The sequence below is a fragment of the Paenibacillus algorifonticola genome (assembly GCF_050481745.1).
Taxonomy (GTDB): domain Bacteria; phylum Bacillota; class Bacilli; order Paenibacillales; family Paenibacillaceae; genus Pristimantibacillus; species Pristimantibacillus algorifonticola_A.
Genome location: NZ_JBCNGR010000040.1, coordinates 1 through 48,344, shown reverse-complemented (window position 1 = coordinate 48,344; position 48,344 = coordinate 1). Strand labels below are relative to the sequence as shown.

At 43.4% G+C, this 48,344-nt stretch carries 46 protein-coding genes; 6 read left to right on the top strand and 40 right to left on the bottom strand.

Features of this window, described 5'->3' with window-relative positions:
* Positions 1–369: 369 nt before the first annotated feature.
* Both ABEW34_RS27860 and ABEW34_RS27855 read right to left on the bottom strand, forming a co-directional pair.
* Positions 370–1,032, bottom strand: coding sequence for an AEC family transporter (locus ABEW34_RS27860; RefSeq protein WP_430163805.1), 663 nt, complete (start codon positions 1,030–1,032; stop codon positions 370–372).
* A gap of 286 nt (positions 1,033–1,318) precedes the next feature.
* Positions 1,319–2,008: a metal-dependent hydrolase gene (locus ABEW34_RS27855; protein ID WP_430163803.1), complete on the bottom strand. Its 690-nt coding sequence runs from the start codon at positions 2,006–2,008 to the stop codon at positions 1,319–1,321.
* A 112-nt stretch (positions 2,009–2,120) separates the two neighbouring features.
* Here ABEW34_RS27855 and ABEW34_RS27850 point away from each other — a divergent pair, with 112 nt between their 5' ends.
* From ABEW34_RS27850 to ABEW34_RS27840, 3 genes are all read left to right on the top strand, one after another.
* Entirely contained in the window at positions 2,121–2,921 is an 801-nt protein-coding gene (locus ABEW34_RS27850) for a PaaX family transcriptional regulator C-terminal domain-containing protein (protein WP_430163800.1), read from the top strand.
* A 327-nt stretch (positions 2,922–3,248) separates the two neighbouring features.
* On the top strand, positions 3,249–3,437 hold the full coding sequence (locus ABEW34_RS27845; RefSeq protein ID WP_156182362.1) for a hypothetical protein: 189 nt from the start codon (positions 3,249–3,251) through the stop codon (positions 3,435–3,437).
* Positions 3,438–3,485: 48 nt separating this feature from the next.
* Positions 3,486–3,971 (top strand): hypothetical protein, encoded by a 486-nt coding sequence (locus ABEW34_RS27840; protein ID WP_430163797.1) that lies wholly within the window; start codon positions 3,486–3,488, stop codon positions 3,969–3,971.
* Positions 3,972–4,167: 196 nt separating this feature from the next.
* Here ABEW34_RS27840 and ABEW34_RS27835 read toward each other — a convergent pair whose 3' ends face one another.
* The 3 genes from ABEW34_RS27835 to ABEW34_RS27825 form a co-directional block, all read right to left on the bottom strand.
* Positions 4,168–6,093 (bottom strand): LTA synthase family protein, encoded by a 1,926-nt coding sequence (locus tag ABEW34_RS27835; RefSeq protein WP_430163794.1) that lies wholly within the window; start codon positions 6,091–6,093, stop codon positions 4,168–4,170.
* 464 nt (positions 6,094–6,557) lie between these two features.
* Positions 6,558–8,648, bottom strand: coding sequence for a YhgE/Pip family protein (locus tag ABEW34_RS27830; protein ID WP_430163791.1), 2,091 nt, complete (start codon positions 8,646–8,648; stop codon positions 6,558–6,560).
* A gap of 126 nt (positions 8,649–8,774) precedes the next feature.
* On the bottom strand, positions 8,775–9,359 hold the full coding sequence (locus ABEW34_RS27825; protein WP_430163788.1) for a TetR/AcrR family transcriptional regulator: 585 nt from the start codon (positions 9,357–9,359) through the stop codon (positions 8,775–8,777).
* Between the two features lie 401 nt (positions 9,360–9,760).
* On the opposite strand from ABEW34_RS27825, the gene ABEW34_RS27820 reads away from it, so the two are divergent.
* A complete protein-coding gene (locus ABEW34_RS27820) occupies positions 9,761–10,180 on the top strand; it encodes a DUF4395 domain-containing protein (RefSeq protein ID WP_430163809.1) in 420 nt (139 codons plus the stop codon).
* Between the two features lie 89 nt (positions 10,181–10,269).
* Here the strand turns inward: ABEW34_RS27820 and ABEW34_RS27815 are convergent, their stop codons facing one another.
* Together ABEW34_RS27815 and ABEW34_RS27810 are read right to left on the bottom strand one after the other, a co-directional pair.
* Positions 10,270–15,363: an S-layer homology domain-containing protein gene (locus tag ABEW34_RS27815; RefSeq protein ID WP_430163785.1), complete on the bottom strand. Its 5,094-nt coding sequence runs from the start codon at positions 15,361–15,363 to the stop codon at positions 10,270–10,272.
* Positions 15,364–15,642: 279 nt separating this feature from the next.
* Positions 15,643–16,788: a WD40/YVTN/BNR-like repeat-containing protein gene (locus ABEW34_RS27810; protein WP_430163783.1), complete on the bottom strand. Its 1,146-nt coding sequence runs from the start codon at positions 16,786–16,788 to the stop codon at positions 15,643–15,645.
* A 248-nt stretch (positions 16,789–17,036) separates the two neighbouring features.
* On the opposite strand from ABEW34_RS27810, the gene ABEW34_RS27805 reads away from it, so the two are divergent.
* Complete coding sequence (locus ABEW34_RS27805) at positions 17,037–18,935, top strand: acyltransferase family protein (protein WP_430163780.1); 1,899 nt, start codon at positions 17,037–17,039, stop codon at positions 18,933–18,935.
* A gap of 183 nt (positions 18,936–19,118) precedes the next feature.
* Here the strand turns inward: ABEW34_RS27805 and ABEW34_RS27800 are convergent, their stop codons facing one another.
* The 29 genes from ABEW34_RS27800 to ABEW34_RS27660 form a co-directional block, all read right to left on the bottom strand.
* The gene (locus ABEW34_RS27800; protein ID WP_430163777.1) at positions 19,119–20,606 is read right to left on the bottom strand and encodes an RtcB family protein; all 1,488 of its coding nucleotides are present in this window, start codon (positions 20,604–20,606) and stop codon (positions 19,119–19,121) included.
* 316 nt (positions 20,607–20,922) lie between these two features.
* On the bottom strand, positions 20,923–22,140 hold the full coding sequence (locus tag ABEW34_RS27795) for a glycoside hydrolase family 5 protein (protein ID WP_430163775.1): 1,218 nt from the start codon (positions 22,138–22,140) through the stop codon (positions 20,923–20,925).
* Positions 22,141–22,512: 372 nt separating this feature from the next.
* Positions 22,513–22,884, bottom strand: coding sequence for a hypothetical protein (locus tag ABEW34_RS27790; protein ID WP_430163807.1), 372 nt, complete (start codon positions 22,882–22,884; stop codon positions 22,513–22,515).
* 202 nt (positions 22,885–23,086) lie between these two features.
* Entirely contained in the window at positions 23,087–23,488 is a 402-nt protein-coding gene (locus ABEW34_RS27785) for an oxidoreductase (protein ID WP_430163773.1), read from the bottom strand.
* 10 nt (positions 23,489–23,498) lie between these two features.
* Positions 23,499–23,879 carry a VOC family protein gene (locus tag ABEW34_RS27780; protein WP_430163771.1) on the bottom strand — a complete coding sequence of 127 codons (381 nt, stop codon included), beginning with the start codon at positions 23,877–23,879 and terminating at the stop codon, positions 23,499–23,501.
* 125 nt (positions 23,880–24,004) lie between these two features.
* Positions 24,005–24,499 (bottom strand): NUDIX hydrolase, encoded by a 495-nt coding sequence (locus tag ABEW34_RS27775; protein WP_430163768.1) that lies wholly within the window; start codon positions 24,497–24,499, stop codon positions 24,005–24,007.
* A gap of 193 nt (positions 24,500–24,692) precedes the next feature.
* A complete protein-coding gene (locus ABEW34_RS27770; protein WP_430163765.1) occupies positions 24,693–25,733 on the bottom strand; it encodes a YfiT family bacillithiol transferase in 1,041 nt (346 codons plus the stop codon).
* A gap of 58 nt (positions 25,734–25,791) precedes the next feature.
* Positions 25,792–26,538: a sulfite exporter TauE/SafE family protein gene (locus ABEW34_RS27765; RefSeq protein WP_430163762.1), complete on the bottom strand. Its 747-nt coding sequence runs from the start codon at positions 26,536–26,538 to the stop codon at positions 25,792–25,794.
* Positions 26,539–26,603: 65 nt separating this feature from the next.
* Positions 26,604–26,972: a hypothetical protein gene (locus ABEW34_RS27760; protein WP_430163759.1), complete on the bottom strand. Its 369-nt coding sequence runs from the start codon at positions 26,970–26,972 to the stop codon at positions 26,604–26,606.
* A gap of 55 nt (positions 26,973–27,027) precedes the next feature.
* Positions 27,028–27,363, bottom strand: a complete 336-nt coding sequence (locus ABEW34_RS27755) for a hypothetical protein (RefSeq protein WP_430163756.1) — start codon at positions 27,361–27,363, stop codon at positions 27,028–27,030.
* A 228-nt stretch (positions 27,364–27,591) separates the two neighbouring features.
* Positions 27,592–27,993, bottom strand: coding sequence for a hypothetical protein (locus ABEW34_RS27750; protein ID WP_430163753.1), 402 nt, complete (start codon positions 27,991–27,993; stop codon positions 27,592–27,594).
* A 536-nt stretch (positions 27,994–28,529) separates the two neighbouring features.
* Complete coding sequence (locus ABEW34_RS27745; protein ID WP_430163750.1) at positions 28,530–29,171, bottom strand: ABC-2 transporter permease; 642 nt, start codon at positions 29,169–29,171, stop codon at positions 28,530–28,532.
* A complete protein-coding gene (locus ABEW34_RS27740) occupies positions 29,172–30,035 on the bottom strand; it encodes an ABC transporter ATP-binding protein (protein ID WP_430163748.1) in 864 nt (287 codons plus the stop codon). It lies immediately after the preceding gene.
* Positions 30,036–30,038: 3 nt separating this feature from the next.
* Positions 30,039–30,413: a GntR family transcriptional regulator gene (locus ABEW34_RS27735; protein ID WP_056041156.1), complete on the bottom strand. Its 375-nt coding sequence runs from the start codon at positions 30,411–30,413 to the stop codon at positions 30,039–30,041.
* Positions 30,414–30,763: 350 nt separating this feature from the next.
* The gene (locus ABEW34_RS27730) at positions 30,764–31,123 is read right to left on the bottom strand and encodes a GNAT family N-acetyltransferase (RefSeq protein WP_430163744.1); all 360 of its coding nucleotides are present in this window, start codon (positions 31,121–31,123) and stop codon (positions 30,764–30,766) included.
* A gap of 50 nt (positions 31,124–31,173) precedes the next feature.
* Positions 31,174–31,608: an SdpI family protein gene (locus ABEW34_RS27725; RefSeq protein ID WP_430163741.1), complete on the bottom strand. Its 435-nt coding sequence runs from the start codon at positions 31,606–31,608 to the stop codon at positions 31,174–31,176.
* 366 nt (positions 31,609–31,974) lie between these two features.
* A complete protein-coding gene (locus ABEW34_RS27720) occupies positions 31,975–32,319 on the bottom strand; it encodes a hypothetical protein (RefSeq protein ID WP_430163739.1) in 345 nt (114 codons plus the stop codon).
* Positions 32,320–32,393: 74 nt separating this feature from the next.
* A complete protein-coding gene (locus ABEW34_RS27715; RefSeq protein WP_430163737.1) occupies positions 32,394–32,933 on the bottom strand; it encodes a hypothetical protein in 540 nt (179 codons plus the stop codon).
* Positions 32,934–33,014: 81 nt separating this feature from the next.
* Entirely contained in the window at positions 33,015–33,755 is a 741-nt protein-coding gene (locus ABEW34_RS27710) for an ATP-grasp domain-containing protein (RefSeq protein WP_430163735.1), read from the bottom strand.
* A gap of 39 nt (positions 33,756–33,794) precedes the next feature.
* Positions 33,795–34,025 carry a hypothetical protein gene (locus ABEW34_RS27705; RefSeq protein WP_430163732.1) on the bottom strand — a complete coding sequence of 77 codons (231 nt, stop codon included), beginning with the start codon at positions 34,023–34,025 and terminating at the stop codon, positions 33,795–33,797.
* 648 nt (positions 34,026–34,673) lie between these two features.
* Positions 34,674–35,327 carry a 3'-5' exonuclease gene (locus ABEW34_RS27700; RefSeq protein WP_430163729.1) on the bottom strand — a complete coding sequence of 218 codons (654 nt, stop codon included), beginning with the start codon at positions 35,325–35,327 and terminating at the stop codon, positions 34,674–34,676.
* 426 nt (positions 35,328–35,753) lie between these two features.
* A complete protein-coding gene (locus ABEW34_RS27695) occupies positions 35,754–36,089 on the bottom strand; it encodes a hypothetical protein (RefSeq protein ID WP_430163726.1) in 336 nt (111 codons plus the stop codon).
* Between the two features lie 136 nt (positions 36,090–36,225).
* On the bottom strand, positions 36,226–37,296 hold the full coding sequence (locus ABEW34_RS27690) for a glycoside hydrolase family 88/105 protein (protein ID WP_430163723.1): 1,071 nt from the start codon (positions 37,294–37,296) through the stop codon (positions 36,226–36,228).
* 35 nt (positions 37,297–37,331) lie between these two features.
* The gene (locus tag ABEW34_RS27685; RefSeq protein WP_430163721.1) at positions 37,332–39,887 is read right to left on the bottom strand and encodes a hypothetical protein; all 2,556 of its coding nucleotides are present in this window, start codon (positions 39,885–39,887) and stop codon (positions 37,332–37,334) included.
* Between the two features lie 5 nt (positions 39,888–39,892).
* Positions 39,893–40,717, bottom strand: coding sequence for a carbohydrate ABC transporter permease (locus ABEW34_RS27680; RefSeq protein WP_430163718.1), 825 nt, complete (start codon positions 40,715–40,717; stop codon positions 39,893–39,895).
* Positions 40,717–41,622 carry a carbohydrate ABC transporter permease gene (locus ABEW34_RS27675; protein WP_430163715.1) on the bottom strand — a complete coding sequence of 302 codons (906 nt, stop codon included), beginning with the start codon at positions 41,620–41,622 and terminating at the stop codon, positions 40,717–40,719. The genes ABEW34_RS27680 and ABEW34_RS27675 overlap by 1 nt, the downstream gene beginning before the upstream one ends.
* Positions 41,623–41,719: 97 nt before the next feature.
* Positions 41,720–43,012: an ABC transporter substrate-binding protein gene (locus ABEW34_RS27670; protein WP_430163711.1), complete on the bottom strand. Its 1,293-nt coding sequence runs from the start codon at positions 43,010–43,012 to the stop codon at positions 41,720–41,722.
* A gap of 37 nt (positions 43,013–43,049) precedes the next feature.
* Positions 43,050–43,916, bottom strand: a complete 867-nt coding sequence (locus ABEW34_RS27665) for a helix-turn-helix domain-containing protein (protein ID WP_430163708.1) — start codon at positions 43,914–43,916, stop codon at positions 43,050–43,052.
* A gap of 355 nt (positions 43,917–44,271) precedes the next feature.
* Complete coding sequence (locus ABEW34_RS27660) at positions 44,272–45,186, bottom strand: ketopantoate reductase family protein (protein WP_430163705.1); 915 nt, start codon at positions 45,184–45,186, stop codon at positions 44,272–44,274.
* A gap of 152 nt (positions 45,187–45,338) precedes the next feature.
* On the opposite strand from ABEW34_RS27660, the gene ABEW34_RS27655 reads away from it, so the two are divergent.
* A complete protein-coding gene (locus ABEW34_RS27655; RefSeq protein WP_430163702.1) occupies positions 45,339–45,893 on the top strand; it encodes a TetR/AcrR family transcriptional regulator in 555 nt (184 codons plus the stop codon).
* Positions 45,894–46,083: 190 nt separating this feature from the next.
* On the opposite strand, the gene ABEW34_RS27650 is transcribed toward ABEW34_RS27655, so the two are convergent.
* The 4 genes from ABEW34_RS27650 to ABEW34_RS27635 all read right to left on the bottom strand — a co-directional run bounded on the left by ABEW34_RS27650 (position 46,084) and on the right by ABEW34_RS27635 (position 48,254).
* Positions 46,084–46,482, bottom strand: a complete 399-nt coding sequence (locus ABEW34_RS27650) for a GNAT family N-acetyltransferase (RefSeq protein WP_430163699.1) — start codon at positions 46,480–46,482, stop codon at positions 46,084–46,086.
* A 166-nt stretch (positions 46,483–46,648) separates the two neighbouring features.
* The gene (locus tag ABEW34_RS27645; protein ID WP_430163696.1) at positions 46,649–47,014 is read right to left on the bottom strand and encodes a hypothetical protein; all 366 of its coding nucleotides are present in this window, start codon (positions 47,012–47,014) and stop codon (positions 46,649–46,651) included.
* A 132-nt stretch (positions 47,015–47,146) separates the two neighbouring features.
* Positions 47,147–47,614 carry a hypothetical protein gene (locus ABEW34_RS27640; protein ID WP_430163694.1) on the bottom strand — a complete coding sequence of 156 codons (468 nt, stop codon included), beginning with the start codon at positions 47,612–47,614 and terminating at the stop codon, positions 47,147–47,149.
* Between the two features lie 268 nt (positions 47,615–47,882).
* Entirely contained in the window at positions 47,883–48,254 is a 372-nt protein-coding gene (locus ABEW34_RS27635; protein ID WP_430163691.1) for a hypothetical protein, read from the bottom strand.
* Positions 48,255–48,344: the final 90 nt, after the last annotated feature.

The window sequence follows — 48,344 nt, the reverse complement described above, 5'->3', positions numbered from 1 at the left end:
ATGCTGAAAACAAAATGGATGTCCAAAGGGCTGGCCTTTGTCTAAGAAAACTTGTCCATCACTTTTACCTTTTGAAATATCCAGGCCAATGACTGGATTCATGAAAAACTCACCCTCTCATGTATATTGCCGGCACCCCTAAGCACTGCTCATAGTTCCATAACATCGCTTGTTATGCGAGGTGGTCAACCAGTAATAACTGGCTGACCTCATAATACGACGAGGAACGATAGTTCAATCATGTCACAGCGGCGGCCGGCCATTCGATCGGCCGCCGTTCGTCGTTTCGATTAATATTCGGACTTGCCTTGACTGGAAAGTGCATATGACAAGATGTGGAACCTAGGTGCAAACGCGCTGCTGGTTCTTCTAGAATATTACCATCGCAAGATTAACGACAACGGTCAGCGTAATGCTGCTTAGAAGCATCGACACAAGAACCGCTTGTGCTGCGAAACCTGGCTCGTTGCCATATTCGAGAGCGAGGGCAGCACTGTTGCGTGATGTCGGGATGGCGCTGGCAATAAACAAGGCTTGTGCGGTAATACCGTCAAGGTGCAGCAGCATGATTAACCCATAGGCACAGATTGGCGATATGATCAGTCGCACGATGCTGCTGAGCAGAACGGCCGAAGTATGCTGCTGCAGCTTGGAAGAAGCGATCTGGGCTCCGATCGAGACGAGCGCGAAAGCGAACATTCCTGTTGATATTTGATCCAACGGAAGAAGAATCGGATCAGGGATTTGTATGTGACAGAACCGCAATATCGTACCAGCTGCAATCGCGTATAGAACCGGCATTTTGGCAAACTGTAATAGCGATCCTTTTAATCCCGATACCGCTTTACTTGCGTTAAGAAGTCCGAACGTAAACGTAACGAAGAGCTCAAAGACGACTACGATGACTTGAATCGACATGGCCAAGGCATCTTGCTTGAAGGCTAATGCATTAATCGGTATTCCTACGTTACCATTGTTTGTTAAGGAAACGCTGTTGGAAAAGCTTGCGGCAAGCGGCCTGGAATAGCCCATGATCCGGCTCACCGCATATCCGATTATGACAATAACTATGAATTGGATTATCAAAAATCCGAAAACGGACGCGATTAGTTTGGTTGACAACTCCGCTTCGTATATTTTAACGAAGGCTAAAGCAGGTACATAGTAATTGATAATGAGCTTTGAAAAACTATTCAAGTCGAACTTGAAACGCCGATGAAGAATGGCACCAATTCCAATTGGTATCAGGATAGGAAGCATAATATGATAGAATGTATAAAGGATGGACATTGTTACCACTCCATTCGGGGATATTCTCTCAGTTGACCTCGATCATCTCGCCAGGTACCATGACCGTACCTGAAATTCCTTTGCGGGACAAACTTTCAATAAAGCTTCCACCATCCTGCTGTATAAGAGGAAACGTTCCGTAATGAATAGGAACGACATGTCGAGCCTGAATCCACTCCGCAGCCACCAGCGCATCGGATGGTCCCATTGTAAATCGGCCACCGATGGGAAGGAACGCAATATCGATATCGAATCGTTGGCCGATCCATTTCATATCGCCGAACAATCCCGAATCTCCGGCGTGATAGATAGTCTTGTCTTCCATCTCGATTACATAGCCTACAGGAACGCCCGCATATATCCGTTGTCCGTCAACAGTCCGTACGGATGAAGTATGAATGGCTTGAGTAAGATGAACGCGACCGAAATCGAAAGACCACTCGCCGCCTACATGCATAGGCTCAGTTTTTGCTCCTTGCGAAGCCAAGTATTCCGCCAGTTCTTCTACAGCGATGATCGGAGCATCATTACGTTTTGCAATGGATACCGCATCGGTGATATGATCGTCATGACCGTGCGTTAGCAAAATATAATGCGCGAGAATGTCATTCGCTTTCACGACTGCAGCGGGATTGGCGTCAATGTAAGGATCGATGAGAATAGAATGAGAGCTGCTAATTAGTTGGATGCAAGAATGTCCATGGAATAAGATTTGCATATGTATCCCCTCGTTTTATAACATTTTTTATTACGATCGTTGGTTTTTATGTTATAATTATTTTAGTGGAATGTCAATACAATCACTTTTATTTTTCTGGGAGGTTTTTACCTTGTTATCACTGGAAAAACAAATTCTATTCCTGATCTCCTCGACGGAAGGTGTCGAAGTTAAACGGCTTGTCGAAATTTATGAAGCGAGAGGTATCGACCACCAAGTCGTTCGGAATGCACTTCTTCATATGAAAAAGGAAGGATACCTAAGTTCGAAGGAACGCTCGAAATATGAAATTACGAGGCAGGGTCTGGACTTTATCACAACGATAAATCAAAAACCGCTGCTGCTTGGAAAGCCTTGGGACGGTAAATGGTTAACGGTCATGTTTGAGGTGCCTGAATCAGAACGCAAAAAGCGGGACTCTTTGCGTAGCGATCTGCTGCAGCTTGGATTCGGAGCGTTGTATAAAAGCGTATATATTACCCCATGGGATTATGTTGAAGAAGTGCTTCGTTTCGCCAAGCAATATGACTTAGGGGATCGTTTGACCTTACTGAACGGATCTTTCGTCTCACAAGAGCAGCCACTGATGCTAGTGAAGCGGGTTTGGCCTTTGGATGATTTAAATGAAGTTTATAGGGCGAAAATCAAATGGTTTCGTTCCGAGTTTGCCCCGGAAATTGATCCATTGTTACGAGAACCTTCTGACGGTCTTGCCTTGTTTGTCCGCTTTCTGGAATTGGGCGAATTGTTAGCGGATTTAAGTCTCAATGACCCAATGCTACCAGAGGAGCTCCTGGATAAGAATTGGTTGGGAAGAGTCTGCTTCCAAGAAATGCAGCAATGCCTGCGACAGCTGGCGAATTCCATTCCTATGCTATCCCCGTATAGGTCATTCGTTGCCCGGTTTCTATAAGGGTTCGCTTCTTGCACATGGAACAGCTAAGTGGAAAAATATAGTGATTTTTAAAAGAGCATTCGATGGTTGCGATACCCCAATAATAAGAGGCAGTCTACGACTTTATTTTCCAAGTCTACAGACTGCCTTTTGATATTACGGAGGGTTAGTCTAGCACTTATTTCTTGTAAGCTGACGATTTTCTATACCTAAAATTGCATAAAATCAACGAGTCCAGTCTACGCCTTTATTTTTCGCGCCGCCTTGCCTCTCGCAAAAAAGCTCCATTGTTCAGGTTATAGCTTTCATCCTGACGGTGAAGCCTATATAATGGAGGAACTTACGGTGCAATTGGATTGGAGGCTGGTACCCATGTTCACCTATCGGGAGAAGCTGTATATGCTGAAGACGCTGAAGCAAAACAAAGCCAAACGGTTATTCGGCTTGCGGAAGCTGCCGCCTGAGCATCAAGCTCTCGTCGACAAGCTGGAGCAAATGGTACGCAACGAACAAGTCAACAAGGCGCATCTGTAGCCAGCGCCCTTTACGCTAAAATAAACTGGATTCACGATGGAGGAAATTATGCTAACCTTTGAACAAAAGCTTGAGATCATTACGTCCTTTCCCGAGCTGGAGCGCAGCGATGTATCGCTCGGACGCGTTAACTTTCAATATGCAGACAGCGTGTACGACCGCAAAAACGTCGTTTACCACCTGCATCCGAACGGCAATGGCTTCGTTTATGCCGCTCTGCTAGACGGCTATGAAATGGACGATAAGGGCCTCGTCAACATTCGCAGCTTGGATGAATCTGAGCTTCGCACATTGATTGCCGAAGCGATCAAATCACTATCATTCAAGCCTGAAGTGCCGCTGACGAGAGCACAGCGCAGAAGGCAAAAGGCCAATTCCGATCAGCAATGGGTTAACGAGGATTCGCAGACCCTTCAAGTACGGTTCGAGGAAGACACTTGGATGATCTACGAAGGCATGAATTTGGAGATGGCCTTCGAAACGTACGAAGAGGCTGTCGAGTATTTGGAAGAAGAAGGCTTTTCGCGGGAGTAGCCGCCTGTCTGTTCTGTCGTTTCTTTTTCAAAAAGCCAAGGTGAAACGGCTTCCGCCGTCCTCTTTCGGCGCAGCGCGTTTCAGTCCAAGAAAGATAGAGAAAGTATCGCGAATTGATATGCTTTCCTATATTTTTAAAAAAAGCACCTCCAGCTGCGGCAATACAGCGCAGCGCTGGAGGTGCTTTTTCGTTTTATCAATACGCCTCAGGCTCGCGCTTTGGCAGCATTCGCACGTATTTATCAGATAGACTCATGAGCTTCATAATATAATCATAATCGCTGCGGTATTGCTCAAAATTCGTAACCGGCTCCATCGTATCGAGCGATACAGCAGTGCCATCCTCAAAGCCTTTGCCGGGAACGAACAAAATATCATTGTTGAAAAAAGATCCGCTCGGCAAATAATAACGCATCCCGAGCACGTTCCGATCAATGTTCAGCAGATCATGGCCAAACAGCGTAGCGCCCGATTCCTCCGGCTGAAGACCAAGCAAATTAGCAATCGTCGGCATCATATCCAGCTGTCCGCCGACCTGCTCCACTACCTGCCCTTTGCCGCCCCTGGCGCCGCCGGGCACATGTACGATAAACGGAATGTTAAAGCGGCTGAGCTGCGCATCATACGTCATGCCAAGCTCCGTCTTAAATTGCTCTGGATCGATTTTGTCAGGCTGCAGACCGAAGTGGTCGCCATACATAACGAGCACCGTATTGTCCCACACCCCCTGCTCCTTAAGCTTGCTAATCAATGTGCCGATGGCATAATCGGTATAATGAATCGCCGTCAAATAGTCGCCCAGTTGAGTGCCTGCAAGCGATTCCGGCAGCGTTAGCGTTACACGGTCAGCTGGCACTTTAAACGGAAAGTGGCTGGAAGCTGTAACGAACTGCGCATAAAACGGCTGCTTCATCTCAGCAAGCTTTTGCACCCCGACCCGATAAAGCTCCTCATCCGACGCGCCAAAATCATTAAAATGGTCATCCGTATAATAAGGCTTATCATAATAAGCATCAAAACCAAGCGCCGGATACAGCTTATCGCGATCCCAGAATGTCACATTATTAATATGGAAGGTTGCTGTATCATAGCCTTGCTCCTGCAATAGCTTCGGTAGGCTTGGAAACGCCCGGTCCCCGTAGCCCTTGGACATCGCTTCGCTTCCAACCGGATAAATCGACGTATTCGACATAAATTCGGCATCCGACGTATTGCCCTGACCGATTTGCTGATACACATGAGGAAAATAATAGCCCTCATCCGCAAGCTGATTGAGAGTAGGCGTAATTTCCTGACCATCCACCTTAAGATGAATCGGGAAGTTTTGGAAAGCTTCCAATTGCAGCACAATGAGATTTTTACCTGCTGCCTTACCAAATTGGACTGGCTGCTTCGCTGCTTGCTTGCCTTTCGCATCCTTATTTGATCCAGCTTCCGCATAAGGATAGCTCGCTTGCAGCTGATTAATTTCAGCAATCGTTTCTGACAGACTGCCGGTTTCTGTCTCGATGGCTTCCGTGCCGGCCTGCCAGGCGGCAGATGCTTGAAAACCGATAAAACCGAGATTTTTCGCCCGCTCCAGCTCATTTGCAATCGTCTGATCCATATAAACCTGATGGCTGAGAAATGAGGTACTGACGATTAGCACGACGAGCAGCACCGACACTCGTCCCATACGTTTATATTCATACACTTTCCGCGCCCGAAAGCGCCTTACCGCATACACCGCCAGCCAAATCGCCACATCCAGAAAATAAGTGAAATAGACAGGTTGAATTAACGACTGAACACTTGCCCGTACTTGACCGACTTGATTGATCGATTTAAGCACATTGTACGTCGGCACTGAGCCGTAATAGTCAAAATAAACCGTCGAGGCAAACAACAGCAGTGACAGCACCGCATTAACGAATAAAAAAAGAGCGCCTTTGCGCTTGCCTGGGGCAAGCAGCTCGAATAACAATAGCACGCCTAGCAAGCCTAGGCCGTCCATCGCCACATCTCTCATTGCAATCGTATCAAAAATAAAATAGCGAAATAACGCCAGCTTGATCAGCAGCGCTGCATAAACAAGCAAAAAAGGCGACCGCTGCTTATTTTCCCCAAACATCTGTTGTTGCATAAGCCTCACTCACTCTCATTCCACGTTAATATGATCAAGGTGAAACGGCTGTCGCCTCCCTCTGGCGGCGCGGCGCGTTTCACTCCGAGAAATATAGAGAAAGGATCGGGTACGACATCCTTTCCTATATTTCAAGGTGAAACGGCTGTCGCCTCCCTTTGGCGGCGCGGCGCGTTTCACTCCGAGAAATATAGAGAAAGGATTGCGTTAGAATATCCTTTCCTATATTTCAAGCGTAAACGGCTGTCAGCCATCCTCTGGCGGTAAAGTTTCCGTTTCGCGGTGAAATATAAGCCGATTATAAGGGTGAAACTTATAAATGCTTATATTAAAAAAAAGAAGCCATCAACGCGTGATGGCCGCTTTCTGAAGGATAATTGTTAAGATTATATTAACGCATTTGAACGTTGAATGAAAGAGGAGGTTCCTTCCGATTTTTCCGCTTCCTACATCCTGCTGCTTTGTTAAGCCGTAATGGCTTGTATTTCTTCATTTTTGCCAGTCTGGCGATAAAAATACAGGAAGGACAAGGCGAGCGCAATAATCGCAAAGATGCCTAAAATCAACATTTGCCCGCGCATAACCGCATAATCTCCGCTTGCTACAATCGCTTTGAACCCGATAATGCTGTGTGTCATTGGCAGCCAAGGGTTCACCTTCTGCATCCAGTCCGGCAGCATCTCCAGCGGAAACGTTCCTGCACTTGAAGTCAGTTGCAAGATCATCAGCACGATGACGGCAAAGCGGCCCGGGTTGTCAAGCCATGTGACGAGCATTTGGACAATCCATGTAAAGGTCAAGCTTGTAATAATCGTGAATAGGAAAAATAATGGCTTGCTATGAACTTCGAGCTTGAGGCCGTAAAGCAGAACCATATCGGCAATGACCGACTGCACGAGACTGACCATCGTAAACGTCAGCGTCCGGCTGACAAAACGCTGCATAGGTGTAGCACTGGCAATGCCAGACTCTCTCAAAGAGAACACGGTAGTAAACACGAGTGCTCCCATAAACAGCGCCAGTGATAGGAAATAAGGCGTAATGCCCAGCCCATAATGGCTTAGCTTATGATCGGTGTTTTCCGTCACCTTCACAGGAGCGGCGAACATGCTGACCGTGCTGTCTCCTGATTGCACTTCTGACGATTTACTAGCCGCTTCATTTAATTGGCTCGCGAGTTCGCCCGATCCGTCAACAAGCTTCACAGAACCGTCTGCAAGCTTGCCCGCGCCATCATCAAGTTTTTTCGAGCCGTCGGCCAATTCGCTAACGCCGCCGTTCAGCTGGACAAGTCCGGCTTGAAGCTTTGCAGCACCAGCTTGAAGGCTTGAAGCACCTTCTGCCGTTTTCTGGCCGCCTGCCGCAGCTTCCTTCATTTTGGTGCTGAAGGTGTTCAGCCCTTGAGCCAGCTCCTGCTGTCCGCTGCTAAGCTTAGCTGCACCATCAAGCAGCTGCTTCTGCCCTTTCGCAAGCTCCATGCTGCCCGTCAGCAATTGCTTCTGTCCGTCATGCAGCTGCTCGCTGCCGGACGCCACCTGGCGGCTAGCCGCCAGCAGCTTTGCCAGCTGCTCATTGCTTTGCAGCTCCGGGCTGCTCGCCGCCAGCTGCGCCAAACCGTCAGCGACCTGGCTTGCGCCGGCCGCAACCTGTGCGCTGGCCTTCTCCGAAGCCGTCAGGCCAGCGGACAGCTTCCCGCTTCCTTCGCTTGACGCTTGCAAGCCAGCTTCAAGCTTAGCAGCGCCAGCCTGCGCGCTGCTTGCTCCAGCGCCGAGCTTGTCAGCCGCCGCAGACAGCTCACTGAGCCCGCTCGACAAAGTCGCGGTTCCCGACTTCAGCGCGCCTGCGCCTTTGGCAAGGTCGCCCGCGCCACTCGCGAGCTGCTTCACCCCTACCTGAACGTCCGCTGTGCCGCTCGCCAGCTTGTTTAAATTCGTTTTCAGCGTCGTAATGCCGTCGCCTAGCTTGCCGGCTCCATCTTGAAGCTCTGTTGCACCTGAGCCTGCTTTTCCAAGCCCATCGGAAATTTTATCGATTTGCTCAAACATGCTGCGCGTATAGGCTTCTGTTATTTGCACGGACAGCTTCGACTTTAGCTCTTTCATTGCGCTGCTGCCGATTTGTGCACCTACAAAGTTATAATCGCTATTCGGTTCAAAAATAATTTCCGCCTGCTTCGGCTTGGCCTCTGTCAGCGTCGAAGCATCCTGCGAAAAATGCTCAGGAATCGTAATCGTCATATAATAATGATTATTGCTCATGCCGGTCTTTGCCTGATCCTGCGTAACGAATGACCAGCTAAAGTCAGTATTTTTCCCCAGTTCATCGACGAAATCCTCGCCAATATGCAGCTGCTTGCCCTCATAGTCTGCCCCTTGGTCAAGATTAACAACCGCTACCGGCAGCTTGCTCGTCTGTCCGTAAGGGTCCCATGAGCCTTCTACAAGAAAACTGCTGTACAACATTGGAAGCAGGGCAACACCCGCTAACGTCAGCAGCACCATCGGCTTCTTGCCGAGCAGCTTGATTTCCTTCCAAAACACTTGAAATACCCCCATCGCGAACACGTCCTTTTTCAATATGCTGATCTATGCTGCTTATATGTTGAACCAATGACCATTTCGGTATATTGGTCAATTCCTCCCAAAAAAATAGGCATCGCCGTCTTGCTTTGACTTTGCCCATTACTTTACCGGATCGGCGACAATGCCATATGCGATAAAGGAAAGCATATTTTGCTTAATCTCATCCTTGCTCAGCGGTGCACTCAGCTTATTCCAATCGGACGTCAATCCAATGTACAGCCGAAAAATCATAAATGCGGCAATCGCCGGATTGCAAGGCTTCACCTCGCCATTGTCAATCGCCCGTTCAAGCTGCTGCTTCAGAAAGTCCAGCGCAAACTGTTCCATTCGGCGAATGCCTTCAAGCGCCTGCACCGTTCCAATGTCTCGAACCTCCTGCGAAAGCTTCACGGCCAGCTCATGGTCAGAGCGGAAATCGAGAATCGAATCAAGCACATTAAACAAATTGTCGCTAAAAGCCGCGTCCTGCTTCGTCCCCTCGCACATAATGCTTTGCAGCTCTGCAAACGCTTTGCCGAGAATTTCCTCAAACAGCTCTTCCTTCGTCTTGAAAAAGGTGTAAATCGTCCCTTTGCCTACATTTGCGATTTTCGAAACGAGATCCATCGTCGTCGCTTTATAGCCAAACTGTGCAAACGACTGTGCCGCCGCTTCCAAAATCAATGTTTTGCGATCAACCGCCATCCCCATAACCTCCCTTGCAACAAGCGTTACAACTATCTATTGATCGGCTTAATGATCAAAATTGACTAAAATTCATATCCGGTCAATTGGTCATAAGTTAATTTAACACACAGCAATACAAAAGTAAAATCTTTTTTTCAAGCCTCATTACTAGCATTATTTCTTGTGCCTTTTCGCCGTTTCTGAAACAGCGCATCTGTAAGCTTACCCAGAGGTCCCAAGGGCGAGGCATAATCGAACGTATCGATCATTATCATTAATAGCTAAAATATAGCACCTTTATAGCCCGGTTTAAAGCTTGTTTCCTTTAGACGACGATACAAAATATTTGTGTTGCTCAAATTTCAACTACGGCATACAATAATACCAAGTAAATAAATTGGAATTAGAGGTGAACGGTGATGCGTGAAGTGCCGATGCGTTATGTAAAAGTGAACCAGGTTGGAATCGTTGCTTTTGTTCTTCTCTCCTTTTTCTTCAATCAGCCTTTGTTATTGGGGATATTATGGATGATTCAAGTGGTCGGACTTGCTTCCGCGGGGAAGCTCAATCTTTTCGTGCGGATCGCGAAGCTGTTTATAAAAGAGACTGGCACGGAGACGCAAGCGGCTGAGCTGCAGCGATTCAACAATATGCTGGCCGTGCTCTTCCTTACGTTGGCGCTCGCAGCCGCAGCGTTTGGCTGGTACATTGCAGCGTACGCATTCTCCGTTATGCTGCTGCTAGCCGCCAGCGCCGCCTTGGTAGGTTATTGCATCGGCTGCACCGTTTATTTTTGGTACAAGCAATTTCGCGCTGGCCGGAAAATAGGCGGCTTTTAGCATCCACTGCAAGCAGTAATAAAAGCTCCAATAAAAAAGAATCTCCATTCTAACTGCAATCCAGCAGGGAAAGGAGATCCTTTTTTTAGTTATTCGCCTTGCAAGCTCAAAAGCTTATAGATCATTACTGCTGCCTGTGCCCGTGTTGCCTTGGCCTGAGGAGCAAATTCATGTTGGCCCATGCCGTTCACGATTCCAGCCGCTTGCATGGCAGCAACACCTTTTTTGGCGTATACCGAAATAGCATGCTGGTCTGAAAATGGGGCTGCTGCTTCCTCTGCTAACTCGAGCTCCGCATATTTCGTTGCCTGATAGGTCATGACCGCCATATCTTGTCTTGTGATTTTGTCGTGCACACCAAAGCTGCCGTCTGATTTCCCTTTAACGATCCCGAGTTTATAGGCTGTGGCAACGGCATCATAGTACCATGCGCCTTGCTGGACATCGCTCAGCGGTGTTAGAGCATTCGCCTCCGTCAAATCCAGTCCGTTCATCAGCATGGCGATAAATTCCGCTCTCGTCACGACAGCTTCCGGTTTAAATTGTCCTCCGCCCGTCCCGCTGACGATATCGCGGGCAGCCAATGCACCAATCGCTTGCTGCTGCCATGCTTTCGTTACATCCTTGAAGCCGACTTTCTTGTACACGACAGCATATTTGCTGAAATGCTTGGGCTTAAACACCACGCTGCCGCTTATCGAATCATATTTGCTATTTTTCACAGCTTCCAGCGCTCCGCTATCCGTGATATAGCAAATAATGACTTGATGCGGATTTTCACCAAGCTGCAAGGAATATGGAATAGCTGCAACGATATCCTCTCGCCCATCAAAATCGCTGACCTTCACCCCATCCACTTCCAGCTGAAAGTCATAAGCGACTGCACCAGTCAATTGCTGCTGCGTCTCTGCAGGAAGCTTGGAAATATCCGCTTTCGTTATCGTTAGGAGCAAGTTTTTTGGCGCTGTGCTTTTATTATTTTCAAGCCATTTCAAGGATAACGTTACGATGGCAAAGCCTGCATCAATTTCGAGCCACTTGGCTTTCTCTGTGCTTCCAGCTTCCAATACTCGCGTGAGTGGGATTTTCACTAACCATTCATTTGCCTCTGCATTTGAATTGATTTTCAGTTTGATTTTGCCATCAATGGCGCTTTCCAGCGCGGCCGTCACCGTTTTTTCATCCACCTCCACCAGCTGCTTGCCGCCTCCCGTTTCTATTGGGGAGGGAGTAGGCTGCGATGAGCTCGAACCGCCCGATGGGCTAGCTGTCGGATTCAGTGTTGCGCTTGGCGTCGGTACCGGACTCGCAGTTGGCTGCGGCGTCCCGCCCGGCGATGGTGTCGCACTTGGCGTTGGCTGCGGCGTTGTACTGCTTGGCGTCGGCTCTGGCGTCGCACTTGCAGACGGCTGCGGTGTCGGCGTAGGGGTTGGGCCTTCGTCCTCTTCCGCAACAAGGACGATTGCCTCCGCCGTCAAGTAGGTGCCGGCCACCTCGCCTTTTACTTTGAAAAGGCCTGTTTTGCTCATTTGCTCCTCATCTATTTTTCCCCATTGCACGTTTGCATGCTGCTCGCTGCCGTCGCTCTTGCTGACGGAAACGGAGGCTGGAAGCAGCGGTAGCGCGCCAACAGCAGCCTTAACCTGTACAGGATGAATCGCTGTTATGGCTGCTCCAGACACTGTTCTCAGTCTTAATACAGTGACCGAATAGGCGGGAAAATCATAAGTAAAGGATTGGCCTAATCCGGCAACCTCCTTTACCTCAGGCCTTACATTTTCCGGTGTGGCAAAAGAGTTTTCCGCCGCAGCCGATGCCGCTTTCAGCTCCAGCACGGTAGCGCTGCTGTCGATATAATCAGCATCCACATTTACGCTTGAGGTTTGCTCGCTGCCGCCAATATTCACGACTTTGACGATTAGATCACCTGTCTTCTCATCCTTCGTCGTCACGCTGTAAAGCGGGCCAGGGTCCCGGTCCACCTCATGCACCAACACGCCATCCAAATAACAGCGAATGAGCGAGCCCTGCAATTCAATTTTAATATCATACCAGCGATTGGCTTCAACTCCGCTGTTCAAGGAATTGCTGATGTTTGACTTGGTGCCGCCAACCGCCTGCTCAATTACAGTCAACGTATTCGACCAGCCGCCAAGATTCCACCAATAATAGTTGTCGGTATCCTTGGCGCCAAACCCGATCAGGAATCCTTCGGACCCTTCCGTCTTCTTCGCTTTCAATTGCAGCGTGTAATTGCTCCATTGCTGGCCATCCTTCAATAGAAGCCGCGCATCCGTTGTACTGGTGGAGGTTTGCTTCAGCACGCCGCTGTCAATGGACCATGCGCCCTTGAAGCTGCTCCACTGTGAAAGCGCCGTCGGATCGCTGAAATCATTTTGCAGCAAAATCGTGCCGTCCTTAGCCGTAACCGTTACATCATCATACTCTACACCTGTGTTCCAAGCGCCGAATGCAATCGAGCCTTGGACGGTGCTGCTGCTATAGCTTTTATTTTTCTGAAGCTGGGACGGCATTAGCTGCTGGCCGATATGGCGGCTGAACAGCTGCTGCACGTAATAGTTCGGTGTCCCGTACGCCTGGCTGTTGTCAAACCAGATTAAATCGGTCGTCCACTGCGTGTTGCCTTGCCTTGCGAACAATGGCGCGAACGAAGACATCGCTACCACGTCCGAATTGCGCTCAAGCCCCGTCATAAACGCCGCTTCGGCAAGGGCGCTTTCCATATTGTTTTTTTTGCCCGTTCCATGCGCTGCATATTCGCCTACAAAAACCTTCGGCCCGCTGCGGCTGTAATGGTCATACCGATTGACATTATTGTAAAACCATTGCGGGCTTTGATACATATGCTCATCGACCAAATCCGCTTTATTGCCGTTGCTTCCAAGCCAATCATAGGCATAATGGAACATCGAATCTTCCGGAAAAGCGCCTGCGCTCAGCACCAACTGAATATCGGGATATTTAGCTTTTATCGCATCATAAAACACTTCATACCGGTCCAAATAATCCTGGCCCCACAATTCATTGCCAACGCCAAGATATTTCATATTAAAAGGCTCAGGATGACCGTTAGCAGCACGCACGGCCCCCCAAGTAGAATCAACCGTTCCATTCGCGTATTCAATGAGATCAAGCGCGTCTTGAATATAAGGGACAAGCTCGTTCATCGGCACTTTCGGGGGATTGCCGTGACAGGACACCTGACCGATAAAAATAATCGGCAAAGGCTCGGCGCCAATATCCTCAGACAGCTGGAAATATTCATGGAAGCCGAGGCCAAACGATTGATAATAATTGGCCGCCCATTGATTGCGCTGGACTTGGCGCTCCGCTACGTCGCCGATTGTATTTTTCCATCTGTAGCGGTTTTCAAGAGAACCGCCTTCCACGATGCAGCCGCCCGGAAAACGGAGAAAGCCCGGATTTAAATGGTCCAGCATTTCGGCTAGATCATAGCGCAGCCCGTTTGTGCGATTTTGCCACGTCTTCTCCGGGAACAGCGACACCATATCCAAATCGATGACCGCCCGCTCCGTGCCGATAACGACGAGCTTGGCGTTCGTGCTGGCGGCATTCGTTTGAATCGCACATCCAAGCTTCTGCCAATCAGCTGTAAGGCCTGTCACCTCGCAGGAGCCATAAACCGCGTCATCTTGTCCTCTAAGCTGTGCCACTAACGGTTTTGTCAAAGGGTTTGCGCTCCGTGCATACACGCTGAAATGATAAGTTTCGCCGCTTGCTACAGCTAGGCCGGAATAACCCGCATTCGCTAACCCAGCACCTGCCCCGGCAGCACTTCCCGCATTCGTAATCGTCAGGCGTGCGAATCGCGGATTGCCGGCGTTCAGCGCTCTATCCGTTGCGGTCGTCAGCTCGCCCGCAGCGCCGCCATAAGCGGTTTTGCTCCAAGCATACAAAGAGGTGCCGAATTCGAAGGAGCGATTTTGCACCATTTCCCCGTATAATCCGCCGTCCGCCGCATAGTTGATATCTTCATAAAAAATGCCGTATAACGTCGGGCTCACCTCATGAGCTGCCTCTCTTCCGTTAATATTCAAGGTGTAGGATGCTGAATCCAGCTCCCATACTACGATGGTAAAGGATTTTGTATCCTGCTCCGCCCCTTTCGCAATCGTCGCTGTAAGGATGACCGTCTTATCGCCTTGGCCCGCTTCCGGACGCGTTACCTTCCCCTCTGCGCTCACCGTTGCCGGATCAGAAGAAGCCCAAGTAATAGCCGTTCCCCCAGGACCTGCCGCGGGAAGTGTCAAATCCTTCGTCTGCTGCGTCGTATCCCCCAGCTCCAGCCAGTTTTTATCATAAGCAATGATTTCGATATCGCTTAGCGCCTCTCCAACAAGAGAGACAAGCTCGCTTGCCGATAAGGCGCGGTCATAGATGCGGAAATCGTCGATTTTGCCGTCAAAATAAGGATCAGCCGCAAATTGGGATTTGCCAATATAATTGCTCGTCGTAAAGCCAAGCTCGGAGGGATCATTTTGCATATTGCTTACGGTGGCCACTTGAATGCCGTTGATAAACATCGTATACGTGTTGCCGGAAATGACAACCGCTACATGCTGCCAGGAGCTTACGGCCGGAAAAGCCGGGCCAGCCAAAGCATTTTCCCCGTTCCCTTGCGGTAGTGCCGCGAAATGAGCCACACCCGCATGATTTTTCAAAGTCAGAAACATCCAATTTGTCGTACTGGTGCCAAAATCAAACACTCTCGCCCACGTTCCCAAGCTGTCCGCCTTTACCCAAGTGGCGATGGTCATATCATGGGTGGATGAAAGCAAGCCATCGGGCAGCTTAACATAACCATCCGTTCCATTTAATTCAATGGCTCCATTTATTTTGCCATCTGCCGTGAAGGCCGCTCCTCCTGCCAATAAGCCGTCATGTCCGTTCAAAGAGCGGTCTTTCACCGTGCTGCCTGCTGTTTCATCAAAGTTGTAGTGAAGCAGAAGACCATCAGGCACTGCCGCAGCAGTTGGGTCAGCCGTTTCTGATACTGGAGCTTCTGATACAGCAGCCTCTGCATTTGTATAAATTGTATGCTCATCCGCTGCAAACACCGGGGACACAACAGAGAAGCACAGCAACAGCACCATCGTGCTTGCTATGACATCTCGTAAAAGCTTATTGCGCAAAAAAACCATGAAAGTCGAACCTCCTTGTTTTTATTGGCATGCGTGTTCACGTTCTTCACAAATAATAAAGCGTTTTCATAAGTTGTTGAATACAGATTTATGCTGAAAATGTGTAAATTTATGTTTGAATTGGAAGCTGCGCACCAAGAGAAGCACAAAAAAATAACCTCTTGGCGATTTGCCAAGAGGTTTGTTTGTCTAAACGGGCGCTGCCTGATGATCCTGTTCGGCAAGCGGCTGTGTTATGAAATTCGCCATTTTGCAAATGCTAATAGGCTCTATTGCTGCTTATGGCTTAGTCGGAATTTCAAGCTTCGTATACCAGCTTTTCCCACCGTCCACTGTGCTGTAGATCGCTGGGGAATTCAGGCTCGTGTCCGCCATAAACCCGACATAGGTGCTCGTAAACGAGATCGTATTGGCATAACCGACCGTATCGGACGGCGCAAACCAGGTTTGCCCGCCATTGGAGGAACGTCCAATTCCAATGCGCTGCGCCGCTGGGGAATATGCGCTCAAAATCGCTGTTCCACCCACAAGCTCAAGGTCGCTCGGATGTCCGCCTGGGGATGCCGGCCCTTGAGACACGAGTCCCTTTGCTTCGCCAGGCGCATTGCCGCCGCCCGCTGTGCTTTGGCTAATGACTTTGCGCCAGCTGGCACCGTTGTTAGCTGAAGCGTACACCGAATAGGATTGCTGCGACATGCCAGCTCCGCCATTAAATTGCGCCCATACTTGAGTGCCATCAGCAACGATTTTGCCGCCGCTCAGCTCATCCGCTTTCACATGGAGGGATGTTGTCCACGTCACGCCTCCGTCCGTCGTTCTCGACAAGTTATAGCCAAGTCCCGGCAGGATGACTAGCGCCCAGCCTTGCTTGTCATTCACAAACTCCGCATAGCGCGTGTTAGCCGGGGTTGCGATTTTCGCCCAGCTTTTCCCGCCATCCTTCGTTTTATAGGCAAAGGCATTCGTATAACCAAAGCCATTATTTTTATCTATAAAATGAATACGCTGCAGCTGAAGCTTGCCTGTAGGCAGCTTCGTAAATTTGCTTCCGCCATCCGTCGTATACAGTAAAGCATTCGGCCCATTGCTCGCAGATTTAGCTAACGCCCAACCCGTCGTATTGGAGATGAAGTCGAGCTGTGCAAACTGCCACGTTCCTTTATAAATCGACTGCCAATGGGAGCCTGAATCGGATGTCCCGATTAGAAAGCCATTTCCGGCCGCCCTTCCCGTCGTTGCATTTAAAAATTGGATATCGCTAAAATGGAAGGCGCTGTCGCCTGCTGGCTTGCCGCCGAACAACTCCTGACCTGCTGCCTGATCCGCAGCTTGCGCTGTCGGCAATATCGTTGCCAGGCCAATCGCTATAGCCGCTGCTGCCATCATGCTTTTTCCTTTGGAGATCGATCGTGTGGATGTTTTCATTATGAATGTCCTCCTGCTTCGTAGATGGTGTAATAAACATTATGATTCTGTCTTCTTAATACCCTTCATCCACCAAAACGAATCTTACGTCCAAATAGTTGCATGGTAAAAGATCACAATTTCAATACCTGATTTGTAACTTTTTATCCTTTGCATTTTTTTATAATCATTATGATAATAAAGGTTACAGCCCTCATTCGATTCAAATGTTGTGCAACAAAATTAGACATAGGCAGGTAAGAGGCAAAATGGACAACAGCAGGCAGTCACAAGGACATATGGCACGAAATGCAGACGAGCAATCAGGAAACAAAACGTACAGGGCTGGGCTTGACGGAATTAGAGCAATCGCCGTAATCGCGGTTATTGTGTATCATCTTCATCCCGGATGGATGCCGGGCGGACTGCTCGGTGTAGGCATCTTTTTTGTCCTATCCGGTTATTTGATTACTAGTATATTAATGCATGAGCTAGAGCAGCATGGAAAAATAGATTTGAAAGCTTTTTGGATTCGTCGTGCAAAAAGATTGCTTCCCGGCATGCTGTTTATGATTGCGGTCACCGGGGCAGCGACCCTGCTGTTTTCTTATCCGCATTGGTCCCCCTTTTTAACCGACTTACCAGGCGTGCTGTTATATGTGAGCAATTGGTGGCTTATTTTACATAATGTTTCTTATTTCGAAAGCTTTGGCCCCGCCTCGCCACTCGGCCATTTATGGTCGCTTGCTGTAGAAGAACAGTTTTATTTGGTGTGGCCGCTTATGCTCTTAGCAGGTCTTCGTTTTTTGAAACGGCGCCGTGCGCTGCTGCTGGGCATACTTGCACTGGCACTATTGTCGGCTGCTGCAATGGCATGGCTTTACCAGCCTGACGGCGATCCGAGCCGTGTTTATTATGGAACAGACACGCGCATGTTCGGCCTGCTCATCGGAGCAGCGCTCGCTCTAATATGGCCTTTTCATAAGCTCAAACCACGCGTATCGAGTGAAGCGAAGCTTACGCTTGATATCACCGGCGGAGCGGCGCTGCTTATCTCGCTGCTTGCTTTTTGGTATACAAATGAGTATCAGCCCTTCTTATATCTAGGGGGCATGCTGCTGCTGTCCTTTGTATCCATGCTGCTTATTATGACAGCGGCGCATCCAGCCAGCCGAATTGGCCGTTTGCTTTCGATTCCGCCGCTTCGGTTTATCGGCGTTCGCTCTTACGGGCTATATTTATGGCATTATCCGGTCGTTATTTTGACGAGTCCGGCTGTTGATACGGGTGAAGTTTCGGTTATGCACCTAAGCTTGCAAGTTGTGTTGATGCTTGTGCTTGCAACCGTATCCTATAAATATGTTGAGCAGCCCCTTCGCAAGGGGAGCATTAGAAAGCTGTGCAAGCAGTTCCCCGGCTGGATCGCGGCCCATTCCTATCGAAGAGCCTTTATCGCTTTTTTCAGTGTCTGCTTAGTCGTCACGATGTCATATGCGCTCCGAATGGATTGGTTAGCGTCGGTCTGGAGCAATAAGCCGATCTCACATGTTCAGGCGTCGGGTAATGATGCCGCTGGGAACGCTGATGCTCCGGGAACGGAGCCCGCTGGGCAAGGGAGCTCTGGGGCTGGTACGGGCGTTGCACCGAGCGAGTCGGGTGAGAACGGAGGCAAGCGGGCGCCTGAGCATGAGGAGCAGCCTCCACAAGCAGAATCGAAGGTAACCGCAATTGGCGATTCCGTCATGCTCGACATTCAGAGCACTTTGGAAAAACTCGTTCCGGGCATAGCGGTAGACGGTCAAATTGGCCGACAAATGTCCCAAGCTCCACCCATCCTTGAGCAGCTCCAGAAGAACGGCAAGCTTGGCGACACCGTTATTCTGGAGCTGGGAACGAATGGCGCTTTTGCAAGCAAGCAGCTCGCGCGAATTTCTGAGCTGCTAAAGGACCATAAAAAAATTATATTGGTGAACACGAGGGTTCCGAGGCCTTGGGAGCAAATTGTCAACGATGCTCTAGCCAAAGCAACTAGAGATAACAAGAATATGGTTCTCGTTGACTGGCACGCTGCCAGCTCAGGAAAAGACGACTATTTTTCAGAGGATGGTGTTCATCTGACGGCAAAAGGGGCAAAAGTGCTGGCTGCGCTGATTGCTCGGACTGTTTAAAGCTTGGATTTGCAGCACATGCAACATCTTGTAACGCCTCGTAACATCTTGTAACATTAAAAACCGCTTGTCATTGTCATAAGACATTTGACAGGCGATTTTTTTTGACTCAAAGCTATTGTTTTCGATATTCTTTATACGATTAGGCGTACCGTTGGAGCTGCCATGCTTTTAAGCGGTTGACTAACCTTTTATCGTTAAAATCGGTTCAACCTCGGCTACGACTTGCGCCATGCCGTGCTCCTCATGGGATTCAATAATGGCATTGATATCCTTGTAGGCATAAGGAGCTTCTTTCTTTAGTTCCTCTTCCCATTTCTTCAAAATATCCGGCCGCGACTTAATATCGTTGCGGTTCGGATCAATCGGCGTGACCACATTAAACTTGGCAATAAATTCACGAAATAAAGCATCATCCACCTTGATTGAGTCGCCTCGGGAAAGACTTCTGCCCGCACCGTGGCTGGCACTGAACAGACTATCCCGATTGCCGAGTCCTGCAAGGATATAGCTTTTTGCACCCATTGATCCCGGGATGAATACAGGCTCCCCCGTATATTGGAAAGGCGTATTCATCATTTGTTCTGCCGACTTTGCAGTACAGGCACCCTTGCGGTGGATAAAACCTGCGCTGCCATCGATCGTTTCTTCCCAAACAAAATTATGCGGCGCATCGTACAGTAATTGATAATCGAACGATTTCAAGCTTTGATGCAATGCTTTTTGCAGCATGAGCCCCAAAAACAAGCGATTCGCAAAAGCAAAATTAGCAGCATTATGAAGAAGGTTCCAATAACGCTTCCATTGCAGCGCATACCGCTCTGATTGCGGCAGCACATAGATGCCATTGCTCGGATGCTTTAATGATGCTGGATAAATGTCTTTCAGCATTTCCTTTATATTTACACCTGCATGATGTCCAATGGATACGGAGCCTGTGTGAATCATCACAACCACTTGGCCGTGCTTAATGTTCCACTCATTAGCCAAGGCAGGATTGCGGATATTTACTACCTTTTGTATCTCGACAAAATGGTTCCCGCCGCCAATGGAGCCAATTTGGCTATCATAGGAAAGCTCTGAGCTGCCCAGAAAGCTGTCGAGTCCGTCTACACCGCCAGCAATGAACGAGCCAGAACGATTGACTCTGGCAAGGTCTTGCTCTTGCTGCCTCTCATCATAAAAATCCCACAGTCCCTGGCGACTGCTCCCTTGATGCGATGCCAAAACACCCATTAAGCCTTCTTTGAAAATCGCTTCGCGCTGCGACCTTGTCATCGGGATGTTACGGCCGCCTTCGAAGAAAATATGGCGAATGTCGGCTTCGATTTTCTTGAGATTAGAACGAATGTCGTCCTCCTGAAGCGAGGTCGTGTACAGCCGCATGCCGCAGTTAATATCGTTGCCTACAGCTTGGGGAATGACGAAGCCTTTGGTCAGGAGGGTTGTGCCAATCGGGATGCCGCTTCCTTTATGGAAATCCGGCGTAATCGCAACTTCTTCGATCTTGGCGTCCGCATTGGAAAAATAGCCGGTCTGCTGCTTCAGCATTTCGACCGATTCATTCACCGTTAGGAGCTGATCCAGCTCTGCCAATGCATTTTTTTCAAGCTTAATATTGTCATTTACGAAAAATCTTACAGGAACATTACTGCTATTTTTAATTTTCAATCAAGAACCATCCTTTTCGTTCGTTTATTTTTATGATTGAGCGTTTGAATGTTTTCGACAGAAATGCATAACATGGCTGCTCACCCTTTCATTGTTGATTTATTATATTTGCTCGATATACAATTGGAGCATAGGATACTGAATAATCAAAGCCGTATGATAAGTACACTTTCCATTTTAACGGTTAAAAGGTTATATCGTCCATAATAGCGTTCAGCTGCTCTCTTTCATTCATAGCATACTGCTGTTTTAAAAAAAACGACGCGCTCCTTTTGCAAGGAACACGCCAATTTCACCGATGAAGTTCAATGAGCGATTATTGGATGCCTTGCATAATTGCATTAATAATGCCTTGCTGTGTTACGGTGTTGTTGGAACGATTGAACAATGCAAATCCGTGCTGGCCATTATGGCCGTTGTCCCAGTATACAGGAACCATCTTGTATGTCTTGGCGGTTGAAGTAACGGCTTTGGCGAATGCTGCGCGGTACGCATTGTTTGTGGAATCATATGCGGTTTTATCAATCGAGCCAAATTCGCCAATCACAGCAGGGTAGCCTTGAGTCACAAACTTATTATACACGGAACTTAGCTGTGCGTTCAGGTAATCCTCCTGTCCCCAAGTAGACTTTTTGGAAGGATTCGTGGCAGTGGCACCCCATTGCGTGATATTGCCGTTTTCCTCGCCTGCAAAATCCCAAGGGGAATAATAGTGCACCGAAATCATGATCCTTTTCTCCGAAATAGGGATTGTAGAGGATCTGTACGTGTCCGTTGGGAGGACGAAGCCATAATTGCCAACGGTATAGTCAATATTCGTATTCCAGCCTGGAATCAGCAGCCATCTGGCACTGTTATTGCCCCCGGTCTTCCGGACTGTATCCACGAAAATTTGATTGTATGCATTAAGATTAGCGTAATATGCAGAATTCGGATTCCCGTAAGTACCGTCAAACACTTCATTCATCGATTCGAAAATAAGCCGCTCGTCATAGTTGATAAACTTGTTGGCAATTTGCTGCCAAACACGTTCGTATTTCGCCTTGATGGCTGCCTGATTACCGCTGTTTACCAGCAACCAGCCACCCTGGATGGAATTAAAGCCATCGCCATGAATATTAATAACAACATATAGACCTTCATTGTAGGCATAGTCAACAACCGTTTTTACTCGATCCAGCCATGCGGTATTAATCGTGTAGTTGGGAGCGCTTCCAATATGATTCAAGTAGGAGACGGGGATGCGAATCGTCTTGAAGCCTGCTGCCTTTACCTTTTGTATTAGCGCTGCAGTAATAACAGGATTGCCCCAGGCTGTCTCGCTTGGTGTACCGTTCACCGTCGCCTCAAGCTGATTGCCCAAGTTCCATCCTGCTCCCATTTCGGAAACGATTTGCGAAGCCTGCAATGACCTGAAATCGGATGTAATGGGTGTTGCTGCCGATGCCTGAGCACTCCATCCCGTAAAAATCATTGTAGTCAGCAGGACAAAAGCTAAACTGCAAACGCCGTATTTCTTCATTTTTGCGAGCATGTCTAAACCTCCGCTAATGTTATTTGGTCGCGCAACAAGCAGGACAGATACCATAATTATTCATAGTCAACGTTATAAAAATCCCCGCCCTCCCTTCTTCATCAGTCCAGCTTGCGTTGTAATTAAGGATTGACTCTTGCAGGCATGATCAACCAAAGGAAACCATCGTCTATGCCGCAGTACATAACATATTATTGGAAAATAAGGATATGTATTCTTTTTTCATCTTTATTGTTACAAGGCCGTCGATTCGAAAATGAGTCTTCAAGCAAAGTCCTCCTATAAACCAAAAAGCAGAAAGCCCCTGTATGACAAGGCTTTCTGCTTTTTTGGATATATGGTTTTGATTATGTAACGGTTAAAAACGCATGGTCACTTCATCGTTAAATGATTTAATAACGCTTCTCCAGCGGACTTAAACACCCTATTTTTCTCCAAAAATTGTTCCACTTCGGATAAGGCTGCGGGTCTATAACCTGGACCACCGCAGCCGCAAGAATGATAAGTAAAGCCATTACGATATAAAAGCTCGACTTTCATCCATTGCTTACTATCGTCTTTTTTCGGAGCTTGAAAATCATGCCCCATATCCTTCATGATATCGCTGCATTGCGGACATCTATATTCTCTATTCGCTTTTTCAGCTTTGTCCAACTCGTAATTGGATGTTTGCTTGAATACTTTTCTGCAGCTAAAACAAGCATAAATATCTTTATAGGGTCCATACATGGCGTATCTGCACATCATAATCACCTTCCTTATTATTTAAAAATCCCTAAGTGACAGCTCATCGATTAACGGTTGAAACACGACATCATATGACCTTTCGATAACAACACCTATGAACAAACGATGATGTACAATAATTGGGATTAACTTTTTTCTAAATACCTTCATGTGCGCTCTCCGTCAAATTTATATTTTGCCGTTTCTTCTAAACACAATCTTATTGAATGCCTGCAGTCCCAAAAGTTTCATGAATGGCTTTCTCATAGCTTTCCCACTTGAAGTAATAAGGCCCTAGCTGAATATGTTTATTGTCAGGTTCTATTCTAAAATCTTCCCATACAACAAAGTCATCTTCCCTTTCAATTCTAACAGAGATAAAGCCGCACTCTTCATCCCCGCACCAAGGGCAGACTAATATGGGATATCTTGAATACATATATTCATGTTGTTTTTTCAGCAGAAAATAATCTATCATTCGTCTCTGATTCTCTTCGCTTCCCCATCCTAGAGCTGGAACCATATCATGTTTTTTGAGCATTTGATAGAGTGATCTGCCATCAATTACTTGTTCATTGTCAGAAAGCTTTTTTGAATAACCGGCTCGAATCTTCTTATCCATTGCGTACTCCTTACTGTTTGTTCCCAACAGCAATCCATCTTCTATCAATATCCTCAAATACAAATTCCTTATTGTTATAGTCCGTCGTTGACAAAGGTCGAACGATCGTAACTCCTAATGTTTTAAGCTCATTTTCCATTTCCACTTGGTTATTTGTAATAAAATAAGCATCATATCCATAACCATGAATTTCTCGATTAGGTGCAATATTTTGCAAAGCCGATTTTGTTAACACGATCTCTATTTGATCCCTGTATAAACAAATATGCGGTTCCTCTGAATCAAGATAACGAACGGCTCTAAATCCAAGTAATTCATAAAAGGCTGTTGTCTTATTCATATCGGAGCTTGGAAAAATTTGAAGACAGTGCGTAAAACCCTTAGTCGACATCTATTTCTGTCCTCTCCTTAAACCTTTTCGGTAATATCTTGCATAATTCATCATAGAAATCAGTCGACTGATTTGAGGAGAATATCCGCGGCCGAAGCACGAATACAGCGTTAAGAAAAGCTGTCTTATTCAAATGGCTTTCCAAACTTATGTTTTAAATAATATTTCAGTCCTGCTCGATCGACATCTGAAAATTTTAGCGGGTCTTTTTTCATTAGTTGATAGATATCATCAATAGCTTCCCATCGAATATGTAGAGTTTCATCTCCTTCAGATAATAATTGACCCTCTGCTCTACAAATAAAGTACATTCCTATTGAGTCAACGGGTCCCTTAATGGTCTGATACACACAATAAGGTTCTAAACATTCCACTTCAAATTCAGAATTAATGCCAGCCGTGTCAATACGCTTTTCGCTGCCTTCTACTTCTGTAACGATCAAGCCTGTTTCTTCTAATACCTCTCGTTTTAATCCATCTAATATAGACTCATAGAGTTCCAATCTTCCACCAGGCAGTTCTATAGCTTCTTCATTTTTCTTATTACGAACTTGGACAATAATTTCAATACCATTATTACGTTTTCTCTCAATAAATGCTCTTGCATTAACGTAGAACATACAATTGTCACCTCTACTCCATATTTAATATTATTCCGATTCTAGGGCGTGTCTGAGAACTCTGAGGACAGCAAATTTTGCCGAATTTTCGTTTCATGCAAGGCGCGTTTGTGAAGGCGTACCGGGGGTACGTCAAGCAAACGGAACGAAGCAGGGGGCGAAAAGGCGGTGAAAGGGGCCACTGAACGGGTTTTCAGACACGCCCTAATATACTTTTTATAAAGTCGGTTTTTGCCTCTGTATAAGCTTCTCTGTCTTCTCTATTTTCTTCTGCTAGCTTTCTTTTTAGTTCAGCATATTGCTCGGCCAAATTAGGCTGTTCACGAAGTTTATTTCTGAATTTGATTTGTTTTTCCCAATGCTCTTCATCCTCCAGCATCAAATGAAGATGACAGTCTCTTCGATCATTTTTAACTTTGACAAAAAATCTTCTCCACTCATGTCCATCCAATTCGGGAGGAACATAATTCCAATGATCAGCATTCAAACTTTCAATGACTTTTTCTACATCATTAAAGGACTTGATTTTTGCCATCATATCAATAATGGGTTTGGCTGGGAGATTGGGAATTGACGTACTACCCATATGTTCTATCTCTCTCACTCCGAACGGATAAAGAATTTCTCTTAAACGATTAACTTCTTGTGTCCCCTTCACTAACCAAGCGGGATCAGGGCTCTTAATCTCAACTGGTTCTGTGGCCCAAACTGGCCAGCTATTCGCTTTAACAGCAGCCTCAATTTGAGCGATGTGATGGTGGTTATGCCATACAAATCTTTGAAGTGCTATATCCAATGTTATATCTCCTAAAACTTGTGTCTTCAAAATTCGCCTGAAATCTTCCGTTTTTAAATGGTTTAGCAGGATCAGAAATCGTCTATGAAGGATTTCAATAAGTAGTATAGAGTCTTCAATAGGTATATTTTCATAGTCGCTTAATTGTGCCCATAAATCTTCCCGATAAGAGTTTCCCATCGGCCCCTCTTCCGTCAGCGCCCTCTTAAATCTTAAGTACGCATTCATATCATTATCAGCAAGATGATGAACGATTTGCTTTATCGTCCAGCCATCTTTGCGATATGGAATGTTAATTTGAGCAGGCTCCAGATCATTCAAAATCATTCTTAATGTCTTTGCGATTTCTGGTATTTGATTGATGAAGAAAACACGTTCTTCATTTGTTGGATTGATTACTGGTTTAAACTGCCCTATAGGATACCGAATATGATCCATTTTCCAATCAACTCCCCTAGCAAGATTTTCAGTCATTATACTTAGAGTGCAAGTTGCCCTACACGAGCTTCAGCGACCCCAGAATCGTCCACACCCCCGAGAGGATGATGAGCCACAAGGTCAACCTTTTAAACAGCTGGTCATCTAACTTTTTGATCGCTATAATGCCAATGAAAACACCGATTAATACGCTTGGAACAAATAATGAGGTATACATCATCACTTTTGGAGTCAGCAGGCCGCTATAATAAAATGTACCAATTGTGATCATGTTTAAAATAACGCCGTACACGGTTATGTTGGCTCTAAATTCATTTTTGCTGTATCCCTGATTGGACAAAAATAAAGCAACCGGAGGACCGCTGAGCGAGATGCTTCCATTTAATAACCCACTCGTCATGCCGATAGGTATAAAAGCGATTTTATCATTACGGACAGGAAAGGATTTCCCTGATAACAATAGACCAGCAAAAGCAATAATTAATATTCCTGTAAAGCCTTTTAGAAGGTCTGCACTGAGATAGACGAGTAAAAAGGTTCCTAGCGGCGCAGCCAATAGGCTCGATAGGATTAATATCCATATTTTCTGAATGGCTACATGCCGCCAACTATTTAGCAGCACGATTATATTCGTGCATAAGCTGAGGATGACGACGATTGGCACAACCTCTTGCAGGGGAATCATTTTCACTAAAAAAGGCATGGTAACTAACGCGAAGCCGAAGCTGGTTAAGCCTTGTACAAACCCCGCTATCAGCACGATAAATATGCCTATGATGAGAAAAGCATTGATTTCAATGTCCATAAAAACTCCTTATGCTTCAAATAAAATTGTATGAAATTCAGTTTTGCATAGATGCCTTCAAATAATCATATTTTTTTTAAGTAGCCCTTGCTTATATTCATCATTTGCATAATTACCTCTTCACTAATATTAAATTCTTTCATTTTTCTGATAATATTACTTCTTTCAGTCCATTGTCCAAAAAACTTCCCATTCTCAAACCCATCTTCTCTAGCCTCAGCAATATCTTGCGAAATTCTAATGATTTCAGTTATTAGTTTTCCATACCATCGGTCTTGCTGAGAGTCATACACTACTACTGCCTTCACTTGAATATCCTCTGTGTAAAAAATGATTTCTTCATTAATCTTCAAATTAAAATATGCGACCTCTTCCTTTGTAATTCTAAATTTACTAGGGTCCGGCTCATTAAAATCCATCGATATCTTTTTCAATTTGATCTACTCCCTCATTATGATGAGCCCGATTTTGTTTATATCAATTTCATAATCATTCTCGTAAATCCACGATCCATGAAAATTCTTTGGCTATCGCATATACGATTTCTTCAATTTCCTCTTCCATTTGCCCGGTACTTGCTTGGGGGATATCTATCTCAATTAAATTTATTTCCTTAACATCATCTAAAGTATCAAAAGCATAGTTTCCATTCTGATTGGCAGAAATACCTTTTGCAGTAACTAGCTCTCCGCAAATCATTTTAGAAAATTTTAATCGACTGGTTCGTTCAAAATGTAAGGTCTCAACAAAAAAGGCTTCAATAACTTCTGTTCTAATCTTCTTACTATAATGCTGATCCGAATATACACTTACATAGTCATACATATAATCACCCTCAAATGTCTTATCTGTACAATCTACAAAACCAATGCAAACATGAATAATCCTTCAGTCTATTTCAGTATACCAAATTTATAATTTTACAGTAAAAAAAGGAGCCGTTGCCCGCTTCAAATCGGCTTCGGTTCCCCTGCTCCACATAATGAAGTTGGTATCCGTTTTTTGAAAGGTTTATTACTAGCCATAAGGAATCATACTCCCCTAAACCGCTCATTATAAAAAAGCGCGGCCGTTTGAGTACAAGTGTTTCCAATATTGATGCCAATTCCATTCCATCATGAAATCACTTTCAAAAACCCTATTATAGAAATCAATATGCTCATTCCAAAAATCAATAGATCTACAATAGTACTCTCCAAGGATGAATGACGGATAATTATGAATTGAACTTGCCATCGCACTTATTTTCTCCATCTCATTCAAACGAATTAATTCCATTAAATTGCTTATTATGTACTGAATAGGTGCAATGCTTAAATAGACGCGTTCGATATTTTTTGCTCTTGCAAAAGGTCTAAATTTCTCAAGTATAGAAATTATAGATTCTTTATAGGGATGAGTATCTTTGGATACTCTTAGATTGTTTATAAGATTTTCAACTGAACGATAGTTCATTTTCATGTCCTTCTCTAACCAATCTTGATAGGTATGAAGTATTTGATTCCATACAGGATTTAATGGTTCAGACCTAATGAAGATAAAAAGATAGTGCAGCGAATTCATTACGTTTTTTGCATACATCTTTTCAAATATATGAATCAACTTCCTTCGAGTTATTATATAGTTGCAGCCATCTTTAAATTAGCGTCTATCATCTAAACCTGACTTGCATAAGATGCTATCCTGCTCGTTGCATTGCTAACGGTGAAGAGCCTATTTTTTTCTAATTCGTGAAATGCCATATATAACAGCAAAAATTACGAAACCTACAAATACGAATAGATTAGTTATTGGCTCATTAATTTTAGGAATTGAATCCTGAAAAATCTTAAAAAAATGAATACTCCTATGGTTAAAACAATTACGATAATAGATATTGGCTTCATTATTTTTCCTCCCTAATTACCAACATCCGATGTAGGTAGCATTCAATAGGAGTGCCTGCTTATAGCTACGATTCCGCGTGAAGTAGTGGCGGAGCCACTCTTACATTACTTGAACTCTTTATTCCGATGAATGTGGACTGACACAAAGTAGGATATGACAAACAGAATTGTTGCCATACACGAAGAAATCATACCAACCAGCGGGTGACGAAGCTGCATGCCTCCTGTAACAGGGGCCAGTAACGCGGCAAGTACCAGCATCATCCCTATCGCAGCAAAGCCCGAGAAAAATACGACAAGTTCATTTTTTTCCGTGCCAATCTTCAACATGATCGGATACATCAAAGACACTAATGTGATCGACAACGTCAACCCGAATCCATAACTATAAATCACAATTTTCGGATCGAGTTCAAAACCTGCAACGTACACAAAACCAAGCGTAAGCAAACTCATCATCACACCAAGGAGGATTAGTAAGGTAAACGACACATACTTCGCCCCAATAATCGTACGACGCCTTATTGGCAGCGTCAGTTCAAACTTGTTCCATTTAGAAGTTTCATCCACTCGCAGCGAGGTACCGGTATTGACAACAAACAGGAATATTTGTATGGACAAAATCATGGGAATCGCGGCCGACTCCTTAAGAACCAAAGGAACCAATGATAAAAATCCAGCCATTATTAAGGAAAGTCGGATATTGCTCGCCATGGAATAAAAATTGTTGCGGAGTAGTCCTCTCATTTATTGATCCCCCTTGACTAATAACAACATAATTTCATCAATGGTGATATCATCAATGATGATTTCACGATGCTTTTTGGCAAACTTAGCTTTGTCAGAGATCAACATTTCGATTTGCAGTCCTCTCTTCCTGTATGCGAGATACTCCAGCTTGTCAACAATCTGAAACTGCTCCGATTTGCAACGAGCAATCCCGTAATTGTATAAAAGCGTATCTTTTTTTTCTGTTAAAATGATTCTTCCATTGTGAATAAATGTGATATAATCTGCAATTTTTTCCAAGTCGCTGGTGATGTGGGAAGACATGAGAATGGAATGCTCTTCATCTTCCACAAACTCTAAAAATAAATCCAGCATCTCTTCTCTGACAACAGGGTCAAGTCCCGAAGTCGCCTCGTCCAACAGCAACAGTTTTGCTCCATGCGACATAGCCACTGCCGTGGCCAACTTCATCGTCATGCCACGCGACAAGTCTTTTACTTTGATGTGAGCAGGCACCTGAAGTCTGCGAATTAGATTTTGAAAGAGATCATCGTCCCATTTTTGATAAATATCTTTGAACACTGCAGCTAACTTATCGGCAGTGAGATCCCCCGGGAAATTAATGGCATCAAACACAACCCCGATATGATTGCGGATGTCCGGTTGTTCATCTGTCATCTCCTCCCCAAAAATTTCGATCTTCCCGCTGTCTCTCCTGATTGTATTCAGAATTGAACTAAACGTCGTTGTCTTGCCTGCTCCATTCTCACCCACAAATCCCATGATACTTCCTTGAGGAACAGAAAAAGAAACATTATCCAAATGAAAATGAGATCCGGCATAGGCCGTCGACAGATTTTTAACCTCCAAACAATCATTCATCGACTAGTCCCCCTTGTAGAACATGCTTAAAAGCTCCGTAAGCTTTTCTAATTTTATCCCGCTTGTTCGTGCGGTCTCCGCAGCCAGCATTAAATATTCTTCAATTTTTTTCTGCTGTTCTTCCTGTATAAAATCCCTGTTCTGTGCAGATATAAAACTGCCTCGTCCAACTGTCGTTTCAATAAACCCATCTCGTTGCAAATCTTCATATGCCTTTTGCACTGTAATTACACTTACATGAATCGTCTTGGCGAGCGAGCGCATAGACGGAATCGGATCGCCTGTTTTTAATTCTCCTTGCATCACCATCGCTTTGATTTGTGTTGTGATTTGTTCATAGATAGGCTTACTCGAGTTGCTGCTGATAATAATTTCCAAACAAGCTCACTTCCCAATAATGTACTTATCATTGCAGTACATTATATATCACTACTGCACAGTTTTCAATAGGACCTCCTAGTGAACTTCTTGTGCACCATATCCCTCATTTTTATTACATTGAAATTCAAGTGAAATCATAGCGTAATTGGATCGACTGGTCGGGTTTCGAGGAGGGTAAGCGATGAACAAAATGCGTTCATTTCGCGGAGAGACAAAACAATTGATTACGGAGAAGGCTGGAATAAGTATTGTTCTTTCAGGTCATTGAGGGGATGCTAAACAATGGCAGGAGAAGTGGGAAGAATTCGCAAGAAGTCAAGTGATTCTCCCAAATTATGCTGTGGATGTTATGCTTTCATAAAATTATATATACATTTAAATCGTTCTACCCCAGGGTACTTCTCACCTAAACTCGTAATAATAAACCCATTCTTCTTGTAAAAGTTTACTGCCTCTCTATCGGTTTCAGCAATGATAGGAGCTGATGTCGTGAGTTTCTGTATTTCTTCTATCAATTTGCTGCCAAGCCCTTTGTTTCTATGATTTGGATGTATGGCTATATGTTTTAGCTCTGTTACGAATGTATCATGCATCAAACCGATAATTCCTGTCAGTTCATTTTCAAAATAAATGCCATATAATTCTCGATTTTTTAGCGTTTTATAGTTTTCGCATTCATGAATAATTCGCTCCGGTTTCGGACTCATACAGTAAGAAAGGAATTGATATAGCTCTTGAATAATGTTCTTATAACTAATTAGTCTATCTTGTTCAATTCCATTCCTTTAAGCCTTTTCTCCACTCTTATAAACATTAATACGAAAAATAAAACCATTAATCCTATTAATATCATCGTTATGGATATCCCTTTAAACAAGAGACTTATTACACATCCAATTATCAAAAATATGACCCCATACTGCTTCATTATTTCCGCACTATATTTGTTTGCTTCTTTCCATAAATCAATATTTTTTAATGATCTTGATGTTCTATAACCATACGTTACATTGATTTCTTTTGGAGGATATTTCTTTAGTAGGAATCCGCTTAAATAAAAGACTAGAGCAATCACGAAGCTTAATATAAGATTACCGATTTGGCTTTTATCCATTTTTCCCTCCCTGAAAAACTGAATTTGGGGATTTGTAGTATGCTTGAATATGCTGCCATTTGAAGTATGTTCCTTCATTGATCTAGCCTACCTAATTCTCTTATTACTATCGTCTCGAAGATTATTTGCTAGAATTACAGTACGGATAGCAAAATACCCCACAATAAAAACTAATTGAGAAGTTCCAATATATTGGAACTTTAGCTTCCCATAAGACAAACTCCCATCCAAAGAACTTATTCCAGTCTCCAGAAAAAAACAGATTATGGTCTTCTTTCATTTTAATGACTCCACAAATGGTCGATATTGAAACCCAAAGCAAAAATATTATTATTCCTTTTATGCCTCTATACCTATTCACGATTTTTGACAAATAATAAAGCATTTGAATTATGCCGATTTTATTTCATGTTTTTGTATGGTTGGATAGCGTTAAATCTGAATTTAATACTCGCCATTATATTCAATAAAACTTGTTCGTCTAAATCGTGCAACATGGCTTGGAATATAACTATTCCTTGTATGTGGGGATAGATTTTCTATAAAAGTGATAGCAGCTTCTACAATTTCATTAGTTTGAAAAACACTTTCATCTAAATATCCGCTCAGCAAGGCTGCTTCACCCTTAACTTTTAAACAAAGATACCCAAATCCAGGGTCTACTATAACTAAGTTGATAATCTCTTCTTCCTCTTGCTCTCTTGAACTATCATAAAATCTTAATAAAATGTCATCCTCTTTATAAAAAACATCCACATCACATGAAAAGTTCTCAAATATAAATTTCATTCTTTACTTTCCTTTCATATAATGTCCTGGTACTCGCGAAGAAAAATTATTGTCGCAGATGTTTCTGGTTCATTCTAATCCCTTGTTTCTCTATATAATGCTGCATATATCAATTCGAATCTTGTTGTTGGTCGTAATATGCTTTCTCTGTTTCCTTGAAGACTCTCGCCTGTTTTACTATCATACCAAGTAGAACAAGTATTACATTCTTTAATTAGAATGTTCTCTGTTAAGTTAGTATAGTAATACAGGTCTCCTTGACATCTATCACAGGATTCTTCAAATGGCTTATTAAAAACTAATAATGATTGCATGAGTCCAATATAAATCATCATATAGCTCTTAACTATTCGTTCATTTTTCAACCTTTCATAAGCCCGTGACGTTTCAGTTAACATATCTTTCGTAATCATTATTTCCAATGCTTTTATGCAATTGAGCCTATCATTAAAGTGGTTTGTCCACATAGGATTTATGTTTTTAATATATTTGTGAATATAAATCCATGATCTCCTAATCGCAGCGATAATCACATCATTGTCGATTATATTTTTTTCAGAAAATATGGGCTCTAACTCTTCTGTGGCATGCTTTATATGTCCATATATATTCACAGCTTTCCATCCCTCCTGATTTATATACTGATTCTTAAAGGGATATTAGTAGCCCAGAGCCAGATAAGATGCCCCCTTAACCTATAAGCTTCTTAAATAGTCCGTAGTCCCTGTTAATTCTGACCATCTAGCTGAGAGAAATTTCGCATAGTTTACAGGACTGATTCCATAGCTCCCTAGCGAATGACCATCGTTTATTTCTACCAGCTTCATATTGCCTTCTTGATCAATGCCAAAATCCATACCATATGCAGCTGGCGCATCAATAAAATCCCTAACCGCACTTTTTATAATATTTAAATCCAATTTTGAATCCCAAGCACCTTTATAATATCTAATATCAAGTATTTGTCCGTAGCGTATAAAACAACGCCATTCCGTTATAAAATCAATAACTTCTGAACACCAAATATTCGTATCCTCATTTTCTGCAATTAAACCTATAAAATCTTTATATTCCTTCACAACCGTTCCAGCAAACTTTTTCGTTATGTCTTTAGGCTTTATAAAAACGTTCCAGTTCTGTTTATTTTTAAAAAGCTCTTGAGTAGTAGTCGTCCATATTTTTCTGCCAAAATAATGAGATAAGGAAGCCGGATAATCGATTTCCCCTTGATTCCTTTCTACACCTAAAATCTCAAGACGCTTTCTCACATTACCAATTCCGCCAACTACTAAATCTTCGGCATTATTTTCTTTGATTTCTGTAATATCATAAAACTTAATGGTCTCCCATCCTAATGATGTAAAACCTTCGTTTGCAATAAAAGCATTCACATTATAGAACTCTCCATTTTTATCTGTCTGTATATATGCTTTCATACTGTACACCTCTCTTTTTCTCTATCACTTTTTTTCAAATCAGCTCTCAAACAAGGGTTTGCTGGCAATTATTAATTCATCTTGTTCATCCAGACGCTTCAAAATCTTGTCAACGTCACTTATATCTAATGTCTTGTTAATTATTAAATGTTGTATATTAAAGCCTGGCGGATCAAGGTTATCGCTGCTAAAATGTTTTACTAACTTTTGTGGAGTTGTCACAAGACACCATCGTTTGCTTCCATCAGTAAAAGTAAGCGTAATTTCCACTAAATCAAAATCATTAATATCATCATCAAATTTCCAGCTTTCTAATAACGGTATTGAAGCAATTCCCTCTATGAAATAATATTTCGAGATCCATACTGCGCTTCCATGGTTTCCTTTTACTCTATACTTTTCCTCATCTTCATTTATGATTTTTTAGGTCTTCCCTTTGCTTATCGCATGGCCGTAATTACCTATGCTCCCGCAAGTAACATATCTATCTTCCATGTCTCACTTCTAATTTTCTAATTTAGACTTTTAAAATTCTCAATTGCATCTTCTGCATTAGCCTTAGAAAAATAAATTACGATTATTTTTGTTTCGTCATATTCACCAACTTCGTAACCGTTCCTGTATTTTGAGCCTTATATCACCTTAAGTTCGATGGGCGGCCTTGGATACGATTAACTACTCACAACCGTTCTTGAGATCGTACTATTTGCTCTATTAATTCATCCTGTCCTATTAATAATTTAGTATATTGATCTGAGAAATCAATTGGTAAGTAGCGTTCTTCTTTACTACCGAGCTTAATTATGTTTTCAATCCAGTATGATTATAGACTTTTTAACGACGCAGCTATCTTACAGGAATCATCCCTTTCAGGTTGTATCGTATCCTCTATCTCAAAATAATAGGTATCAGCATTGACTAATTGATCTGAAATCTCTTAACGATTACTGGATCTATAAATTCGATATCATTTATGTTTCTAGCTTGCAGCTCTTCGATGATTCTCAAAAAAATCCGTCCAATTAAAATACTGTCACCTAGTGCATCATGCCTTCGTAGATCCTTATCCTGGATGTTATAATATTTGATCAAATAATCTGTCCAAATGATTTCCGTTACTTCTGGATATAAATATGAAAATAACGCTTTAGTATCTATACAAGTATTCGTTATCATTGGAAGTTCGTTTCTCTTGCATTCATTTAATAACAGAGGCAAATCAAACTCATACCCTGCATGTGTAATTAAGATGCTATCTTTAGTGAATTCGAGAAAGTCATGATACTGGTCCTTGAATAAAGGCGCGTTTTCTAGCTGTGTATTATAAATTCCAGTAAATTGTTCAACTGATTTAGGAATTGGTTTTGGAGATTTAATAAAGGTATTAAAAGTCTTGGATTCCTGTATGCAATTGTTCTCTATGATTACAGCACCAATCTGTGTAATATGCTCTGTCTCATGATTTATTCCAGTTGATTCAAAATCAAATACACAATATCTTTGCTTCACTATATCTTTAATAGACACTCCTGATACCGTATATTCTGTGTCCGATATCATTTTAATCTCCATGAAGTTCACCTCATTTATGTTCTTGTATTCACGAACTTGATAGTTTTAAGTGGCTATAGGTAACAAGCTTGTAGTAGTTGTCCGGCTAAATCCTCTTCCCTATCTTCATTTCTGCTGGATCAAGGAGCGATAGTGACGTAGCATGACTACAGTGTTATACGCAGTTTCCTCGTCTTCGAATTATCTAATCGTTCTTATAGCATTATTAAATTTATTACCTCCAATACTCATGAATCTTAATCAATTGCGATTACGTTCTTGTTATTTACGAAAATTAATTAATACTCCATTCTCTAATCCTGTTATATGAATACTTTAAAGAAAGCTCATATCGAACTTGGCCATAATAAACTCTTACTTCCAGTTTTTCTAAAATTATTGTTCCTATTTCATCAATTGATTTATTTGTATTCTTTATTGCAAGGATCACCGGACATTCATAACATTTTTGTGTATATACCACTCCATAATCCTACTAAGAGTTTCATCAACTTTCTTCTGAAATCTCTCAACATATTCATCTTTTATTTCATTGGGATCAGACCCATACCATTCATAGCAATTAATTAATAGAGGACGGATTTCATTCAATTTATTTCCACAAAGTAAATTTTGCAATTCACTTGTTAAATTATCATGTTCATCTTCAGGGGCCCCACCCTTAATAAGTCCCAAGGGATCGTAGCTGTTTATTATTTCTCGTAACTCTAAAAAATCAATTAGGTGTTCTCTTGGTTTACTCTTCTTTGGATTGTTATTCATTTTTTAATCACCTGGGCAATAAGTCATATATGAAATTTCGTCCTCATCACTTGGAATAATATTACTATAAAATCACACAAAAGGGGAGGCTACAGGAACCTTCATTCCCATAACCTCCCCACAAGAAGCCTTGCTATTATTCGTCGGCCGAAGCGTTCAAGCCCTCTATCAGGATGAACAAAGCGAGCGCCTGTCCATAGCCCATCGGGCTAAGCGGAATGTCCTTATAAAACTGGGCATTCTGGCCGACAGGAGTTCCGTAGGACACCTGCTGTACAATCCCTTTTTCATCAATTTGCTGCAATACAGCTTCAAGTGCCTTCAAGCCTGTCTGACGATAGGATTCATCCAAGTAGCCATACCGGATACCCTTAAGAATGCCATAGCCAAACGCTGCTGTAGCCGAGGCCTCTTTATAAGAGTCCGGATCATCCAGTACAGTGTGCCACATGCCATCCGCTTCCTGAAGCTTGCTCAGTGCTCTGATTTGAGCGGTCGCCGTATCCAGCAAATAGGCTTTCAGCCCTTCTTCTAGCGGCGCGATATTAAGGAAATCAATGACTCCCGCCGTGTACCACGCATTGCCTCTGCCCCAATGGACAGCGCCATAATTATGATTTTCGTTAAAATCCCAACCATGATAGAATAATCCGGTTTGCTTATTATACAAATATTTGATATGCACAAGGAACTGTCGCTTGGCTTCTTCCACATACTCAGGCTTGTTAAAGTACACCCCAGCCTTCGCCAAAAATAGAACCGTCATAAAAAGAGTATCAATTAGAATTTGCCCGTCATTGGCATCTCCGGTTATCATATGCTGAAAGGCGCCATCTCCCGTACGCAGCAGCCCTTCCATAATCCAGCCGCTCCATTCCTCACAGACACGCTCATATTCCTTGTTCCTAGTAATCTCACATAACGAAATCAGCGTAAGGAGCGGAGCGCAGGTATTCACATTTTTCTCCGGCAATCCTTCCAACAGTCTGGCATTGTACCAGGACTCCAGAAATTCCAGCACCTTGGCATCCTTCGTTGCCTCATAAAGCTGAAGCAAGCCATATAGACCGACACCTTGCGGCCATTCCCATAAGTGAATATCAATTAGTCCAATTGGAAACTGCTCATCCATTGTTGTGTTTTCCATAGACTCCATCGCATGGGATACCTTGCTTATTTTCTCCAGCAGCATCATTCTGTTCAGCATGTTCGTTTTCGCTCCTTTGCTTTGTTGCCTCAGGCTCAGTGCCCCATGTCCAGCAGCTGCAATTGCCCCCTCACGCCATAACCGCCGTGTATGATTTCCTCTCCTTCTATAAGGAAAGGCTTATTCATTCCCCATTGCATTTGACCATATTTCGGGTCTGCTAAAGTAAGGGATAAGGCTTGACTATCGAATTGCGGGCTTGCAGCTAACATTTGGTTTTTAAAATGGCTGAAGCTTCCGAACTGCTGCTCGCTGCCTGCCCTTATAATCCATGCATTGCGCAAGCCGTGCGAGATGAGCTCACGCTCTTTTGTCACCCCAGCTGTCTCCATAGCTGCTCCATTGGCCGCATAGATGGCCGCATATCCTTTATCCAGACGGGCAAAATACCAGTTTCCCTCCTGTGTCCATTCCGTAAAGGAATAAGAAGGAAAATAAGCATGTGTCCAATCTGAGCTTTGATTAGTCGGAATATCAAAAATCATTAACGCTATGCTCTCATGCTGAACGACGTCGGGCAATATGCCATTGCCTGCCCAAAAACAAGGCCTGCCATCTCCATGCTTATAGATTTCTGCCGGATGATTCACCCAAATTTGTGCCTCCGGAGACAGCGATAAATGGTTGACATGCTCCTGATAGCCTTGCTTGCCTGGGCGAAATCGAATAATGGATGATAGAGAATAATCCTCCGTCCGATAATGATAGAGCTGAGCATAACCTCCCTTGCCCTGTTGATTGGTAAATGCCAATTGCTGTTTTTCTCTGAGCAGCAAATGGTCTTGGTACGATGCCGGAGGCGCGTAATCCGATAAACACAACGCAACATTGCTTATGGAATAATTGTTTACATTGCCGACTCCGTATCCGATCCAGCACATGGATGTCGTTCCCGCTGCATAATGGCCCAACAATTCCTTCTCATAGCTGCGTCCGAAGGTCGTAGTCATGACTCCTTGATGCATTTGAACGGTAATATAATAGAATAATAGGTCCATTGCCTTTTTGGCTTGCTCCCTGAGCTGCTCACTATGGGCAAATTCATAAATATGCAGCAGCCCTACCGCATCAATCGGGATATAGGCGCTGGAATTCCATTCGGCCAGTCCTTCGTCAAAAAAGCGCTCGAACCATAACGCAAGCCTCTGCTCTGCTTTTTGCAGGTGCACTTCGCCAGATTCCCCGCTGTTGCCGAACGTTTCTTCCCCGAACAGCTGGCCAGCCAGCAGCTCATTGGTATGAAACAACAGGGCATGGTTTTCACTGAAAAACCACATAACATCATCGCCAGGCTCATCAATCCAATAGCGATAGCCCAAAATACTAGCTTTCACTCGATCCCAGAACGATTCCGTAAACAAACCGCTATTTCGCTCATCTCTCCAGAGGCGGAATAACCCGACCAGGTAGAAGTCACTGCAATCCTTCCGTTGTTCTATCCCTTCCACCCCATCAAGCAATAGCTTCTCCGCTGCCTGGGGATTGCCTCCTGTTTTCAGCATGGCGATGGCCTTGTGTATATTCGGACTCCCCTTCTCGGCAATACATAGAAGGGCGAGGGATTTGCGAGCTTCTATATCTACAGCTTTCTGGGCAGCCTCATCATAGGTCGTATCATAGGATTGACAACCGAACTTCTTCGTCAGTACAACACCTGAGACAGATATGGTTAATGTGAAATAAACGTAATGATGGCCAATTTCATTCGTATGTGCCAAGGTCAGCTCAGCTTCACCCTCAGCTATGCGTATCGTTTTATTTTCCGTCCCATCAAAAAAATTGCCATACTGAATATTAGCCTCAGTAACGATGTCAGGAAGGGGGAGCGGAAGCCGCAGCTTAATCTCCTCTCCTTTAAAAAAATCCGAAGGAAAATAAGCCTGTTCAAGGGCTTGCTCTGCCGATTGCACGAGCTGCACCAGTTCGGGAGCGATAGGCAAGGAAATATCCAGTTCCTCGCCGCCTAAATATTCCACTGCGAAAGCATACATCGTATCCCGTTCGGCAAGATCCTCCCAGCAGGCATAAATTTCATTGATACCTGCTGCAAGCTGGGCTTCAATGACGATTTCCTGCTCCTTGTTCCGAGCCAGTGGGGCAAAGTCTGTCACCAGTTGTCCATTAATCCACAGCGCCAAGCTGCCATAGGTTCTCACCCGCAATGAGGCAGTATGGCTGGTAGGCGATACAAGCCGCGTCGCCGCATAGCTGCGAAGATGGGTCGGTACGAACCAAAATCCTGATTTCTCCACTCGCGGATTATTCCAAGGTGAATACAGCTCCCAAGGCATTCCATCCTTCATTCCCTGCGGTCTGTCCCCTGGCTTTGGAAACTCACTCCATTGCTCGAAGAAGCGAGCCGGGGGCTGCATTCTCCGATTGTCTACAAATTCCTTGCGGCAGGGATTTTCATGAATGGCAAAACCCTCAATAAGCCAATCATTAATATCCCCCTCCATCGTTGTTGGAACAAATTTAACAGGCTGCATATAGATTCCGCTAATCATCCAATGATTAATCATTTGAACTTGGCCTAATTTCATTGGCTTATAATGCAAGGCGTCCATTCCGCCACTTATGGTGTCAGACATTCGAGTCATCCTTTCATACCTGAAGTAATCATGCCGCTAACAAAATAGCGCTGGAAAATGATAAAAACGATAAGCACTGGAATCATTGTGATTACGGACATGGCAAGCAAGCTTCCCCAATCTACGCTGTATTCTCCAATAAAATTAGACAGTGCAAGCTGAATCGTATATTTAGCCGGATCACTAATTGCAATTAATGGCCATAGGAAATCATCCCATCTCCACATGAAGGAGAAGATCGCCAGTACAGCAAGAATAGGCTTGGCGATGGGAAGAATAATGCTCCAGTAAATTTTCCACTCGCCCGCTCCATCTATCCTTGCAGCCTCCAGCAGCTCATCCGGTACCGTCAGCAAATACTGTCGCATCAGGAACACCCCAGTTGGAGTAGCAGCCGGCGGGATAATAATCGCAAGCATGCTGTTATACATGCCAAGTGCGCTCAGCACCTTGAATATTGGAATCATAATGACCTCGATCGGAATCATCAGGGTGGAGATAAAACCGATCAAAATGATAGAGCTCCCGCGAAAGCGATACTTAGCCAGTGCAAAGCCTGCCATGGAATTGATCAGCAGCAGCAGCACCGTGGAAGTCAGCGTCACGATCGTACTATTTTTGAAATACAAGCCAAAATCGCCTTTGCTGAACGCATCCTTGAAATGCTCGAAGGTTACAGGCTGCGGCCATAGCTTGGGAGGATAGCTGTACAGATCGCTATTCGTTTTCAGAGCAGATATGACGACCCATAATACCGGCAGCAGCCAAAATAATGCTGCTACACTTAACAGACTGTAGATGGCGACTTTGGTTAGTGGCCTAAGCTCCATTAGACAGCACCCCCTTTGGACATACGGAATTGCAGGGCAGAAAACCCGCCGATAATGACAAATAACATCACGGACATCGCACTAGCAAGGCCAAGCTCCTGCTTCGTAAAGCCAATCTCATAAATGTATTGGACAATATAGGTCGTTTCCTTGCCTGGTCCGCCTCCCGTAAGCGCAAACATAAGCGGAAACGCTTTGAACGCATCAATAAGAGAGAGCATGAATACGAGCAAACTGGTAGGCTTCAAGAGCGGGAGTGTAATATGGCGGAACACCCTTATTCCCGTTGCTCCATCCAAACGGGCAGCCTCGTAGTAATCCGTAGGTATCGCCTGCAAGCCCGCTATGAAAATGACCATGAAAAAGCCGGCCCGTGACCATACCGTCGCGATAATAACAGCCGCATTTGCCCAGAATGGCGAGGTTAGGAAGCCGACCGGCTCCACTCCTACCCAAGTAAGCATATGGTTCAGAATGCCAAATGAATCTCCAAAAATCCATTTCCAGGTCAAGCCTACAATAATAAAAGAAATCATCGTCGGCCAATAAAATATGGCCCTGAAAAAGCCGCGCATTTTAATCTCACGTGCAAGCAGCATAGCAATGCCTAATGCCACTGCGTAAATGAGCGGAACAACAATCGCCGCATAAATCCCTGTTCGTCCAATCGTCGACCAAAATTCCTTATCCCCAATAATCTTGATATAGTTGCCGAGTCCATTGAACTTCATTGGATTCAAGCCATCATAAACATGGAAAGAATAAAACAAGCCCAATAAAGAGGGAATGACGATAAAAACACCAAATATCAGGAGGTTGGGAAGAATGAACAGATAAGGAGCAATGGCGAGCTTCCTCGTCTGTCCTGCCTGTTTTTTCTTATTTACTCTTTGACCTCCACTCATCTGCTTACCCCTTTCAAATGAATTTAATAAAAGGGCGGCCTGACAGGATTTAAGTCCGCCGCCCCTCTATTATTAATCATTGTTGCCTTAGGCTGGCCTATTGGCTCGCAATAGCCTCGTCAATCAGCTTGGCTGTCTTGTCCATTGCTTCCTTGGAGGTCATCTTATCCGATAGAACGTCAATAATATTATTTTTCAAATCGGTCGTAATTTTAGAAATGATGGTTTGTCGGGACCAGTCATTAGCCGCAAGCGGCGAACTATTTTTCAGTTCATCCGAGAAGACCTGATACATTTCCTTGCCAAATTCATAATCCAACGCGGAGCTGTCCTTGCGCGGACTCATGAACAGTGACTCTTGATTATATTTAGAATTCACTTCTTTGGACGTTAAATATTTAATAAATTCCGCGGCCTCCTTCTCATTGCCGCTGTCCTTGAAAGCCATGAGGAATTTTCCGCCTGGCACCGAGGAACGTTGTGTTCCTTTCGGCATATAAGTAACTCCCCATTCAAAATCAGTGATGTCCTTGTAATTGCTAATCATCCAGTTGCCAGCCCAGTGAGCGGCTACCGTCCCGGAGCGGAACAGATTGTTAGGGTTCTCCCCGCCAAGCCATACGGATTCAGGCATAATTCCATCTTTATGAAGCTGCTTAAACATATCCATGGTGCGGATGCCAGCTTCACTGTTTATCGCTGCTGCTTTGCCGTCTTCCGATAAGATGCTTCCGCCGTTCTGATACAGAAGGGTAGACCATCTATGCGGCGTGACATCCCAAACCATGCCATATCTTGCTCCGCCTTTGGCCATAACCTCTTTCAGCGCAGCCGTATATTCATCCCACGTCCACACATCGTCTGCTGAAGTCGGCACTTTGACGCCCGCTTTATCAAATAAAGTTTTGTTATAAATCAGCCCATTCGCTGTTACGTCCATAGGGGCAGCGACCAGCTTGTCATTAATAACATAATAAGGCTTAAGCGAATCGATAAATTGACCCTCGAATTGATCAGCACTGTCCACATAAGGGGTAAGATCAACTGCCTGATTAGCGAATGATCCCGTATCCGTGATCCGGCTTAGAGCAGGCGGCTTGCCGCCAGATATCATCGTTTTCAATTTCGTTTGGAGATCCTTGAAGCCGACTTCAATCAGATTGATTTTGACATTGGCATTGGACTGCTCGTATTCTTTAATGATCTCCTTGATCACTTCTCCTTCATTCCCATCAGAGAACCACAAGAAATCTAGAGTAGCCTGCTTGGTCCCTCCGGCGCTGCTGGTATTGCCGGTACTAGTATCCGTATTGCCGCAAGCGGTTAGCATAATGAGCGACATAATCAAAACCAGGCTAAAGCTGAGCTTGAAGTTCGTTCTTCTTTTCATACAAACATCCCCTTTGAAATGATTAATGAATTTCGCTTTAGTTAAGCACTTTATTTTTACGAAATAGCTGTGGCGATGCACCTACATATTGTTTAAAGGCTCTGCTGAAATATTCAGGTGTGTTGAAGCCCAGTGTTTCTGATATGGACAAAATCGGCTCATTCGTGGACAGCAGCAGCTTTTTGGCTTCGGCCACCCGTTTTCGTATGACGTAATTACTCACGGTGTAGCCCGTCGTCTCTTTGAAAGAATGGCAAATGTAATACTTATTCAAATGGAGCATCTTGGACAGCTCATCCAAAGTGACGTTCTCCGTGTAATTTTGGTTCAAATAGTTAAGCACCCGGCTCACACTTGTTTGCTTCTGGGAAGGAGATGAAAGATCATTCACAGACTGCTCCATTTTCATTTTCCGGTAGATGCGCAGCAGCAGTTGAGTCAGGCTCATCTTGATCATCATTTTATATCCTGTATTTCTGGCTTCCATCTCCTCCTTGATTCCTTTGAATATGCTTTTGATTTGTTCACGCTCCCCTAAGGACCAGTGCACCAACAATCCATTAGGATAACGAAAGATAGACATCAAATTTTCGAGTTGGCTAACACTTAGCATGTCCAAAAGCAATAATTCTGTAAAATTGACGAAGCTTCGCTTGTATACAATTTCTCTTGAAGGATTAATCCGGTGCGGCACCGCCCCTCTGAATACAAACATATCACCGGGCGAAGGCTTATAAATTCGATCACCGATTAAGAAGCTCGCATCCCCCTGTATAAAATAATGAATTTCATAACCGTCATGAGTATGAATAGGCCATTCATCCTGAAAATTATCCGCTTCTGACCGCACATAAACTTCATTTTCCTCCAAAGCAACATTCGTCGGGGTATGGATGGATAGCACTGGAAACGACCTCCCTTCTATGAATAGAATAAGCAATATAGATCAATAATTAAAAATGATAGCGCTTTAATTGAATTGTAACACAGTAAATTAAATAGAATCAGGACTATATTGCTGTCTTGTTGATCAAAATTGTTGAAAATGATAAGAACTGATTTCATTAGCCCATAAATTTATACTTTAAAACCAAATACTGGTTCATTCATGAAGGAAGTTGTGCTGTATCGCACGCTTGAACGCGCTGTGGCAGCCTTAATACTTACATGAAGACTTATTGCGGAAATAAAAAGAAGACCGCATGTACAGCCCAAAGGCTGATCATGCGGTCTATTAGCCCAGCACCTGGTTATTCCTATCAAGAAAGTGGCGTGGATTCATTTTGACTTAAAAACTTCATTAAGTCGTTATTCAACTGTACAATTTCGTTGTTTGCATTAATCGCATAATCCGGCAACATCATATCCTTTACCATATTCGTCCGTAACCATATCATAAAGAAAAAATCCAAAATCCAATCCGGACATTTAAGCAAAATTTTAATTTTAGACGGATCAAACGTAACACCAGCTTTTTGTACAGCCCTTAAATTCGCTTTCAGCGTGTATGTTATTTGATGTGCCGTTTTTCTGGTTCTAGCTGTTTTGGGGTCAATGATCTTATTATCACTTTTCAAAAAACTAAGCATTGCAATATCCGTCACGGCATGAGTTATTAAATACGCACTTATATCCTTATTTATTTCGTAAGGAAGTTTTGCTATTCTGAATAATCCTGCGAGAGTTTCTATACGTTCTGTCACTGCGCCATTAATTTCTCCGAACCTCGTAGCCGCTAATAACTTTGGTGGAATTCGAGCGTACAATATTCCATCTTTAATCTGTCCCCCAACGCCGGGGAAGCCTGGTAAAAGTCTATCCCCTACAATATCCAGCCATGAAGAAAATCCAATTGGATTACTAATCATTGTAACAATATTTTTGCTTTGATTGTCTTTTAGTGCTAACAACGCTGATTCGGATCGATCGTAACGAACGGTAACGAAAATAAAATCATAAACATCATCATGTTCAAGCTCATCAATGACATTTACTTTTATAGATTTGACCACACCTTTTTCATTATATTTCAGGCCATTTTCTTTCAATGTATTAAATCGATTAGAACGTGCTAACATAGTAACGTCAAGCCCTGCTTCAATGAATTTAATTGCGTATATGCTCCCTATAACACCTGCACCAAAAATTAAAATTCTATTTTGTTTTACTGACATAAAAATCACCCCTATTTTATAACCATTTTTTCTTGAATATCAGACAACATGTTGTATGATATAATCATAAATCTTTATTATGCCTTCATCAAACATCAGTTTTTTATAATTTGTCGGATGATATTCTTGTTCCCAATAGGAGACTAAAAAAAATGAAAAAGCAGCCCCAAATAACGGAAAAAACAAGACAAGTGTTTATAGATGTTTTTTGTGAGTTATATAGTCAAAAGCCTATTGAAAAAATCTCGATTCAAGAGATTGCGAATAAGTCGGGATATAACCGCAGCACATTTTATCAATACTTTACTGATATTTACGAATTGTTAGACTTTGTTGAAAATGATTTATTGAACTACATAAAAGAAGAATTGGCGAATAATGAGCTATCTACGCATACTGCTGTTCAAAATCCGCTTCATTGTTTGGAGAACAGGGAGTATCTCTCGATTCTCAATGCCCTCTTGGGCGATTATGGCAGTATTCGTTTTTTAGAACGCTTGAAAAGAGAAATCACCCTTGATAGCTTGAAATTAAACCTTCCGGAAAACAACTCCATAACGCCATACTTGATTGAGTTTCACCTATCAACATCACTTTCTTTATTTCGTCTTTGGCTCAAGCGACAAAAGGATTTATCGCCAGAAGAATTTTTCGAGTTAGTGGAAAACCTACATACAAAGGGGTTAGCACCATATTCTAAAAAATGAATCTACTTAGCCCATTCAATAAAGCTCCGCATCCTGGGCTTGAATGCTACGTTAGTCGCAATTCCTACATGCAGAGTTAGCTGCAGAAATAAAAAGAAGACCGCATGCACAGCCCGGAGGCTGATCATGCAGTCTATAAGGAAATAGTCAAATGATACACTAATTGTTCCATCTTAGTTTAAAAATGAACTTAGTTATTCTTTATCCAATACCTTTTAATTATATTTCCATCATCCTCAATGAAATCTGTGTCCGGTTTTCCGCCATTTTTAATGATCGTTTTTTCAGATCCTACATTACCAGCAGCATTAAACAAAAATTCGGATAATCGATGCCTAATATTAACTGCACCTATCACCCTATTTCGATCATTTATCAGCCAAAACGTTGAATCCGGAACCCAGCCTTCGGGTATTCCCAAGCCCAATTCATGATTAGACAAAAAAGCTAGCATCTTTTGAAAATCACTTGGATCTTCACTAATGACCCAGGGAACCATATCCTCTTTAGATTCTTTCCACTCCTGATAGAAAGCTAAATACTCATCCTTCAATTCAATTTGAGGCTTTACAAGTTTTAAATTATTCATGTCTTTTAGGTCCTTTGATTAATTTTGGAAGTAGGGGTGTTTCTACATCGTTCACAATGATTGTATGGTTGAATCATCTTACATGGTTTCAGCTTCGGCCAGACCGAGGGCGAATTCCCATAACATGAATTGATTTTTCAAATGATTCTTGCTACTCCCAGAATAATTATTTATTATTGCGCATTCCTTCAGTTCTTTCCATGTACTCGTTATAAGATTCTCGAATTTTTCTCTTACATATTTCTTCCCATATATTTTTTAAGCTTTCATAGTTATTTTCATCATCAAATGATTCCGGATTCATATCACCACCAAAACCAATCCATGCATTCTTTTCGAATTCTGACTCGCCTTCATTATCAGAGTAGGCAATTTCACTTGGAGCCTTTGTATAAGATAAAGATTCACAAGAGTTTTCTAAGCAATGGTAACCAGGATGATACGATCCATATCTGCAATACAGAGGAGCCTTTCCGTTCTTTGCTTTATCAAATCCACAATACAATTCTAAAATGACATGATTAATGGCCATATTAAATTCCTTTCTTGAGTTCTTCAACAATTTCATCATTTTTCGATACTTGCAGATACGGTTGTCACAATCACAAACCTTCACAGATTTAGATAGCTCTCATTTTGGTACATGCAGGGTTATCTGCTGAATCTACTTATAGTTTTTAAAATGTTTTAATTCCTCTAATGCTTCTTCTCGAATAGTTTCTATATCTCCATAGATTCCTTGTGTCGCCAAGTAATATCCGTCATCCAATCGATCCAATATATTAGATAACTTATCATCAATTAATAAAGCATTTCCTTGATCAAGGATATTATTTATATATCTAAAAAAATTCTCATTTGTCATACGCCCCTCTTCAAGTTCAATTACCAAATCACCTATTATTTTATATAGCGATTCAATAAGTGTATTCTCACAACAGGCTTTTTTTAGGATTGAAATGGTTTCTTTAAGCGACTTATTATTGGACAATGAGACGTCAATTAATTCATATGGAAAATTTTCCTGATCCTCAATCACAGTATCTACCCATTTTATGATGTCTTGTTTACTGAAGTATCCGATAACTAATCCAATGTAATGGTATCCACATAATTGTTTTATGGTTTTCATGGCTTTCTCCATGTTCTTTAGTAGTTCTTCTTATGGTGATAATAATGCCTTCTTTGAATTTACTAAAAGGCCTTACTCTCTTGAATAAACCAACGCTCCGCCTGAGCCCATAATGACTAATTTTTTGCCTGATGGTGAAAATCCACATTTAATGTTCCCATCTAATCGGTTTATATCAAGCATAATAGCGTCATTTAGGTATGTATAAGCTGCTTTAAAAACATTATCTATGATTACAGATGCTCTTGGCCACCAAGGGTAAATAACATTAACGATCCAGCCATCGTTTGTTGTATGAATCCCCTGATTCAAAACCAAAAATACTTATATACTCATTATTTAATGGCAATTGAAAAGTTAAATCGTTATTACTCATTCTTTCGTAAGTTAAATTAGAATCCCTATCTCTATGTATTAATAGCCCTGTTCTAGCTTGAGTAAGACTATAGCCTGAGCCGCTAATTAGAACAAGATCTTCATCAATATTCCATCCACAAGCGATACATCCGGCTGCTGGAATGATAACTTCCGTTGCCCAAGGATGCGGTGGTTTAGCTGATTTCATTGATTGTGCTTTATATAACAAATCCACTTCAAACTTAGTTCTTATTTCTTGTCGGGGTCTGTTAAAAAATTTCATACTGAGCTCCTTAATAGGTTATATATCTTGGTATCGCTTTGTTATACAGTGTGGTTTCAGCCACTCCCTCTGGAGTGCTACGATAAAAAT

Coding starts and splice junctions, on each gene's coding strand:
- ABEW34_RS27695 (WP_430163726.1), bottom strand. CDS start 36,089: ATGAATAACAATCCAAAGAAGAGTAAACCAAGAGAACACCTAATTGAT.
- ABEW34_RS27780 (WP_430163771.1), bottom strand. CDS start 23,879: ATGTCGACTAAGGGTTTTACGCACTGTCTTCAAATTTTTCCAAGCTCC.
- ABEW34_RS27855 (WP_430163803.1), bottom strand. CDS start 2,008: ATGCAAATCTTATTCCATGGACATTCTTGCATCCAACTAATTAGCAGC.
- ABEW34_RS27655 (WP_430163702.1), top strand. CDS start 45,339: ATGAAAAAGCAGCCCCAAATAACGGAAAAAACAAGACAAGTGTTTATA.
- ABEW34_RS27635 (WP_430163691.1), bottom strand. CDS start 48,254: ATGAAATTTTTTAACAGACCCCGACAAGAAATAAGAACTAAGTTTGAA.
- ABEW34_RS27755 (WP_430163756.1), bottom strand. CDS start 27,363: ATGTATGACTATGTAAGTGTATATTCGGATCAGCATTATAGTAAGAAG.
- ABEW34_RS27680 (WP_430163718.1), bottom strand. CDS start 40,717: ATGGAGCTTAGGCCACTAACCAAAGTCGCCATCTACAGTCTGTTAAGT.
- ABEW34_RS27765 (WP_430163762.1), bottom strand. CDS start 26,538: ATGGACATTGAAATCAATGCTTTTCTCATCATAGGCATATTTATCGTG.
- ABEW34_RS27650 (WP_430163699.1), bottom strand. CDS start 46,482: ATGAATAATTTAAAACTTGTAAAGCCTCAAATTGAATTGAAGGATGAG.
- ABEW34_RS27745 (WP_430163750.1), bottom strand. CDS start 29,171: ATGAGAGGACTACTCCGCAACAATTTTTATTCCATGGCGAGCAATATC.
- ABEW34_RS27840 (WP_430163797.1), top strand. CDS start 3,486: ATGCTAACCTTTGAACAAAAGCTTGAGATCATTACGTCCTTTCCCGAG.
- ABEW34_RS27660 (WP_430163705.1), bottom strand. CDS start 45,186: ATGTCAGTAAAACAAAATAGAATTTTAATTTTTGGTGCAGGTGTTATA.
- ABEW34_RS27810 (WP_430163783.1), bottom strand. CDS start 16,788: ATGAAAACATCCACACGATCGATCTCCAAAGGAAAAAGCATGATGGCA.
- ABEW34_RS27740 (WP_430163748.1), bottom strand. CDS start 30,035: ATGAATGATTGTTTGGAGGTTAAAAATCTGTCGACGGCCTATGCCGGA.
- ABEW34_RS27815 (WP_430163785.1), bottom strand. CDS start 15,363: ATGGTTTTTTTGCGCAATAAGCTTTTACGAGATGTCATAGCAAGCACG.
- ABEW34_RS27795 (WP_430163775.1), bottom strand. CDS start 22,140: ATGCTCGCAAAAATGAAGAAATACGGCGTTTGCAGTTTAGCTTTTGTC.
- ABEW34_RS27730 (WP_430163744.1), bottom strand. CDS start 31,123: ATGAGTCCGAAACCGGAGCGAATTATTCATGAATGCGAAAACTATAAA.
- ABEW34_RS27830 (WP_430163791.1), bottom strand. CDS start 8,648: ATGGGGGTATTTCAAGTGTTTTGGAAGGAAATCAAGCTGCTCGGCAAG.
- ABEW34_RS27675 (WP_430163715.1), bottom strand. CDS start 41,622: ATGAGTGGAGGTCAAAGAGTAAATAAGAAAAAACAGGCAGGACAGACG.
- ABEW34_RS27700 (WP_430163729.1), bottom strand. CDS start 35,327: ATGGAGATTAAAATGATATCGGACACAGAATATACGGTATCAGGAGTG.
- ABEW34_RS27770 (WP_430163765.1), bottom strand. CDS start 25,733: ATGGATCATATTCGGTATCCTATAGGGCAGTTTAAACCAGTAATCAAT.
- ABEW34_RS27725 (WP_430163741.1), bottom strand. CDS start 31,608: ATGAAGGAACATACTTCAAATGGCAGCATATTCAAGCATACTACAAAT.
- ABEW34_RS27820 (WP_430163809.1), top strand. CDS start 9,761: ATGCGTGAAGTGCCGATGCGTTATGTAAAAGTGAACCAGGTTGGAATC.
- ABEW34_RS27835 (WP_430163794.1), bottom strand. CDS start 6,093: ATGCAACAACAGATGTTTGGGGAAAATAAGCAGCGGTCGCCTTTTTTG.
- ABEW34_RS27645 (WP_430163696.1), bottom strand. CDS start 47,014: ATGGCCATTAATCATGTCATTTTAGAATTGTATTGTGGATTTGATAAA.
- ABEW34_RS27825 (WP_430163788.1), bottom strand. CDS start 9,359: ATGGCGGTTGATCGCAAAACATTGATTTTGGAAGCGGCGGCACAGTCG.
- ABEW34_RS27785 (WP_430163773.1), bottom strand. CDS start 23,488: ATGGATAAGAAGATTCGAGCCGGTTATTCAAAAAAGCTTTCTGACAAT.
- ABEW34_RS27805 (WP_430163780.1), top strand. CDS start 17,037: ATGGACAACAGCAGGCAGTCACAAGGACATATGGCACGAAATGCAGAC.
- ABEW34_RS27690 (WP_430163723.1), bottom strand. CDS start 37,296: ATGCTGAACAGAATGATGCTGCTGGAGAAAATAAGCAAGGTATCCCAT.
- ABEW34_RS27670 (WP_430163711.1), bottom strand. CDS start 43,012: ATGAAAAGAAGAACGAACTTCAAGCTCAGCTTTAGCCTGGTTTTGATT.
- ABEW34_RS27720 (WP_430163739.1), bottom strand. CDS start 32,319: ATGAAATTTATATTTGAGAACTTTTCATGTGATGTGGATGTTTTTTAT.
- ABEW34_RS27750 (WP_430163753.1), bottom strand. CDS start 27,993: ATGAACTATCGTTCAGTTGAAAATCTTATAAACAATCTAAGAGTATCC.
- ABEW34_RS27685 (WP_430163721.1), bottom strand. CDS start 39,887: ATGTCTGACACCATAAGTGGCGGAATGGACGCCTTGCATTATAAGCCA.
- ABEW34_RS27790 (WP_430163807.1), bottom strand. CDS start 22,884: ATGTGCAGATACGCCATGTATGGACCCTATAAAGATATTTATGCTTGT.
- ABEW34_RS27860 (WP_430163805.1), bottom strand. CDS start 1,032: ATGGGCTATTCCAGGCCGCTTGCCGCAAGCTTTTCCAACAGCGTTTCC.
- ABEW34_RS27640 (WP_430163694.1), bottom strand. CDS start 47,614: ATGAAAACCATAAAACAATTATGTGGATACCATTACATTGGATTAGTT.
- ABEW34_RS27775 (WP_430163768.1), bottom strand. CDS start 24,499: ATGTTCTACGTTAATGCAAGAGCATTTATTGAGAGAAAACGTAATAAT.
- ABEW34_RS27710 (WP_430163735.1), bottom strand. CDS start 33,755: ATGAAAGCATATATACAGACAGATAAAAATGGAGAGTTCTATAATGTG.